This window comes from Streptomyces sp. NPDC059455 (assembly GCF_042750115.1).
GTDB lineage: Bacteria > Actinomycetota > Actinomycetes > Streptomycetales > Streptomycetaceae > Streptomyces > Streptomyces endocoffeicus.
This window is the reverse complement of record NZ_JBHYVB010000020.1, coordinates 1-54,649: the sequence shown is the minus strand read 5'-3', so window position 1 is coordinate 54,649 and position 54,649 is coordinate 1. Positions and strand designations below refer to the sequence as shown.

Annotated in this window: 55 protein-coding genes (1 of these 55 cut by a window edge); 25 read left to right on the top strand and 30 right to left on the bottom strand. The window is 70.6% G+C overall.

Going from position 1 to position 54,649, the window contains the following annotated elements:
• From ACFXB5_RS09940 to ACFXB5_RS09915, 6 genes are all read right to left on the bottom strand, one after another.
• A protein-coding gene (locus ACFXB5_RS09940) for a gamma-glutamyltransferase family protein (protein ID WP_385204750.1) crosses the window boundary here: on the bottom strand, positions 1-820 show its start. Its footprint begins 1,061 nt before the window's first position; 820 of the gene's 1,881 nt are visible here — the first part of the coding sequence; the start codon lies at positions 818-820; its stop codon lies beyond the left edge, outside the window.
• A gap of 103 nt (positions 821-923) precedes the next feature.
• Positions 924-1,952 carry an ABC transporter ATP-binding protein gene (locus ACFXB5_RS09935; RefSeq protein ID WP_385204747.1) on the bottom strand — a complete coding sequence of 343 codons (1,029 nt, stop codon included), beginning with the start codon at positions 1,950-1,952 and terminating at the stop codon, positions 924-926.
• Positions 1,949-3,139: an ABC transporter ATP-binding protein gene (locus ACFXB5_RS09930; protein WP_385204745.1), complete on the bottom strand. Its 1,191-nt coding sequence runs from the start codon at positions 3,137-3,139 to the stop codon at positions 1,949-1,951. The genes ACFXB5_RS09935 and ACFXB5_RS09930 overlap by 4 nt, the downstream gene beginning before the upstream one ends.
• Positions 3,136-4,008: an ABC transporter permease gene (locus ACFXB5_RS09925; RefSeq protein WP_385204843.1), complete on the bottom strand. Its 873-nt coding sequence runs from the start codon at positions 4,006-4,008 to the stop codon at positions 3,136-3,138. The genes ACFXB5_RS09930 and ACFXB5_RS09925 overlap by 4 nt, the downstream gene beginning before the upstream one ends.
• Positions 4,009-4,093: 85 nt before the next feature.
• A complete protein-coding gene (locus tag ACFXB5_RS09920; protein ID WP_385204742.1) occupies positions 4,094-5,044 on the bottom strand; it encodes an ABC transporter permease in 951 nt (316 codons plus the stop codon).
• Complete coding sequence (locus ACFXB5_RS09915) at positions 5,044-6,711, bottom strand: ABC transporter substrate-binding protein (RefSeq protein ID WP_385204739.1); 1,668 nt, start codon at positions 6,709-6,711, stop codon at positions 5,044-5,046. The genes ACFXB5_RS09920 and ACFXB5_RS09915 overlap by 1 nt, the downstream gene beginning before the upstream one ends.
• Before the next feature lie 363 nt (positions 6,712-7,074).
• On the opposite strand from ACFXB5_RS09915, the gene ACFXB5_RS09910 reads away from it, so the two are divergent.
• Genes ACFXB5_RS09910 through ACFXB5_RS09900 form a run of 3 tightly spaced genes read left to right on the top strand, consistent with a single transcriptional unit; the run spans position 7,075 to position 9,464 of the window.
• Positions 7,075-7,821, top strand: coding sequence for a FadR/GntR family transcriptional regulator (locus tag ACFXB5_RS09910; RefSeq protein WP_385204737.1), 747 nt, complete (start codon positions 7,075-7,077; stop codon positions 7,819-7,821).
• Positions 7,822-7,863: 42 nt separating this feature from the next.
• Positions 7,864-8,283, top strand: a complete 420-nt coding sequence (locus ACFXB5_RS09905) for a YciI family protein (protein ID WP_137979281.1) — start codon at positions 7,864-7,866, stop codon at positions 8,281-8,283.
• 5 nt (positions 8,284-8,288) lie between these two features.
• Entirely contained in the window at positions 8,289-9,464 is a 1,176-nt protein-coding gene (locus tag ACFXB5_RS09900) for an RNA polymerase sigma factor (protein WP_385204840.1), read from the top strand.
• Positions 9,465-9,501: 37 nt separating this feature from the next.
• On the opposite strand, the gene ACFXB5_RS09895 is transcribed toward ACFXB5_RS09900, so the two are convergent.
• Positions 9,502-10,092 carry a hypothetical protein gene (locus ACFXB5_RS09895; RefSeq protein ID WP_385204734.1) on the bottom strand — a complete coding sequence of 197 codons (591 nt, stop codon included), beginning with the start codon at positions 10,090-10,092 and terminating at the stop codon, positions 9,502-9,504.
• Positions 10,093-10,710: 618 nt separating this feature from the next.
• Between ACFXB5_RS09895 and ACFXB5_RS09890 the strand changes: the two genes are divergently transcribed.
• Positions 10,711-11,484, top strand: a complete 774-nt coding sequence (locus ACFXB5_RS09890) for a calcium-binding protein (protein WP_385204731.1) — start codon at positions 10,711-10,713, stop codon at positions 11,482-11,484.
• A 109-nt stretch (positions 11,485-11,593) separates the two neighbouring features.
• Here the strand turns inward: ACFXB5_RS09890 and ACFXB5_RS09885 are convergent, their stop codons facing one another.
• Complete coding sequence (locus ACFXB5_RS09885; protein ID WP_385204728.1) at positions 11,594-12,733, bottom strand: substrate-binding domain-containing protein; 1,140 nt, start codon at positions 12,731-12,733, stop codon at positions 11,594-11,596.
• A gap of 513 nt (positions 12,734-13,246) precedes the next feature.
• On the opposite strand from ACFXB5_RS09885, the gene ACFXB5_RS09880 reads away from it, so the two are divergent.
• The 4 genes from ACFXB5_RS09880 to ACFXB5_RS09865 are packed head-to-tail and all read left to right on the top strand — an operon-like array spanning position 13,247 to position 17,487.
• Positions 13,247-15,925: an ATP-binding protein gene (locus tag ACFXB5_RS09880; RefSeq protein ID WP_385204837.1), complete on the top strand. Its 2,679-nt coding sequence runs from the start codon at positions 13,247-13,249 to the stop codon at positions 15,923-15,925.
• Positions 15,906-16,376 carry a roadblock/LC7 domain-containing protein gene (locus tag ACFXB5_RS09875; RefSeq protein WP_198274540.1) on the top strand — a complete coding sequence of 157 codons (471 nt, stop codon included), beginning with the start codon at positions 15,906-15,908 and terminating at the stop codon, positions 16,374-16,376. Before ACFXB5_RS09880 ends, ACFXB5_RS09875 begins: the two co-directional genes overlap by 20 nt.
• Positions 16,377-16,409: 33 nt before the next feature.
• On the top strand, positions 16,410-16,922 hold the full coding sequence (locus ACFXB5_RS09870; protein WP_385204724.1) for a DUF742 domain-containing protein: 513 nt from the start codon (positions 16,410-16,412) through the stop codon (positions 16,920-16,922).
• Positions 16,870-17,487: an ATP/GTP-binding protein gene (locus ACFXB5_RS09865; protein WP_201855067.1), complete on the top strand. Its 618-nt coding sequence runs from the start codon at positions 16,870-16,872 to the stop codon at positions 17,485-17,487. Before ACFXB5_RS09870 ends, ACFXB5_RS09865 begins: the two co-directional genes overlap by 53 nt.
• A 94-nt stretch (positions 17,488-17,581) precedes the next feature.
• On the opposite strand, the gene ACFXB5_RS09860 is transcribed toward ACFXB5_RS09865, so the two are convergent.
• Positions 17,582-18,166 carry a helix-turn-helix domain-containing protein gene (locus tag ACFXB5_RS09860; RefSeq protein ID WP_385204720.1) on the bottom strand — a complete coding sequence of 195 codons (585 nt, stop codon included), beginning with the start codon at positions 18,164-18,166 and terminating at the stop codon, positions 17,582-17,584.
• A 47-nt stretch (positions 18,167-18,213) separates the two neighbouring features.
• Here ACFXB5_RS09860 and ACFXB5_RS09855 point away from each other — a divergent pair, with 47 nt between their 5' ends.
• The gene (locus ACFXB5_RS09855) at positions 18,214-19,107 is read left to right on the top strand and encodes a class I SAM-dependent methyltransferase (RefSeq protein WP_385204717.1); all 894 of its coding nucleotides are present in this window, start codon (positions 18,214-18,216) and stop codon (positions 19,105-19,107) included.
• A 4-nt stretch (positions 19,108-19,111) separates the two neighbouring features.
• Here the strand turns inward: ACFXB5_RS09855 and ACFXB5_RS09850 are convergent, their stop codons facing one another.
• Positions 19,112-19,819 carry a TetR/AcrR family transcriptional regulator gene (locus ACFXB5_RS09850; protein WP_385204714.1) on the bottom strand — a complete coding sequence of 236 codons (708 nt, stop codon included), beginning with the start codon at positions 19,817-19,819 and terminating at the stop codon, positions 19,112-19,114.
• Between the two features lie 155 nt (positions 19,820-19,974).
• On the opposite strand from ACFXB5_RS09850, the gene ACFXB5_RS09845 reads away from it, so the two are divergent.
• The gene (locus ACFXB5_RS09845; protein WP_385204711.1) at positions 19,975-20,424 is read left to right on the top strand and encodes a nitroreductase family deazaflavin-dependent oxidoreductase; all 450 of its coding nucleotides are present in this window, start codon (positions 19,975-19,977) and stop codon (positions 20,422-20,424) included.
• A 195-nt stretch (positions 20,425-20,619) separates the two neighbouring features.
• Positions 20,620-21,852, top strand: a complete 1,233-nt coding sequence (locus ACFXB5_RS09840; RefSeq protein ID WP_385204708.1) for a cytochrome P450 — start codon at positions 20,620-20,622, stop codon at positions 21,850-21,852.
• Between the two features lie 15 nt (positions 21,853-21,867).
• Here the strand turns inward: ACFXB5_RS09840 and ACFXB5_RS09835 are convergent, their stop codons facing one another.
• On the bottom strand, positions 21,868-22,140 hold the full coding sequence (locus ACFXB5_RS09835; protein WP_385204706.1) for a hypothetical protein: 273 nt from the start codon (positions 22,138-22,140) through the stop codon (positions 21,868-21,870).
• 71 nt (positions 22,141-22,211) lie between these two features.
• On the opposite strand from ACFXB5_RS09835, the gene ACFXB5_RS09830 reads away from it, so the two are divergent.
• On the top strand, positions 22,212-23,117 hold the full coding sequence (locus tag ACFXB5_RS09830; RefSeq protein ID WP_385204703.1) for a LysR family transcriptional regulator: 906 nt from the start codon (positions 22,212-22,214) through the stop codon (positions 23,115-23,117).
• Here the strand turns inward: ACFXB5_RS09830 and ACFXB5_RS09825 are convergent, their stop codons facing one another.
• The 3 genes from ACFXB5_RS09825 to ACFXB5_RS09815 all read right to left on the bottom strand — a co-directional run bounded on the left by ACFXB5_RS09825 (position 23,118) and on the right by ACFXB5_RS09815 (position 25,657).
• Complete coding sequence (locus ACFXB5_RS09825) at positions 23,118-23,417, bottom strand: hypothetical protein (RefSeq protein WP_385204700.1); 300 nt, start codon at positions 23,415-23,417, stop codon at positions 23,118-23,120.
• A gap of 161 nt (positions 23,418-23,578) precedes the next feature.
• Positions 23,579-24,901 carry a membrane-associated oxidoreductase gene (locus ACFXB5_RS09820; protein ID WP_385204697.1) on the bottom strand — a complete coding sequence of 441 codons (1,323 nt, stop codon included), beginning with the start codon at positions 24,899-24,901 and terminating at the stop codon, positions 23,579-23,581.
• Between the two features lie 162 nt (positions 24,902-25,063).
• Positions 25,064-25,657, bottom strand: a complete 594-nt coding sequence (locus ACFXB5_RS09815) for a TetR/AcrR family transcriptional regulator (protein ID WP_385204694.1) — start codon at positions 25,655-25,657, stop codon at positions 25,064-25,066.
• 122 nt (positions 25,658-25,779) lie between these two features.
• Between ACFXB5_RS09815 and ACFXB5_RS09810 the strand changes: the two genes are divergently transcribed.
• Entirely contained in the window at positions 25,780-26,556 is a 777-nt protein-coding gene (locus ACFXB5_RS09810) for a class I SAM-dependent methyltransferase (protein WP_385204692.1), read from the top strand.
• A 114-nt stretch (positions 26,557-26,670) separates the two neighbouring features.
• On the opposite strand, the gene ACFXB5_RS09805 is transcribed toward ACFXB5_RS09810, so the two are convergent.
• Positions 26,671-28,170 (bottom strand): FAD-binding oxidoreductase, encoded by a 1,500-nt coding sequence (locus ACFXB5_RS09805; RefSeq protein WP_385204689.1) that lies wholly within the window; start codon positions 28,168-28,170, stop codon positions 26,671-26,673.
• Between the two features lie 628 nt (positions 28,171-28,798).
• On the opposite strand from ACFXB5_RS09805, the gene ACFXB5_RS09800 reads away from it, so the two are divergent.
• Positions 28,799-30,277, top strand: coding sequence for a vanadium-dependent haloperoxidase (locus tag ACFXB5_RS09800; protein ID WP_385204686.1), 1,479 nt, complete (start codon positions 28,799-28,801; stop codon positions 30,275-30,277).
• A 128-nt stretch (positions 30,278-30,405) separates the two neighbouring features.
• Here ACFXB5_RS09800 and ACFXB5_RS09795 read toward each other — a convergent pair whose 3' ends face one another.
• Positions 30,406-31,266 carry an SGNH/GDSL hydrolase family protein gene (locus ACFXB5_RS09795; RefSeq protein ID WP_385204683.1) on the bottom strand — a complete coding sequence of 287 codons (861 nt, stop codon included), beginning with the start codon at positions 31,264-31,266 and terminating at the stop codon, positions 30,406-30,408.
• Entirely contained in the window at positions 31,253-31,822 is a 570-nt protein-coding gene (locus ACFXB5_RS09790; protein ID WP_385204680.1) for a PadR family transcriptional regulator, read from the bottom strand. The genes ACFXB5_RS09795 and ACFXB5_RS09790 overlap by 14 nt, the downstream gene beginning before the upstream one ends.
• Positions 31,823-31,951: 129 nt before the next feature.
• Between ACFXB5_RS09790 and ACFXB5_RS09785 the strand changes: the two genes are divergently transcribed.
• A complete protein-coding gene (locus ACFXB5_RS09785; protein ID WP_385204677.1) occupies positions 31,952-32,389 on the top strand; it encodes a nuclear transport factor 2 family protein in 438 nt (145 codons plus the stop codon).
• Between the two features lie 227 nt (positions 32,390-32,616).
• Here the strand turns inward: ACFXB5_RS09785 and ACFXB5_RS09780 are convergent, their stop codons facing one another.
• The 4 genes from ACFXB5_RS09780 to ACFXB5_RS09765 all read right to left on the bottom strand — a co-directional run bounded on the left by ACFXB5_RS09780 (position 32,617) and on the right by ACFXB5_RS09765 (position 36,597).
• On the bottom strand, positions 32,617-33,258 hold the full coding sequence (locus ACFXB5_RS09780) for a hypothetical protein (protein ID WP_385204674.1): 642 nt from the start codon (positions 33,256-33,258) through the stop codon (positions 32,617-32,619).
• A 334-nt stretch (positions 33,259-33,592) separates the two neighbouring features.
• Complete coding sequence (locus tag ACFXB5_RS09775; protein WP_385204672.1) at positions 33,593-33,931, bottom strand: nuclear transport factor 2 family protein; 339 nt, start codon at positions 33,929-33,931, stop codon at positions 33,593-33,595.
• A 461-nt stretch (positions 33,932-34,392) separates the two neighbouring features.
• A complete protein-coding gene (locus ACFXB5_RS09770; RefSeq protein WP_385204669.1) occupies positions 34,393-34,653 on the bottom strand; it encodes a hypothetical protein in 261 nt (86 codons plus the stop codon).
• 759 nt (positions 34,654-35,412) lie between these two features.
• On the bottom strand, positions 35,413-36,597 hold the full coding sequence (locus tag ACFXB5_RS09765) for a helix-turn-helix domain-containing protein (RefSeq protein ID WP_385204666.1): 1,185 nt from the start codon (positions 36,595-36,597) through the stop codon (positions 35,413-35,415).
• 133 nt (positions 36,598-36,730) lie between these two features.
• On the opposite strand from ACFXB5_RS09765, the gene ACFXB5_RS09760 reads away from it, so the two are divergent.
• Complete coding sequence (locus tag ACFXB5_RS09760; protein ID WP_385204664.1) at positions 36,731-37,294, top strand: flavoprotein; 564 nt, start codon at positions 36,731-36,733, stop codon at positions 37,292-37,294.
• A 168-nt stretch (positions 37,295-37,462) separates the two neighbouring features.
• Here ACFXB5_RS09760 and ACFXB5_RS09755 read toward each other — a convergent pair whose 3' ends face one another.
• The 3 genes from ACFXB5_RS09755 to ACFXB5_RS09745 form a co-directional block, all read right to left on the bottom strand.
• Complete coding sequence (locus tag ACFXB5_RS09755; RefSeq protein ID WP_385204834.1) at positions 37,463-37,816, bottom strand: DUF6247 family protein; 354 nt, start codon at positions 37,814-37,816, stop codon at positions 37,463-37,465.
• Positions 37,817-38,107: 291 nt separating this feature from the next.
• A complete protein-coding gene (gene msrA / locus ACFXB5_RS09750; RefSeq protein ID WP_385204661.1) occupies positions 38,108-38,767 on the bottom strand; it encodes a peptide-methionine (S)-S-oxide reductase MsrA in 660 nt (219 codons plus the stop codon).
• A gap of 198 nt (positions 38,768-38,965) precedes the next feature.
• A complete protein-coding gene (locus ACFXB5_RS09745; RefSeq protein ID WP_385204658.1) occupies positions 38,966-40,063 on the bottom strand; it encodes a hypothetical protein in 1,098 nt (365 codons plus the stop codon).
• Between the two features lie 142 nt (positions 40,064-40,205).
• Between ACFXB5_RS09745 and ACFXB5_RS09740 the strand changes: the two genes are divergently transcribed.
• Positions 40,206-41,369 carry a cystathionine gamma-synthase gene (locus tag ACFXB5_RS09740; protein ID WP_385204656.1) on the top strand — a complete coding sequence of 388 codons (1,164 nt, stop codon included), beginning with the start codon at positions 40,206-40,208 and terminating at the stop codon, positions 41,367-41,369.
• 49 nt (positions 41,370-41,418) lie between these two features.
• On the opposite strand, the gene ACFXB5_RS09735 is transcribed toward ACFXB5_RS09740, so the two are convergent.
• The 3 genes from ACFXB5_RS09735 to ACFXB5_RS09725 all read right to left on the bottom strand — a co-directional run bounded on the left by ACFXB5_RS09735 (position 41,419) and on the right by ACFXB5_RS09725 (position 42,878).
• A complete protein-coding gene (locus tag ACFXB5_RS09735) occupies positions 41,419-41,673 on the bottom strand; it encodes a hypothetical protein (RefSeq protein ID WP_086886529.1) in 255 nt (84 codons plus the stop codon).
• Entirely contained in the window at positions 41,670-42,308 is a 639-nt protein-coding gene (locus tag ACFXB5_RS09730) for a sigma factor-like helix-turn-helix DNA-binding protein (RefSeq protein WP_385204653.1), read from the bottom strand. The genes ACFXB5_RS09735 and ACFXB5_RS09730 overlap by 4 nt, the downstream gene beginning before the upstream one ends.
• A gap of 69 nt (positions 42,309-42,377) precedes the next feature.
• Positions 42,378-42,878 (bottom strand): MarR family winged helix-turn-helix transcriptional regulator, encoded by a 501-nt coding sequence (locus ACFXB5_RS09725; RefSeq protein WP_201855089.1) that lies wholly within the window; start codon positions 42,876-42,878, stop codon positions 42,378-42,380.
• A gap of 240 nt (positions 42,879-43,118) precedes the next feature.
• Between ACFXB5_RS09725 and ilvA the strand changes: the two genes are divergently transcribed.
• The 3 genes from ilvA (at position 43,119) to ACFXB5_RS09710 (ending at position 46,502) form a co-directional block, all read left to right on the top strand.
• Positions 43,119-44,516 (top strand): threonine ammonia-lyase, encoded by a 1,398-nt coding sequence (gene ilvA / locus ACFXB5_RS09720; protein WP_385204650.1) that lies wholly within the window; start codon positions 43,119-43,121, stop codon positions 44,514-44,516.
• Between the two features lie 226 nt (positions 44,517-44,742).
• Positions 44,743-45,699: an ATP-binding cassette domain-containing protein gene (locus ACFXB5_RS09715; RefSeq protein ID WP_385204647.1), complete on the top strand. Its 957-nt coding sequence runs from the start codon at positions 44,743-44,745 to the stop codon at positions 45,697-45,699.
• Positions 45,696-46,502 (top strand): ABC transporter permease, encoded by an 807-nt coding sequence (locus ACFXB5_RS09710; RefSeq protein ID WP_385204644.1) that lies wholly within the window; start codon positions 45,696-45,698, stop codon positions 46,500-46,502. The genes ACFXB5_RS09715 and ACFXB5_RS09710 overlap by 4 nt, the downstream gene beginning before the upstream one ends.
• A 133-nt stretch (positions 46,503-46,635) precedes the next feature.
• Here the strand turns inward: ACFXB5_RS09710 and greA are convergent, their stop codons facing one another.
• Together greA and ACFXB5_RS09700 are read right to left on the bottom strand one after the other, a co-directional pair.
• A complete protein-coding gene (gene greA, locus ACFXB5_RS09705) occupies positions 46,636-47,133 on the bottom strand; it encodes a transcription elongation factor GreA (protein ID WP_201855093.1) in 498 nt (165 codons plus the stop codon).
• Positions 47,134-47,321: 188 nt separating this feature from the next.
• Positions 47,322-47,726 carry a DUF4307 domain-containing protein gene (locus tag ACFXB5_RS09700; protein WP_385204640.1) on the bottom strand — a complete coding sequence of 135 codons (405 nt, stop codon included), beginning with the start codon at positions 47,724-47,726 and terminating at the stop codon, positions 47,322-47,324.
• Between the two features lie 97 nt (positions 47,727-47,823).
• On the opposite strand from ACFXB5_RS09700, the gene mca reads away from it, so the two are divergent.
• Both mca and ACFXB5_RS09690 read left to right on the top strand, forming a co-directional pair.
• Complete coding sequence (gene mca, locus ACFXB5_RS09695) at positions 47,824-48,696, top strand: mycothiol conjugate amidase Mca (protein WP_385204637.1); 873 nt, start codon at positions 47,824-47,826, stop codon at positions 48,694-48,696.
• 7 nt (positions 48,697-48,703) lie between these two features.
• Positions 48,704-48,973 (top strand): hypothetical protein, encoded by a 270-nt coding sequence (locus tag ACFXB5_RS09690; RefSeq protein ID WP_385204832.1) that lies wholly within the window; start codon positions 48,704-48,706, stop codon positions 48,971-48,973.
• 85 nt (positions 48,974-49,058) lie between these two features.
• Here the strand turns inward: ACFXB5_RS09690 and ACFXB5_RS09685 are convergent, their stop codons facing one another.
• Positions 49,059-52,337, bottom strand: coding sequence for a tetratricopeptide repeat protein (locus ACFXB5_RS09685; RefSeq protein WP_385204634.1), 3,279 nt, complete (start codon positions 52,335-52,337; stop codon positions 49,059-49,061).
• Between the two features lie 189 nt (positions 52,338-52,526).
• On the opposite strand from ACFXB5_RS09685, the gene ACFXB5_RS09680 reads away from it, so the two are divergent.
• From ACFXB5_RS09680 to ACFXB5_RS09670, 3 genes are read left to right on the top strand one after another with little or no spacing between them, the layout of a single operon-like run.
• The gene (locus tag ACFXB5_RS09680) at positions 52,527-53,759 is read left to right on the top strand and encodes a sensor histidine kinase (protein ID WP_385204631.1); all 1,233 of its coding nucleotides are present in this window, start codon (positions 52,527-52,529) and stop codon (positions 53,757-53,759) included.
• Positions 53,756-54,103, top strand: a complete 348-nt coding sequence (locus ACFXB5_RS09675; protein WP_385204628.1) for a response regulator transcription factor — start codon at positions 53,756-53,758, stop codon at positions 54,101-54,103. Before ACFXB5_RS09680 ends, ACFXB5_RS09675 begins: the two co-directional genes overlap by 4 nt.
• Positions 54,025-54,543, top strand: coding sequence for an FtsX-like permease family protein (locus ACFXB5_RS09670; RefSeq protein WP_385204625.1), 519 nt, complete (start codon positions 54,025-54,027; stop codon positions 54,541-54,543). The genes ACFXB5_RS09675 and ACFXB5_RS09670 overlap by 79 nt, the downstream gene beginning before the upstream one ends.
• Positions 54,544-54,649 lie beyond the last annotated feature (106 nt).

Here is a 54,649-nt window from a genome sequence, read left to right as displayed (position 1 = left end):
CCTTGCACACGGTCCAGCCGTTCCAGAAGTGACGGACCGGCGGCTCGTACGTGGCCTCGAAGGCGGCCAGGTCGTCCCCGGTCATGGTCCCGGCGTTGCGGTGCCCGGACGAGTCCATCGCGGGCCGGGCCGCCGCGTCCGCCAGCTCCGCCGCGATGAAGCCCTCGCGCCAGACCCGGCGGGCCGCCTCGATCTGGGCCTCGCGCCCGGACCCTGCCGCCTCCGCCTCGGCGACCAGCCGCCGCCAGGTGGCGGCCAGCGCGGGGTTGGTGAGCAGCCGCCCGGCGGCGGGGGACTTCCCGTCCGGCAGATACAGCTCGGCCGAGGTCGTCCACTCGGTCTCGAACAGCTCCCGCACCGTCTCGACCGTCTCCCCGATCCGCTCGACCGCCGGATGGCCGTGCTCGGCGTAGCCGATCGCGTACCGCAGCACCTCGGCGAGCCGCTTCGTACCGTGGTCGCGCAGCAGCACCATCCAGGCGTCGAACGCACCGGGCACCGCCGCCGCGAGCGGGCCGGTGCCGGGGACGAGGTCGAGGCCGAGCGCGGTGTAGTGGTCGATGGTGGCGCCGGCGGGTGCCGGGCCCTGGCCGCACAGCACGGTGGGTTCGCCGCCCGCCGGGGCGAGGATGATCGGCACCTCACCGGCGGGCCCGTTCAGATGCGGCTCGACCACATGCAGGACGAACCCGGCGGCCACGGCCGCGTCGAAGGCGTTGCCGCCGTCCTCCAGGACGGCCATGGCGGACTGCGAGGCCAGCCAGTGGGTGGAGGACACCATGCCATGGGTGCCCTGCAGGGTGGGCCGGGTGGTGAACATGTCGGCAGGCTCCTGGTCTCGTACGAGTGGCGGGTGCGGGTACACGGGTGCGGGTGCGGGTGCGGGTACGGGTATGGGTATGGGTGTGCGGACGTGAGGGCGGTCAGAAGGCGGAGGCGTCGGGCGCGGTGCCGTCGTCCGCCACCAGATGGCAGGAGACCTGGCGACGGCCGCCGCCCTCCGCGAGCCGCCGCAGCACGGGCGGCTCGGTGCGGCAGCGGTCGACGGCGAGCGGACAGCGGGTGTGGAAGCGGCAGCCCGTGGGCGGATCCAGCGGGCTGGGCAGCTCCCCGCTGAGCACGATCCGGGTGCGCGACCGCTGCGCGGCCGGGTCCGGCACCGGGGCCGCGGACAGCAGCGCCTGGGTGTACGGATGCTTGGGGTCGGCGAACAGCTCGGCGGCCGGGGCCTGTTCCACCAGCTGCCCCAGATACATCACGGCGATCCGGTCGGCGAGGTACTCGACGGCGGCCAGGTCATGGGTGATGAACAGACAGCCGAACCGCCGTTCCCGCTGGAGGTCCGCCAGCAGGTTGAGCACGGACGCCTGGACGGAGACGTCCAGCGCCGACGTCGGCTCGTCGGCCACCAGCAGCTGGGGATCGACCGACAGCGCGCGGGCGATGGAGACCCGCTGCCGCTGTCCGCCGGAGAGTTCATGGGGCCGCCGCCGCGCCAGTTCGGGCCGCAGCCCCACCTGGGCCAGCAGCGCGGCGACCCGGTCGCGCAGGGCGTCGCCGGACGCCAGGCGGTGCAGCCGCAGCGGCTGGCCGACGATGGCGCCCACGGTCATCCGGGGGTCGAGCGAGGAGGACGGGTCCTGGAACACCAGGTGGAAGCCCTTGCGCAGCGGACGCAGTGCCCGTTTCGACAGCCGGGTCACATCGCGGCCGTTGATCGTCACTTGGCCCGCGGTCGGCCGGTCCAGCCGTACGGCGCACCGCCCCACGGTGGACTTGCCGCTGCCGGACTCCCCGACCAGGCCGACGATCTCGCCCCGGCCGATGCCGAGGCTGACCCCGTCGACCGCCCTGACGGTGCCGGCGGGGCCGGTGAAGTGGCGGACCAGGCCGTTGATGTCGAGCACGGCGTCATCCCGCGACGCCTCCGCGGGCGCGACGGCGGCGGTCATGAGGCGGCCTCCTGTCCGGAGTGTCCGGAGTGTTCGGGGCGTTCGGGGCGTTCGGGGTGTTCGGAACGCCCAGGGTGTTCGGAACGCCCAGCGTTTTCGGGACGTTCAGGTCGTTCGGGAGCGACCGGCACCGGATACCAGCACGCGGCCTCGTGCGGCTCGGACTGCTCAGAGCGCTCGTACCGTTCGTACGGTTCGTACCCCGCACTCCTCTCGTCCCGCTCGCGCGGTGCCCGCACCGCCCGCAGCGCGGGCCTCTGCTCCCCGCACCGCTCGTCGGCGTAGGAGCAGCGGGGCTGGAAGGTGCAGCGGTCGGGCTGTTCGGTGAGGCTCGGCACCAGTCCGGGGATCTCCTGGAGCCGCCCCCGCCCGCCCTCCGCCCGCCCCCGGCCGGGCACCGGCACCGCGCCGAGCAGCCCGCGGGTGTACGGGTGGCGGGGCGCGCCGAACAGCTCGTCCACCGGGGCCTGTTCGACGCCCCGGCCCGCGTACATCACCAGCACCCGGTCGGCGGTGTCGGCGACCACGCCCAGATCGTGGGTGATCAGCACGATGGCGGTGCCGAGCCGTTCCCGCAGGGACTGCAGCACCTCCAGGATGCCCGCCTGCACGGTGACGTCCAGCGCGGTGGTGGGCTCGTCGGCGATGAGCACGGCGGGGTCGCAGGCGATCGCGATGGCGATCATCACGCGCTGCCGCATTCCGCCGCTGAGCTGGTGCGGATAGTCGCGGGCCCGCTGGGCGGGGGCGGGGATGCCGACGAGGTCGAGCAGGTCCACGGCCCGCTCGCGCGCCTCGCGGCGGCCGATCCCCTGATGCCGCCGGAGGACCTCGCCGACCTGGCGGCCGATGGTGAGGACGGGGTTCAGCGAGGTCATCGGCTCCTGGAAGATCATCGCGATCTCCCGGCCGCGGACGTCCCGCAGTTCGCTCTCGTCCGCCCCCACCAACTCCCGTCCGCCCAGCCGGATGGAGCCGCCGACGCTCGCGGTGGGCGGCAGCAGCCCCAGCACGGCGGTGGAGGTCACGGACTTGCCGCAGCCGGACTCGCCGACCACGGCCAGTACTTCACCGGCGGCGATGTCGAACGACAGCCCGTCCACCGCGTGGACCACGCGGGTCGGGGTGCGGAAGACCACGGACAGGTCCCGCACGCTCAGGGCGGGGGGTGCGGTGGACGTGGTCATCGGCTGTCTCCCTGGGGGTCGAGGATGTCGCGCAGCCCGTCCCCGAGCAGATTGAACGCGAGCGTCGCGGCGATGATCGCCAGGCCCGGGAAGACCGCCATCCAGGGCGCGGCGGCGATGTACGCCTGGGCGCTGGAGAGCATCACCCCGAGCGAGGGGGACGGCGGCTGGACGCCGAGGCCGAGGAAACTCAGCAGCGCCTCGCCGATGATCGCGGTGGGGATGCCCACGGTGGCCTGGACGGTCAGCGCGGACAGGGCGCCGGGGAGGATGTGGCGGAAGAGCACGGTGCCGTCCCCGCCGCCGTTGGCCACGGCCGCCGCCACATAGTCGAGGTGTTTCAGCCGCAGTGTCTCCGCCCGGGTGATCCGGATGACGGCCGGGATCTGGGAGACGCCGACCGCGATCGTGGCGTTCAGCAGGGACGGCCCGAGGATGGTGGCCAGGCCCACCGCCAGCACCAGGAAGGGGAAGGCGAGCAGGGTGTCGGTGAGCCGGGAGACCACCGAGTCGGCGAACCGCCCGTAGTAGCCCGCGATCAGCCCGAGCGGCACGCCGGCCGCGAAGGCCAGCGCCACCGCGAGCAGCCCGATCTGCAGCGAGGCCCGCACCCCGTACACGACCCGGGAGAGCTGATCGCGGCCCAGGTCGTCGGTGCCCAGCCAGTGGGCCCAGCCCGGCTCCCGGAGGGCGGCGGTGAAGTCGGGGCGGGCCGGGTCGTACGGCGCGATGAGCGGTGCGCACACCGCGATCAGCACCAGGATCGCGGCGGCCACGGCCCCGGTGAGGGCCAGTTTGTTGCGGGTCAGCAGCCGCAGCCGGGACAGCGGGGCGAGCGGAGCCCGCTCCCACTCCTCGGCGGCGGGGATCGCGGCAGCGGCGGCGCTCACTGGGCACCTCCGAGCCGGATGCTCAACCGTGCGCCCTTCGACGGGGCGTCTCCGAGCCGGATTCTCATTGGGCACCTCCGAGCCGGATACGGGGGTCGATCACCGAATAGGCCAGGTCCACCAGGAGGTTGACGAGGATGTAGGCGGTCGAGGTGAACAGCACCACGCCCTGCACCATCGCGTAGTCGCGGGAGAAGACCGCGTCGATGGTGAGCTTGCCGAAGCCCGGCAGGACGAAGATCTGCTCGGTGACCACCGCGCCCGAGATGAGGTGCCCGAGCTGGAGTCCGAGCACGGTCACCACGGTGACCAGGCTGTTGCGCAGGGCATGGCCCATGATCACCTGGCGCCGGGAGAGCCCCTTGGCGCGCGCCGTGCGCACGTAGTCGGCGGAGAGCGAGCCCAGCATGGCCGCGCGCGTCTGCCGCATCACGACCGCCGCGAGACCGGAGCCGAGGACGATCACCGGGAGCACCATATGGCGCAGGTTCTCCATCGGGTCCACGCCGAACGGCACGAAACCGGAGGCGGCGAAGACCGGGACGGCGATGGCGAAGGCGAGGACGAGGACGATGCCGAGCCAGAAGGCGGGCACCGAAAGCCCCAGCAGCGCCACCGCGTTGACCAGCCACTCCTCGGGTCGGCCGCGCCGGACCGCCGCCACCACCCCGGCGCCCACGCCGACCACGACCGCGAGCAGCAGGGCCAGGGCGGACAGTTCGAGGGTGACGGGCAGGGCCTCCAGCACCGAGTCCAGGACCGGCAGCCCGGTGCGGGAGGAGACGCCGAGGTCGCCGGTGGCGGCGTGCCGCACATAGCGCACGTACTGCACCACGATGTTGTCGTCGAGCCCGTAGCTCTCGCGGATCTGGGCGATCGCCTCGGGCGTGGGCTCCTCCCCGGCCAGCGCGGTGGCGGTGTCGCCGGGCAGTGCCCGTACGCCGGTGAAGACCACGACACTGACCAGGAAGAGCGTGATCAGCGATTCGCCGAGACGGCGGATCGGATACGACATCAGCTCCCTCCCTTCACATATCCGGCGTCCTTCACCCGGATCAGCCCGTCGCCGAAGACCTTCACCCCGGCGACCTTCTTGGTCACGGAGACGTAGTTCGTGGGCTGGATCAGATAGAGCACGGTGTGCGCGGCGCGGACGCGCTCCACCAGCCGGGCGTAGATCTTCTTACGGGCGGGCTTGCCCGTGGTGGTGCCGCCCTCGGCGATCAGCCGGTCGATGGCCGGGTCGGAGAGCCCGCCGTAGTTCTGGGCGCCTCCGGTACCGGCGAACACGTCGATGTTGCCCGCCGGGTCGAGCCGCCCCGACCAGTTGGTGGTCGCCGCCTGGAAGTCGCCCGCGCGGGAGTGCTCCAGGCCGGTGGCGAACTCGGTGGGCGTCAGGCTCACCGCGAAGCCCGCCTCCTTGGCCATGGCCTGGATGACCTGGCCCAGCCGGTTGTCCTCCGGGGTGGTGCTGATCTGGAGCCGCACTCGGACCGGGGTGGTCACCTTGGCGGCCTTGAGCAGCCGCTTGGCCCTGGCCAGGTCGCGGGCCGGGCAGTGGGACCCGGTGGCGTACGGGGTGCCGGAGGGGAGCGGACCGCAGGTGGGACGGTAGCGGCCCTGGAAGACGATGGTGTTGATCAGGTCGCGGTCCAGGGAGAGGTCGAACGCCTCGCGCACCCGCGCATCCCGCGCGATCGGGGTGTCGATCCGGCCCGGCGGCGCCCCGGCGCCCTTGGTATTGCCGATGTTGAGGGTCAGGCCGTAGTAGCCCAGCGAGGGGGAGTGGAACAGCTGCAGTCCGGGTTCGGTGAGCGCCCTGCCCACCTGGACCGGGTCCATCTGGTCGCCCACCTGGATGTCGCCGGACTGGAGATTCGCCAGCCGGACGTTGCCGTCGGTGATGGTGCGGTAGATCACCCGCCGCAGATGGACGGCGTCGGCGTCGTAGTAGTTCGGGTCCTTGTCCAGCACGATGCGGTCGCCCACCACCCGCTCGGCGTAGCGGAACGGGCCGACGCAGGTGGGGTGGCTCGCGAACCCTTTGCCGTAGCGCTTCAGCGCGGTGGGGGACATCACCATGCCCGCGCGGTCGGCGAGCAGCGCGAGCAGCGGGACGTACGGCTTGGTCAGCCGCAGCCGTACGGTGTCGTCGCCGACCGCCTGGACCGAGGTGAGGGGCTTCAGCTCGCTCGCGCGCACGGAACCGGTCAGCGTCCGGTGCCGGTCGAGGGAGGTCTTGACGGCCTTGGCGTCCATGCGGGTGCCGTCGGCGAACCGGACGCCGGGCCGCAGCCTGATGGTGACGGTGCGGCCCCCGTCGCCGGTCGTGGGCGGGGCGGCGGCGAGCTGCGGCACGATCCGGTTCGCGGCGTCGACGTCGTAGAGCTTCTCGCACATCGCGGTGAACACGGTCCGGCCCACGGCGGTGCTGGCCAGGGTGGGGTCCAGCTTGTCCGGGTCCGATTTGAGGGCGATGGTGAGCGTTCCGCCGTCGCGGGCGGGCCGGGGGTCGGTCATCCGGTCGGCGCCCACTTCGGCCGTGGGGGAGGCCAGGGAGGCGCAGCCGGCGGTGGCGCCGGCGACCAGCACACACAGCACCCGGGCGGCGAGGGCGGCGGCGCGCGGTCGGTGGCGGGTCGGTGGGGGCCGGTCGCTTGGTCCGCTCGTTCTTTGGCGCATGGCGGGATGCCTCACTGCTGGGGACGTTGGGGCGCGCGCTGCGGTGCGGCCAGGATGGCGCAGGGACAGCAGTTGGTCTATTGGTAGGACCAAAATGACGTCGGCAGACGATAGCGTTCGGACCCGGCGGCTCCGGTTGCCCGCCCGTCACCACCTGGTTAAATCCGCTCGCGGCGGCGGCCGGAACGCTCGCGGCGGCGGCTGGGAGGAGGCATGGAGGACGCCGGGTGGACGCCGGGGTGGCGCCCACCGGATGTGAGACTCTGGACCACCGGCCGGACCGGAAAGCCGAAGAAAGCTGAAGAAGCCGAAGAAAGCTGAAGAAGCCGAAGAAAGCTGAAGAAGGCGGAGGAAAGCCAGGAGATGGACTGGCGGCAACTGCGGCACTCCACCCTGTCGAGGCCGGACGCCCTGGCGGTCGGCCTGGAGCGGCTGATCCTGAGCGGAGAGCTGGCGCCCGGTTCCCGCGTCCCCCCGGAGCGGGAGCTCGCGGAGAGCCTCGGCGTCTCCCGGGGCTCGGTCCGCGAGGCGCTGCGCGCCCTCGCCTCGCGCGGACTGGTCGCCCGGCGCCCCGGCTCCGGCACCGTCGTGCTCGACCCGGGGGCCACTCCGCGCGGCGACGCCCTGGCCTCGGGGCTCGCTGCCACGGCGGAGCTGCTGCAGGTCATGGAGGTGCGCGCGTGCATCGAGCCCTCGGTGACCGCGCGGGCCGCCCGCCGCGCCACCCCCTCCGACATCGTCCAGCTGCACGCCCTGCTGGACGCGATGCGACGGGAGCCCACGCGGCAGGAGTTCACCGACCTGGACCGCACCTTCCACCGCGCCATCGCCCAGTACACCCGCAACCCCCTGCTGCTGCGGCTGCTGGACCGGGTCTACGAGATCGGCGAGCCGGGGCGGCGCAAGACCTCGCTGTCCGCCGCCCGCCGGCGCGCCACCATCGAGGAGCACCAGGCCATCCTGCGGGCGATCGAGGCCCGCGATCCGGAGGCGGCCCGAGCGGCCTCCGAGGCGCATCTGGACTCGGTGCTGCACCGGATCGAGGAGCAGCGAAAAAAATCTTCGGACGGGGATGTCGAGAACGCGGGACCGGCTCCGTCCCTGGGGTGAACGCGACCACAATGGGTCGCATCCGCATCGAGGAGAACCACGATGGCCAAGTACCTGCTGCTGAAGCACTACCGCGGCGCTCCGGCTCCGGTGAACAACGTGCCGATGGACCAGTGGACGCCGGAGGAGATCTCGGCGCATGTGCAGTTCATGAACGACTTCGCGGCCCGGCTGGAGAAGACCGGCGAGTTCGTCGACGGTCAGGCGCTCGCCCCGGAGGGGTCGTGGGTGCGGTACGACGGTGAGGGGCGTCCGCCGGTCACCGACGGTCCGTTCGCCGAGACCAAGGACCTCATCGCGGGCTGGATGGTGATCGACGTCGACAGCCACGAGCGCGCCGTCGAGCTGGCCGGTGAGCTGTCGGCCGCTCCGGGGAAGGACGGGAAGCCGATCCACGAGTGGCTGGAGGTGCGCCCGTTCCTGGCCGCCAAGCCCAGTACCACGGAGTGCACTTTCAAGTGACGCAGATGAACGAGGCCCTGATCAGGAGCCTCACGCCGGGCGTGCTCGGCATCCTCGTCCGCCGCGGAGCCGATTTCGCGGCGGCCGAGGACGCCGTGCAGGACGCGCTCATCGAGGCGGTCCGCGGGTGGCCGGCCGACCCCCCGAGGGACGCCAAGGGCTGGCTGGTCACCGTGGCCTGGCGCAAGTTCCTCGACGCGACCCGGGCGGACACCGCCCGCCGCCGGCGTGAGGACCTCGTCGAGGAGGAACCGGCACCCGGGCCCACGGCCTCGGTGGACGACACGCTCCAGCTGTACTTCCTGTGCGCCCACCCGTCGCTGACGCCGTCGTCCGCCGTCGCGCTCACGCTGCGCGCGGTCGGCGGCCTCACCACCCGCCAGATCGCCCAGGCGTATCTGGTGCCCGAGGCGACCATGGCGCAGCGCATCAGCCGGGCCAAGCGCACCGTCTCCGGCGTACGGTTCGACCAGCCCGGCGACGTCGCCACCGTGCTGCGCGTGCTGTACCTGGTCTTCAACGAGGGCTACTCGGGCGACGTCGACCTCGCCGCCGAGGCCATCCGGCTCACCCGGCAGCTCGCGGCCGCGATCGACCACCCCGAGGTGGCGGGGCTGCTCGCCCTGATGCTGCTCCACCACGCCCGGCGCGCCACCCGGACCGCGCCCGACGGCAGCCTGGTGCCGCTCGCCGAGCAGGACCGCTCCCGGTGGGACACCAAGGCGATCGCCGAGGGGGTGGAGATCCTTCAGACGGCGCTCGCCCGCGACCGGCTGGGCGAGTTCCAGGCCCAGGCCGCCATCGCGGCCCTCCACGCGGACGCGCCCACCGCCGAGGAGACCGACTGGGTGCAGATCGTGGAGTGGTACGACGAGCTCGCGGGCCTGACCGACAGCCCGGTCGTCCGGCTCAACCGGGCGGTGGCGGTCGGCGAGGCCGACGGCCCGCGCGCCGGGCTGGCCGCGCTCGCGGAACTGGACGATTCTTCCCCCAGCTCTTCGAGCGGGGGATACTCCTTGCCCCGCCACGCGGCGGTGGCGGCGTACCTCCACGAGCGCGACGGCGACCTGGCGACGGCGGCCCGGCTGTACGCGGAGGCGGCCCACAAGGCAGCCAACCTCGCCGAACGCGACTACCTGACCCGCCAGGCCGCCCGGCTCAACACCGGCCGATCCCACTGACGGGCCGCACCACGGGTCGCGTCAACGAACAGTCGGCTCACGGGCGGACGTAGCGGTCGGGGTTGCCCTGCGGCCAGTTGACGGTGAGGCTCTGGCCGTCCCCGCTGACCACGGCGTGGCCACCGGAAATGGTCTCGCCCTGGCAGCTCATGGTCACGGCCATGCTCGCGCTGATCGTCCCGGGGCAGGACTTGCCCTGGTACCCCACGGAGAGGGAACCGCCGCTCACGGTCATCACGAGCGGCTTACCGTTCGGATCGCGCACCGTGGAGTACCACGTGCCCTGCACGCTCGCCGGGGCGCCCGCACGGGTCGGCGCGGGGGCCTGGGTCTTCGGAGTCGTGCGGCGCGGGGCCGGAGTGGTGCCGTCGGCGGTGCGGGTGGCCCTGGGACTGCTCGGGCTCGCGCTGGGGCTCTTGGCGGGCTTCGTACGGCTCGGGCTGGGGCTCGCGCTGGTGGGAGCGGCGGACGCGGTGCCGCGTTCCGCGTCGTCCGCCTTCTGGGCGGACGCCGTCTTGTCGGAGGCGCCGGACGACTGGGCGCCCTTGTCGTCGTCCTTGCCGCAACCGGTCAGCGCCAGAGCCAGTACCGCGACGGCCACGGTGACGGCCGCATTCATTTTCCGCACGAGAATCCCTGATATTCCTGAGTGAACGGGGAAGGCATGAGGGAAGATCTTGACAGGCGGATACGCCGAAGCTCCACAGATTCCGGAGATGTTCTCCAGGAAATGTTCACTGGAATCCGGATCAGTTTCCCGCGGCGCTTTCTCCTGGTGACTTTCTCACGGCGGCCCTCTCACGGAGGCTTTCTGGCGCGGTCGCCGGACGGTCACCGGATGGTCGCCGGACGGGCGCCGGGCCGGTGGACCACCGCCCACGGCCGGGCCACCCCTTCCTCTCCCGTGCGATGACCTCCGCGCCGACCCAGTCGAACGGATGTGGCCGTCCGCCGCGACCGGCCGGGTGAACAAGGGGTTAAGCGGCCCGGAAAGGCCGGTTACGGCGATGTCGTTATTCCTTGTGCAACTCCCTTCGAATAACTCGATGACCTGCGACTGCGGGAATCCCGCGGGGAACTAGGTAATTTCCGGGGCAACCGCTTGCCGTCCATCGCGGTCTACCGGGGCGATCGGAAACACCAAATAGCCGATCGCCGGCGCCCGGTGACTGAACCGCACTTTCTCGCCGGCCCGATCGGCACTGATTGCACGAAGGGCCCTTTCCCTATGCGCAGGTACCGGATCATGGCCGCTACGGCCACCCTCGCTCTCGCCCTGGGGGGAGCCGCGCTCGCGGCGCCCGCCGCCCAGGCGGCCCCGACGACCTCGGGCTCTCTCGTCCACGAGGACGGCGAGCTCTGGTACAAGGCCGCCGCGGGGCAGAAGAACAATCTGACGGTCTCCGAGCAGATCGTCAGCCGTGGGGAATTCGAGGAGTATTACGTCCTCACCTTCCGCGACCAGGGTGACATCACCATCGATGCGCAAGCGGCGGACTGGGACGAGTGCACCTACCCGACCGCGAGCGATCACACCGTCGCCCAGTGCGCGGTGGAAATCCCGCAGAACTCCGACGACTCCGATGACTTCGACGTCGATCTCGGTGACGGCAACGACACCGCGAAGATCGACCCCAATGGCTCGGCCTACGCCGGAATTCACGGCGGCGCCGGTAACGACGTCCTCCAGGGCAGCGCCGCGCCCACGTTCTACGGCGAGGGCGGCAACGACAAGATCGACGGTGGCGGCGGCGTCATGGGCTTCGGCGCCTACGGCGGCGACGGCGACGACACCATCACCAACTGCGCGCAGGAATGCCACGGTGACGCCGGGAACGACAGCATCACCGGCGGCTCCGAGGACAACATCCTGCGCGGGGGCACCGGCAACGACACCCTCCGTGGCGGCAAGGGCGACGACACCCTCTACGGCAACAGCGGCGACGACGTGCTGTGGGGCGGCGAGGGCAATGACACCCTCTCCGGCGGCACGGGCAACAACGAGATCCACCAGGACTGAGTCCGGGCAGGACTGAGTCCGGGCCGGACCAGGTCCCTTGGGGCCGGGGCTCCCCTCGGGAGTCCCGGATCTCCCCTTCGCCCACTTCCCTCGGCTTACTTCCCTCGGCTTACTTCCCCCAGATCCTGCGATACGCCTGCCGATAGCCCTCGGAGTCCCAGGACGGCGCACCACCGCTGTTCGCGGCGGTGGTGATGTGCACCGAGGGGACGTATCCGCTGGCGGGCTTGTCCGCGAAGGCGCGGTTGAATTCATCGACGATCTGCCACCCCTGTTCGGTGAGGGGCTCGGGCACCGTGGCCGCCTGGAACCGCTGGCCGTTGACGCGCTGGAAGGCCGACGGGTCGCCGTCCCCCGCGCCGATGTTGAACGGGGCGCCCGCCCCGTCCTTGCCCGCGGCGCGCAGGGCGGCGGCGGTGTGCCGGAAGTACAGGTCGTTGATGGCGGCCGAGTACGTCCACTTGTCGCCGAAGCGGGAGAGCAGGGACCGGACTTCCCCGATGGCGCGCTTGTTGACCTCGGGTATCGGCATGTTCTGGTAGCTCAGCAGCTTGACGTCGGAGCAGGTGGCGAGCTCCTTCTTGATCAGGTCCGACTTGCGCTTCGCGAACGGGACCGTGCCGTCGGTGAACAGCACCACGCCCGCGCGGCCGCCCGAGCGGGCGATGATCCAGTCGGCGCTGATCTTCGCGACGTCCTCGACCCGGGTGGTGACGTTGGTGAAGAGATCCGGGCTCCCGTCCGGGCCCGGGGTCGGGGCGGCGTGCCAGCCGATCACCGGAATGCCCGCCGCCTTGGCCTTCTTGATCTCGTCGGCGACGCTGCCGGGGTCGAAACCGGCGATGGCGATGCCGTCCGGCTTGAGGGCGAGCGCCTCCTTGAAGGCTGACCGGTAACCCTCCGGTGTGCCCTGGCCGTTGATGGTGCGGGCGTTCCACCGCAGCAGCGTCGCGGCTTCCTGGACGCCCTGGGCGACTCCGGCCGGACCGGGGTTGGAGAGGTCATGGGCGATGAAGACGACGCTCTTGCCGTGACCGGCCGCCTCGGGCCCGGTGGTGGGGCCCTTCCAGGGGGCGTCGACGGCCTCCGCCTTCTTGACGGCTTGTTTCGCTCTGGAGAGGACGGTCGGGCAGCCGGGCTTCGCGGAGGTCCGGTGGGTCGTGGTGGAGGCGGCGCCGGGCTCGCAGCCGGCGGTGGCCACGGCCAGCAGCGCGATGGCCGTCAGGGCCGCCTTGCGGGTGGGGTGCACGGGTCTCCTCGCAGGGCACGGAGTGGTACGGAGAGTTCGGACGGGTGGGTGGACCGGGGGTGGGCCGGGGATGGACCGATGGTGGGCCAGGGGCTGGGAGCAGACAGGTTACGGGTGGCGGTGGCGCGCCGGGCAGCCCCCTTCGGCACCCGCTGCCCCATCGAGCACAGTCGTGAACAAGCCAGCCCACACGCCACCCTCGGCCTCCACCCCATGACCACCGGGCGGCCACCTTCCGGCCACCGGCTGGGCGGCTGACGGGGCTCCGGGGGATACGTAGATGACCTAAACCCAGCAAACCGTGGAAATTCCGTGGTCGTTGGGAGGCCATCCCTTGCGCGTGTGCGCGCAGGCGGTAGTGTTCACGCCCGGTCAGGCATGTGGCGCGATTCCATCGCTCGCGTTCCGGCCGGAATCGCCGTCGCCGACGTCCCGTTTCCCGGTGTCGGCGATCGGCGGCAACAACACCTCGGTCACCGCTCAGGAGCACATCGAAGGAGGACCTGGGTGTCTGTGGACACGGCGGACCCGCCAGCCGACCAGGAGCCGTCCGGACAGGCGTCGCAGCCGAGTTCGGGGTCCCGGCGCACGACGGGCAGCGGGGCGGGTCGTACGACGGACCGCACGACGGGTCGCAAGACGGGTCGTAGGACGGAAGCCCTCGGCGCGCTCCTCGACCGCTGGCCGTTCCGGCGGAAGCTCAACGTCCTGGTGATCGTGCCGCTGACGGTCGTCGGCGCGCTCCTCGGCCTCGCCGTGAACGGCGAGGTGCGACAGGCCCTGGACGCCGACCGCACCGCCGAGCGGGTGCGCGACAGCGGCCAGGTGGCCCGGCTGATCAACGACGTACAGGCCGAGCACCGGGAGGCGCTCCTGCTCTCCGTCCAGCAGGAGTCGGTCCGCCCCGGGGCCACCTTCCCGTCCACCGCCGACTACCGCCGGGCGCAGCGGGTCACCGATGGGCGGGCCGCCGATGTGCGTTCCGCGTTCGGCTCCGCCCTGCCGAAGGACGAGGCCCGCGCCCTCGACTACGTCCAGCGCCTGAGCGTGCTGCGGGACAAGGTCGAACGGGGCTCGGTGCCCGCCGCCGGTATCGACCCCGCGTACGCCGCCGCCGTCGGCTATCTCATCGACGGCATCGGGCTCGACCACTTCTCCGACAACCCCTCGTCCTCCGCGATCGAGCTGGTCGACGCCGTGATGCGCGCCGACGCCGCCCACGCGGCCTTCGAGGGCGGGGTGTTCTCCGCCCAGACCCGGGACGCCAACGGCCTCACCGAGTACACCCGCGCGGTCGGCGCCCACCGGGTCTACGAGGAGCAGTCGGAACGTTTCGCCAGGGTCGCCGACCCCGATCAGGTCCTGCGCCTCGACGGCATCGAGCGGAACGCCGAGGAGAACGGCATCGAGGACCGGTTCGCCGAGCTCCAGATCGACCCCAGCTCCCTCCAGGGCCAGTCGCCGAGGGAGCTCCGCTCGGCGATGGCCCAGGGCAACCGGCAGGCCGAGGCCCGGCTCGAGATCGCCCGCTCGCTGATCGGCGAGATCGCCGACCGGGCCGACGGCGTCTCCAACGACGCCCTCTACAAGGCGCTGGCCCTGCTCGCCCTCGCCGTCCTCGGCTTCGCCGCCTGGCTGACCTTCTCCTTCCTGGTCCGGCGCTCCGTCGTCCGCCCCCTGGCGGCCCTCACCGGCGCCGCCCACCAGGTGGTCGAGGTGGCGGACGAGGAACTCGCCAAGGTCGAGGACGACGACACGACCGACACCACCCCGCTACGGCCCCGGCCGATCCCCGTCCCGGTGCGCGACGAGATCGGCGATCTGGCCGAGGCGTTCAACCAGGTGCAGGTCACCGCCGCGGCGCTGCTGGAGCGGCAGGTGCTCAGCCGCCGCAACGTCGGCGAGATGTTCGGCAACGTCGGCCGCCGGGTCAGCAACCTCACCACCCGCCAGCTCACCCTGATCGACGCCGTCGAACGCCAGGAGACCGCCCCCGACATCCTGGAGCGGCTCTACCGCATCGACCACATCGCCGTACGCCTCCAGCGCAACGCCGACAGCCTGATGCTGCTCGCCGGAATCCGGGAGACCGAGCTGGACGCCCGGCCGACGACGCTGGCCGATGTCATCCGCGCGGCGCTCGGCCAGATCGAGGGGTTCCAGCGGGTGTCCCTGCGGTCCGAGACCGAGGTCACCCTCGCGCCCGACATCACCGGCGACCTCACGCTGATGCTGGCGGAGTTGCTGGAGAACGCGGTCTCGTTCTCCCCGTCCGACACCCCCGTCGAGGTCGTCGTCCGGCCCGGCACCGATGTCACGGTGGACGGCGGCGCGCTGATCGAGGTCATCGACCACGGCCTCGGCCTGGCCGCGGAACGTCTCGAGGAGGAGAACGCCCGCCTGGTGCGCCGCGAGCGGCTCGACCTCGTACCGACCAAGGTGCTCGGCCTCTTCGTGGTCGGCAGCCTCGCCCGGCGCTGGGGCATCCGGGTCACGCTGAGCCGTACGCCGGGCGGCGGGGTCACGGGCAGTGTGTGGGTGCCGTCGGCGCTGCTGGTGGCGCGGGGGGCGGGGAAGGAGCCGGCGGTTACGGGGTCGGGCTCGGCCTCGGGATCGGTTACGGCCTCGGGGCCGGCTTCGGCTTCGGGGCCGGGGTCGGCTTCGGCTTCGGGTAAGGGCGCGGACGGGTCCGGGCGGGAGCCGCGGGAGTCCGAACCCGCGCCCGCCGCCACGCCTCCGCCCGCTCGGACCTCCGCCACCGCGCCCGAGCGTCGCCCGGCGGCGCCGGCGACGGAGTCGGGTCTGCCGCGGCGCGTCCCGGCGACGTCCCCTACGAACGCGGAGTCGGCCGACGCCGCGCAGGAGACGCGGACGGCGAACGATCCGAACGCCGGGAAGGAGCGGTCCGCCACGAACGAGCCGAACGCCACCCCGGCCGCCGCTCCCGGCTCCCGCGCCCTCCGCCGCCGCGTCCGTGGCGCGACGCTCGACAAGACCACCTCACCGGCCGACCGGGCGATCCCAGCGACGCGCCGGCCCGCCGACGCCGAGGCGGTCCGCTCCGAACTCGACGAGTTCGAGGCGGCCGTTCGCAGGGCGGAGCGGGACAGCGCCGCCGCCCCGGCCGAAGCCATGCCATCGACACATCAGCGACCCCGGAAGGAGTCGGGCAGTGACCACGCCGACAGATAAGAGCGGTACCGCTGAGCGGGAAGCCACCGATCTGCGAGCCGCCGCGGCCGACTTCACCTGGCTGCTGGACCGATTCGCCACCCAGACCGCCGGTGTCGTCGACGCCATCGCGGTGTCCTCCGACGGTCTGCTGATCGCCGTCTCCCAACTGCGGGAACAGGCCGACTCCGAGCGGCTCGCCGCGATCGTCTCCGGTGTCACGAGCCTCGCCGCCGGTGCCTCCGGCAACTACGGCCTGGGCGGCCTGAACAAGGTCATCATCGATCTCGAGGGCGGCCATGTGCTGGTGTCGTCCATCGGCTGCGGTGCCGTGCTCGGCGTGGTGACCACGAAGGAGGCGAAGCTGGGCAACATCGCGTACGAGATGACCCTCTTCGCCAACCGGGCCGGGACCGCGCTGACCCCGCAGCTCGTCATGGAGCTGAAGAAGAGCGCCGGGTCCGTCGGCTGACGGGTCGCGCGGAGCATGGAGGAGGGGGGCGAGATGGTCGCCGGTGAACCAGTACCTCACGAAGCGGCAGCACATGAGGCGGCAGGGCACGAAGCGGCGGGGCATGAGGCGGCGGCGCATGAGGCGGAGGACGACGCCCGGGCCGCCCCGGAGCCACCCGAGCCCGCCGTCCGCGCCTCCGCCGTCCGCCCGTTCCTGCTGACCGCGGGCCGGGTGTCCGGGAGCGGCGCCGCGCCACCGCTCCCGGTCGAGACCCAGATCGTGGCGACGCCGGACGGGCTGTCCGCCCTGCGGTCGCTCACCTTCGAACGCCGCGACATCGTCGCCGCCTGCCGACGCACCCAGTCGGTGGCGGAGCTGGCCGCCCGGCTGCATCTGCACCTCAACGTGGTCCGGGTCCTCGCGGAGGACCTGTGCGCCGCCGGATATCTGGCGGTCCACGTCCCGAACGCCGGGACCGTCCACGACATCTCCGTACTGCGAAGGGTTATCGATGGTCTCCGTGCCGTCCCCGACTCACGGGGCTCACTCCGCGACAGCGGTTGAAGAACCGCCACTGCCGGTCAAGCTGGTCATCGCCGGTGGCTTCGGGGTCGGCAAGACCACGGCGGTGGGCGCGATCTCCGAGATCCGGCCGCTGACCACGGAGGCGTTGATCACGGAGGTCGCGGCGGGCGTGGACGACCTCACGCACACCCCCGGCAAGACCACCACCACGGTCGCCATGGACTTCGGCGTCATCACGATCGACCCGAAGCTGAAGCTGTATCTGTTCGGCACGCCGGGCCAGGACCGCTTCGGCTTCATGTGGGACGACGTGGTCGAGGGCGCCCTCGGCGGTCTGGTGATCGTGGACACCCGCCGTCTGGACGACTGTTACGCGGCGGTGGACTACTTCGAGCACAAGGACATCCCCTTCGCCGTCGCCATCAACGCCTTCGACGGCGAGGTCCAGCACGATCTGGACGAGGTCCGCTGGGCCCTGGACATCTCCGAACACGTCCCGCTGATCGTCTTCGACGCCCGCGAGACGGGCTCGGTCCGCGACGCGCTCCTGGTCGTCCTCGACGTGGCCCTCTCCCGCGCCCAGTCCGCCGCCGCCCCGGCCTGACAGGACGTAACGGACCGGCCGACGACGCGGGCCGAGACCACGGGTCCAGATCGAGACCACGGGTCCAGACCGAGACCACGGGTCCAGACCGAGATCAGGGGTCGCCCTCCTCCGGCAGGGACCGCAGACGGGTCCGGCGCCCGTCCTGGTCCAGGATGCCCAGGGCCTCGGCAGGCCCGCCGTGCGCTCCGAAGGTGTGGGGGATCATCGTGGAGAACTCCGCCGCCTGTCCGGTCTCGACGACGATCCTCCGATCCCCCAACACGAGCGTGACGGCCCCGGACAGGACCGTGAACCAGTCCCTGCCCGGATGGACCTTCAGCGCCTCGGCGCTGGTCGGGGCCGGTTTGGTGAGGCGTAGCTTGGCCACGATGACCCCGGGCTGCCGGTTCAGCATCCAGGCGGTCCGCCCGCGCGCCGCGTCATGCCGTGGCCGGATGATCACGTCATCGGCGGCGGTCGAATCCACCAGCTGATCCAGAGTGGTCCCCAGGGCCCGCGCTATCGCGCTCAACTGATCAAGACTGATCCGCCGATGCCCCGTCTCGATCCGGCTCAGCGTGGACGGACTCAGATAGCAGCGGGCGGCCAGATCGTCCAGCGACCAGCCCATGGCCGAACGCAGTCCCCTGATCCGCTGGCGGACCAGGGCGTCGAGAGCGCTGTCCTCTTGCGTCATACGCAAGATGGTATGTCGGTGAAGCAAGGTCCACTTACGCTCGAAACATGACGGACCACCACCACGAGCACCATCACCAGCACCACCACCACCACCACCACGGCGCCGCCGGGGCGGACCAGCCGGACGACTCGGGCTGGGCCGAACTCCTGGACCTCGACGCCGAAGTCCTGCACACCTACCTGTCCGAAGCGACATCCCAGCTGGCCCAGTTGACTCGGGACGACCCGCCCCGCCGCATCCTCGACCTGGGCAGCGGCACCGGCACCGGAACCCTCGCCCTGCTCCGGCGTTTCGAGGGCGCCGAGGCGATCGCCGTCGACCGATCCCCTGACCTCCTGGAGCATCTGCGGGGCAAGGCCCGAGCACGCGGAGTGGAGGACCGGGTGCGAACCGTCCAGGCGGATCTGGACGACACATGGCCGGACTTCGGCCCCGTGGACCTGGTGTGGGCGTCGGCGTCCGTCCACCACCTCACCGACCCCGACCGGGGCTTGCGTGAGATCTTCGAACGGCTGCGCCCCGGCGGTCTCCTGGCCGTGATCGAGATGGCCGGTTTCCCGCGCTTCCTCCCCGACGACGTCGGCCGAGGGCGGCCCGGCCTGGAGGCCCGCTGTCACGCCGTACAGGCCCAGGAGCACGCCGAGCGGATGCCGGAACTGGGCTCCGACTGGGGCCCGCGCCTCTCCCGCGCCGGATTCCGCATCGCGGTGGAACGCCCCTTCACCATCGATCTGCGCCCCCCGCTCCCCGAGCCCACCGGCCGCTACGCCCAGGCGTTCCTCCGTCGCGTCCGCTCCCATGTGGCGGAGCGCCTGAGCCCCGACGACCTGGCCACCCTCGACCACCTCATCGACAGCGACGGCCCGGACGGCGTGCTGCGACGCGACGACCTCAACGTCCGCGCCGAGCGCACCCTGTGGGCGGCCCACCGCCCATGACCCGTCAACGGGTCGGCGGAAGCCCGAGGAAGTCGGCGCACTGTTCCACCGTGTGGTCGAAGAACTCGTCGGTGGGGTCCACGCTGCCGACGAACTGACCGAACAGCTCGAAGCTCAGCATCCCGAACAACTGCGTCCACACCACGAGGCCGCGGTTGAGCGTCTCCGGCGGCAGATCCGGCGCGATCCGCTCGCCATCCGGCGCGACCAGCTCGCCCAGTGCCCGCAACTGACCGGCCAGACCCTCGGTCAGGGGCGGGCCTTCGAACGCGGGCGAAGGGTTCGTCTCCCGCAGGATCCTGATCAGCACCATCGGTACGCGCGCCGCCGAGGCGACCGTGTCCTGCGGGGCGGCGTACCCCGGGATCGGTGAACCGTAGATCAGGGCGTACTCATGCGGATTGGCCCGAGCCCAGCCCCGGACCGCGTGACACGCCTTGCGCCAGCGCTCCCGCGGCGCGCCCTCCTCCGCGGCCTTCTCCGCCTGCTCGCCCACCGCGTCGTAGGCGTCGATGATCAAGGCGGTGAGCAGCTCGTCCCTGCTGGCGAAGTAGCGGTAGAGGGCCGAGGACACCATGCCCAGCTCCCGGGCGACCGAGCGCAACGAGAGTTTCTGGGCGCCATCCACCGCGAGCTGACGCCGGGCCTCGTTCTTGATCTCCTGCGTGAGCTCCGCTCGGGCCCGGTCCCTGGCTGTCCGACTGGCGTTCATGCCGACCAGTGTGCCATGAGCGAGAGCGGTGCACGATTCCGAGAGCACTGCTCTTGACTTGTGGATGGGGTTCGGTGTTCAGTGATCTCAACAGAGAGCACCGCTCTCGTCGCTCGAACACCGCTCTCGCGCATCGAGAGTCGAAGAGGGATGACATGACCGAGCTCCGCAACCTCAAGCCCAGCAAGTTCGACAGGATCTTCAACGGCCTCGCCAAGCGCCTGACGAAGATTGGCATCGGTCTGGCCGGGAGCCAGATCCTGGCCGTCCGCGGCCGCAAGAGCGGCGAGTGGCGCACCACCCCGGTCAACCCGCTCACCCTGCGCGGCGAGCGCTACCTCGTCGCCCCGCGCGGCCACACCCAGTGGGTGCGCAACATGCGGGCGGCGGGCGGCGGCGAACTGCGGCTGGGCCGCAGGGTGGAGCCGTTCACCGCCGTCGAGGTCGAGGACGGTGTGAAGCCGGAGATCCTGCGGCTGTACCTGAAGAAGTGGGCGTGGGAGGTCGGCCGCTTCTTCGACGATGTCGACGCGCATTCGAGCGACGAGAAGCTGCTGGAGATCGCGCCCGGCTTCCCGGTGTTCAGGATCAGCGCGCAGGGATGACCCGCGGGTGGCCCGGATCCGCTACCAGTCCGACGTCGTGATCAAGGCGCCGCTGAGCAGGGCCTCGAAGCGTGGTTGAGCGCCCTGAAGACCACCGCCGAGGCAGCCAACCGTCCTGACCGGCAGTCTCTTTGACTTCACCGATGAGTGGTGAGTGACTGTTCGCCGCACGTCGTACGGCTCTGGAGGCGCTCCGTGGGTGAAGCAGAAGTGGCGGACGAGACGAAGCCGGAAGGCGCGGAAAGCGCGAAGCCGGAAGGCGCGGAAGCGCGCTGCCCTCTCGGCGACTTCCCGTTCGCCACGGAGCACCCCCTCGAACCCCCGAAGGAGTGGGCGGCGCTGCGGGCCGAGGGATGCCCGATCCCGGAGCTGACGCTGCGCTCCACCGGCGCCCCGGTGCGGGTGCTGACCCGGTACGAGGATGTGCACGCGATGCTGTCCGATCCCCGCTTCCCACGGGATGTGAGCGAGGCGGGACCGGACGGGACCGGCACCGGCGAACGGCACCAGCGCTGGCGGCGCCTGGTGGGTCAGGCGCTCACCGCCAAGCGGGTCGCCGCGCTCCGCCCCCGGATCGTCGCCATCGGCCACGCCCTGGTGGACGCCATGGAGGCCGGGCCGATCCCCGCCGACCTCTGGACGGGTTTCGCGTATCCGTTCCCGGCACGGGTCGTCGGCGCCCTGCTGGGCGTACCGGAGGCGGACTGGGACCGCTTCGCGTACTGGTCGGGCGCCCTGTTCAGCGGGGACCGCTACGGCGAGCAGGAGACCCGCACCGCCCGCGAGGAGCTCCTGGCGTATCTGGGCGAGCATGTGGCCCGGACGCGGAGCGCACCGGGTGACGACCTGCTCAGCAAGCTGATCGAGATCACCGACGCCGCCGACCCCCGCCCGCCCGGGGCGGTCCTGGTCCAGATCGCGCAGGGCCTGATGCACGCCGGCCACGAGACCACGTCCAGCGTGATCGGGAAGCTGGTCCCGGTCCTGCTCGACGACCGTTCCCGCTGGCGGCGCCTGCTGGACGACCGCTCCCTGATCCGCCCGGCCGTCGAGGAGTTGCTCCGCTTCGACGTCAACCGTGGCCCGGGTATGCCCCGCTACCTGACGGAGGACGCCCAACTGGGCGGCGAGGTGATCCCGAGGGGCAGCACCACCGTTTCGGTCGTCGCCTCCGCCAACCGCGACGAGCGGATGTTCCCCCACCCCGACCACCTGGACCTGACCCGCACCCCCAACCGCCACCTCGCCTTCGGCGCCGGCGCCCACTCCTGCATAGGCCAGGCCCTGGCCCGCACCGAACTGCACATCGCCCTGGAAATCCTCCTGGACCGCTTGCCCGATCTCGACCTGGCCGTCCCGTCCTCCGAGCTGGCGCGCCGCACCGGAGTGCTCACGGACAGCTTCGAGCGGGTGCCGGTGGTGTGGTGACCGTTGTCGCGGGCGCTAGCGGCCGTCGGCCACGCCCAGGCCGCGGCGTACGCCCACGAGGGTTTGCATCCCGATGATGACCCACACGAAGTTCGAAGTGACCGATGGCCAGGCGCCATTGGCGGCCGCCGATACGGCCAGCAGCGCACCACCGAGCATGTTGATCGACTGGGATGTGCGCGAATCCGGTTCGATCCGCCGACGTGACACCAGGGCATAGGCCGTGGCGGTGCACAGGGCACCTATCCACCCGGCCGCCGTGGCGACCAGGGGCAGCAACTCCTCCATACCGCCATAGTGGCGGCCGCGAGGATACACATCAATCGAAGTTATCTTCTCCCTGCATTAAGCTGAACTGAATGGATATCGACGCACGCAAACTGGCCGTGCTGCTGGCCGTCCACCGGGCCGGAGGGGTGTTGGCGGCGGCGGATGTCCTGCATCTCACACCGTCCGCCGTTTCCCAGCAGATCGCCCGCCTGGAGGACGCGGTCGGCGTCACCGTTCTGGATCGTCAGCCCCGTGGAGCCGTCCTCACACAGGCGGGCCGGGTTCTCGCCGAGGCCGCGGAACGCGTCGAGTCCGAGCTGACCGACGCCCGCAAGGCACTGGCCGCGCTGCAGGGGGAGGTGACGGGCACGGTCGTCATCAGCGCCTTCAAGACGGTGATCCGCATGCTGCTCGTACCGCTGGTGCACCGGATGCGCGAGCAGTTCCCCGGTCTGGAACTGCTGATCCGGGAGATGGACGGTGAGAAGGCCCACCAGGAGCTGCGGTCGGGAGCGGTCGACCTGATCGTTCTGGAGGCCGAGAGCCCCATCGGACACCGGGCCGCCCGCGGCACCCGCGATGTGCCGGTGCTCGAGGAACCATGGGTGGTGATCATGCCCGCGGCGACGCCGGTCCCGGCCAGTACGGCGGATCTGGAGCACCTCACCTGGCTCGGGGTCGACCCGGACGCGGCCTCCCACAGCGCCACCGAACAGGCCAGGGGCGGGCTGAAGGCCACGCCCCCGGTCCACAGCTACTACGACTACGACGTCGCGCTCTCGCTGGTGTCGGGAGGTCTGGGCATCGCGATCGTGCCCGCCCTGGCCGTGCTGGGTGTGCTGCCCGACGGCGTAAAGGCGGTGTCCCTGCCCGGCCTGGGGACCCGCCGCCTGATCGCCCGGCACCGCACCACTCGCTCCGAGCCCCGCAAGGAAGTCCTCACCGTCCTCGACGCCATCATCGCGTCCGCCGCCGAGCTCGACACCAACGTGTAGTCAGCCGCCCAAGGACCAGAGAAGGGCGGTGGTGCCGAAGAAGCCAACGGCACCGAGGGCGGCTCCGACCATGGCGGCCCACAGGCGCCCGGCCCCGCGGCGGGCGTGGTGCACACCCATGGCCCCGAGAACGATGGCGAGCGCCCCGGCGATGATCGTCCACGGAAGGGCGATGAGCACGAGCGTGGACCCGAATACGCCCAATGCGCCCACGGCGGAGGACACGCCGAGAACAAGCGCGGTGGGGCCCAGCGCGACGGCGGGTGAGTCACTTTGGCCGGACACGGTCGACTCGGACATGACCTGCTCCCCTGTGGGATGGGTTCCCCGTTCCGTACTGATCATACCGACGGGGGTACGGCTGACCGATGGGGACCGGTGTCCGGCGGGGGCCGGTGTCCGGCGGGGCGTCAGCCCGGAGTTGAGCGTGATCGGGGCATCTCCGGATGGTCGACTTCCGCCTATTGGCGTGACAGGACCCGGGTGATGCCCGCGGCGAGGGCGGTCGCCAGCAGCCAGCCCGCGCCGATCAGGAGCCAAGCGATCCACTGGGTCGGCCCCGTCGGCTGGAACACCCGCTCCTGGCCGAAGTCGATCACAGGCAGGAGCAGGTCCAGGCTGTACATCACCGGACTGAACACCGGGTGGGGCGTACCGCTCAGCGGGGTGGGCCGGTGCAGGGCGAAGACGGTGGCACCCGTGGCGAGCAGGGCCAGCAGCCACACCGCGGCACGTTCCGGCGCATAGCCGTACCCGACGGTGGCATCCTGCACATGGCCCCAAGCGCGGGCGTACCGGGGGAGGGTCGCGCGGCGGTGCCGCTGGCGGGTCAGGAGCACGGTCCGGGCGTCACGGTCCTGGCCGATGGACTGGTACACGGTGGCGAGCTGTTGGTACGGCTGGGGTCGGTACCCGTCGGGATCACGGCTCAGCAGCTCGAGACGATGGTCGACCGGAAGGTGTGGTTCCAGCGACCGGTAGACCAGGCCGTCGAGTTGGAGGGGCGGCTGTTCGCGAGGGTCGTCATGGAGCCGGAGTACACCAACGGCGGCGTGACGCAGGTCCATGCCTCCCGTGGCCCGCGCGGGCCGGAGGAGCAGCTCTCCGGTCTGGAGATGCCGGCAGGAGAGGGCGTTCCCGTGGGCGGGGGCGAGGAACGCCGTGTCGAAGTTGACCGATCCGCCGACGGTGGCGCCGGTCAGCGTGATGGCTCCGGCGGCGCGGAATCCGTCGGTCCCGACGACGCCCTTCGCCTCGAGGCGCGCGCCGTCCAGGGCCACACCCCCGGTATGCGAGAGATGCGCGCCTTGGAGGAGCAGACTCCCGCTGATATGGGCGTCATGCACGTTGACACCGCCCTGAACGCGGCAGTTCATCAGGTCGAGGTTCCCGTCAACCGTCGTGGCGTTCATCCCGAGCCCCGGTAAGTACGAGCCGCCGAAACTGGTCACTCGCAGCTTGGCCCCGTACAGCTGCGGCGCCTCCTCGAACCAGCACTCCTCCAGCCACAGTACGCAGCACGCCTCGGCGAAGACCAGGCGCAGCTTCCCCGATATCCGGGCGCCCGTCAGGTGGACCATCGGAGTTTCCCCACCGGTGGCATCGGCACCGCCCAGCAGCAACGAGCGGATCACCGAGGCCCGCACCCGGCGCTCCGGCCCCCAACTGCCGCCGTCCAGCACCGCCCCGCCGTCCGCGTCGCGCGGACGCAGGTCGACCTCGTCCCCTGCGGCGAAGGCATCCCAGAGCCGAAGTTCCGGGCCGATGAGGTCGTCAGGGCGCATCCGGGCGTCCTCCGGTGGGTCTGAAACGGGATCCGTCCATATCCCGATCGGTCGTGGACCCCGGTCGGTCGTGGACCCCGATCTTCCGCGACGAGCGGCCACGCTGTCCATGGGCAGGCGCACGGGCCGGACCGCCGACTCGCGGACATCGTCGTGTCGGGTCTACGGCTCCCGTACGACGTCGGCGATGACGGTGGTCACCACCTTGCGGACGGCCCCGGTGTCCGGCGGCGCGGATTCGCGGTCCGCGAAGAGCAGATGCCCGGCCCCGATCACCGTGGGTGCGAGCGCGTCGATGTCGGCGTCGGCCGCGATGCGTCCCCGGTCCCGCTCGGCGGTGAGGTAGGAGGCGATCATGGCGGTGGCCTCCATCAGGAGCGGCACACCGGTCGGCGTGGTCTCGCGGAGCCGGGCGCGCAGCTCGTCCCGCGAGGTGACGAGGCTGACGATGGCCACGGCGACCGACTCGAACAGGGTCGTCAGCGCGTCGGCGAGGTGGCCGGTGACGGAGCCGGTCCCGGCGGAGTCGCGCAGGGCGGCGGACTGGTGGCCGAGCCGGGCGATGCGATTCCGTACGAGCTCGGCGAGGAAGGCGTCGAAGTCGGCGAAGTGCCGGTGCAGGACGCCCTTCGCGCAGCCCGCCTCCGTGGTGACCGCCCGACTGGTCAGCGCGCTGGGCCCGTCCCGGAGCAGGACTCGCTCGGCGGCCTGGAACAACTGCTCGCGTACGTCACGCATGGCCACCCCTGTCGGCACCGTGCGTCCCTCCTCACCCTGTTTGTGGGCCCGCCCGATTGACGAGTGGGCAAGTGCCCACTCATAGTGGGCGCATGCCCACTCTACCGTTCTCCGGGAACGAGCCCCATCAACATCGGCAGATGGCCGAGTCGTTCGGCGCGGATGCCGAACGCTACGACCAGGCCCGGCCCCGCTACCCCCAGGCCATGGTCGACCGGATCGCCACCGGCGGCCCCGGCCCCGACGTCCTCGATGTTCTCGATGTCGGCTGTGGCACCGGCATCGCGGCCCGGCAGTTCCAGCAGACCGGCCGCACGGTGCTCGGCGTCGAGCCCGACGCGCGGATGGCCGACGTGGCGCGGCGGCTCGGGACGGAGGTCGAGGTCGCGACGTTCGAAGCCTGGGACCCGGCCGGTCGGGAATTCGATGCCGTGATCGCGGGCCAGGCGTGGCACTGGATCGACCCGGTCGCCGGGGCGGCGAAAGCCGCCCAGGTGCTGCGGCCGGGCGCCCGGCTGGCCGCGTTCTGGAACGTCTTCCGGCTCCCACCCGACCTGGCGGAGGCCTTGGTCACGGTCTGCCGACGGGTGATACCCGACGCGCCGTTCGACTTCCGGGCGATCACGCGGGGCGGCCTGGACACGCACCAGCCGATCCTCACCAAGGCCGCCGACGGGATACGGACGGCGGGCGCGTTCGGCGAACCGGAACAGTGGCGGTTCGACTGGGAGTGGACCTACACCCGGGACGCCTGGCTCGAGCAGATCCCCACCCAGGGCGCCTTCACCCGGCTCCCTCCGGCCGAGCTGGCGGAGGTGCTCGAGGGCGTTGGCGCGGCCATCGACGCGATGGGCGGCAGCTTCACGATGCCGTACGCCACGGTGGTGATCACCGCGACCCGAACCGCCTCAGCCTGACCGCCGAGCCCGGCCGACCCCCTGGGCTACATCGACCGTTCAGCGAAATACCCAGGACGGGTAGGCATGGCTGAGCCCCCTCGCGGATCGGGAGGGGGCTCTGGCCGTGCTCGGTCAGCGGACCGCGGGCGGGACGCTCTGCTCGTACTGGAAGACGTTGTTGGGGTCGTACTTCGCCTTGATGTTGCGGAGCCGGTCGAAGTTGTCCCTCCAGTAGGCGGTTTCCCAGTCCTGCTGCGCGATGTTCGGCACGTTGACGTAGGCGCCGTCCACGTAGGTCCGCAGGGCCTGGCTGAACTCGGCGATCCATGCCTGGCACTGCGAGGTGAGTGGGTCGCAGACGCCCGGCTGGTCACTGCGCTCCCCCCAGCCGGCGCCGGGTTCGGAGTAGAAGAGCGCATCGCGGTGCGGGAAGGCGGTGCCGCCGCGGGGGCTCCTCCTGACGTTCCCGCCGAAAGCCTGGACGAAGAAGTTGCTGTCATCCGTCGGGGCGGTTTTGATGAACGAGTCGACGATGTCGATCGCATCGCTCGGGAACGGCTTTCTGGTGAACTGCGAGTGGAACTTCCAGTTCGCCGGTTCCTGCTCGATCGGAATCTGGAATCCCGCATATACATCGCCCCAGTTACCGACCTGCGTAGTGACGTCCGGGCTGTCGATCGACAGGATCGGGGCCAGCAACCTCTTCGTCTCGTCCGGCGTTCCTTCGGGGAGAACCCCGAACAGGAAGATCTGGTTTCTGTGGATCTCGAGCTGGGTTCCGAGGCGGGCGTCGGTGGTCGGTGCCGTACGCTGATATGCCTCGAAGATAGGGCGAAGGTTGTCGATGCCCTGCCACGTCGCCTGGAGATAAGTGACGCTCTTCAGCGGAGCCACTTTGTAGGTCAGTGACGTGACGATGCCGAAGTTGCCGTTCCCCGCGCCACGGAGCGCCCAGAGCAGATCCGAGTTGTTGTGCAGGTCCGCCCGGATCGCCTTGGCGCACTCGGTGCCCGACGGGACGACGATCTCGGCTCCCACCAGGCTGTCGCAGGCCATGCCGAGCCAGCGGGTGAGGAAGCCGAATCCGCCGCCGAGCGTCGCACCGGACAGACCTACGCTGCCCTCCGTTCCGGTGGTCACGGCGAAGTTCTGTTCCGCGAGGGTGGTCACCGCTTCCAACTGGTTGAGCCCGGCGCCGACCGTCGCGATACGCGACTTGGTGTCGACGTGAACCGACTTCAACTCGCTGATGTCGATCACGAGGCCGTTGTCCACGTTCGACCAGCCCTCAAGGGCATGGCGGCCGCTCCGTACCCGCACCGCCACGTCGTTCTGCCGCGCCCAGGTCAGGGCGTTGACCACGTCCTGGGTGTTCTGGGCGAAGACGATGACCAGCGGATAGTGGGAGAAGAGCTGGTCCCAGCCGAGGCGCGCGTCTGTGTATCCGGCGTCTTCGGGGCGGACGATCCGGCCGGTCAGCTTCGCAGGCCCGCAATGCGCATCGCCCCCGGACGCCCCGGTCACGGCGCTGGCAGCGGGGGCTGCGGCGGTCGCGGCGCCCGACACGACGACCGCACCGGCACCGGCGCCCGCCGTCACCCTCAGCAGTCCGCGACGGGAAAAGTCGTTCATGGTCCGTGTCCTCTCGACCATCAGCAGGCGCGAATTGGTCCTTTATGGATGATTTAGGTGAAGTGGACGGTAGCAAGGGCAAACACGGTGGACCGGCTCGACACGCTCGCAGCCAGGGCCAATGCGCCTGACGCCGTAGCTCCCCGTCTCGCGTGACCGAGCGGGACCGCCTTGTCGATCGAAAGAGCCGGCCCTGCGGACGAGACCCGGCGCCGGCCGGCGCGGTCATGCGGCTGCGCGAGTGATCCCTTACGTCATCGCGTTACCGCGATGTCTCACCTCGGGAATCGCTGCACTCGTACAGCCGTCATTCCCCACTCCCGGCGCCTTGAAAGACAGGCATTATTATCGCGCCGCCAACGCAATGTGTAGCGGAGCGGGAGAAATGCATTGTCGAATACAAGGTGACAAAATACTGCCTGTCGGCGGATTCAGTAGGGGATTGGTTCGAGGACGCGGAGACGCCGCGCCAGGGCGCTCGCCGCGAGACGGCCGGGCAGATCGGTCTCGACCGCGAGCCCGGGGGCAGGCGATCACAGTCCAGGTGCATATCGGCGTGGTTGATCTTTTTTGTGGCATAACGGATATTACGCTGCCGCTGTTGATCAGCGACGTCGAAAGGAATGCCGTGACTCTCGCGCCCAATCATGGCCATCAGTCGACCGCGAAGTCCGTGCTCCCACGCCTGAAATCGCGTGGCGGCGGACGCCTGGGGCGGCTACGGGCCGCTGTCGTGGCCGGTGCCATGCTCGCCGGGCTGAGTCCGGTGGCGGCCGGTGGGCCGCAGGCCGCCGCGGCGGCGGGGTATGGAGACGATCCGACGCAGTACTGGAACAAGGTCCTGCTCCAGACGTTCCGCGATGCGCGGGGCTGGGACGCCTCGCCCGGCAAACTCTCCAGGGCCGGGGCGATGGTCCACGCGGCGATCTACAACGCCGAGAGCGCCTATCAGTACACCTACGGAACCTTGAAGTACGAGCCATACCTCAACCGGCCGCTGAAGTATGCCCACAGATCGTCGCGGCCGCGTCCGGACGAGGAGGAGCGGCTGATCGACCGCACGGCGTACCGGATGATCTCCCAGCTGTTCCCGGGCGATCAGGCCTATATCGACGCCCAGTACGAGGCTCGGACCGGCCGCTCTCCCCACTCCTACGACCCCCTCGACCGCCTGGTGGTCGACCGCGTGGTGAGGCAGATCAACAGGGCCCGGGCGGGCGACGGTTCGGACAACCCGGAGGTCTACAGCGGCGACACCACCACATCTGGAGCCTGGCGGCCGACAGGTGAAGCGGACTGCCGGTGGCCGAGCGACGCGGTGACCCCGAACTGGGGCAAAGTGCGGCCGTTCGTGCTCCGCTCCGGCTCGCAGTTCCGGCCTTCCAGCCTGCGAGGCTTCACTTCCTACGCCGATCTGGTGGCCAGCCCGGAGTACGCGATCCAGCGCGATGAGGTGCGACGGGTCGGGGCCCGCGACTCCACCGAGCGCACCTTCGAACAGACCGTCGTCGCCTGGTTCTGGGACCATGACCTGGACGGCACCTACCACCCGCCGGGGCAACTGCTCGAGCTGACCGGGATCGTCGCCAAGAAGTTCAAGCTCGACACGTACGAGACCACCCACTTGTTCGCGCTGTCGGCGCTGTCGTTGGCGGATGCCGGGATCGCGGCCTGGGACAGCAAGTTCGACACTTCGATCAAGCTGTGGCGCCCGGTGTCCGCGATCCAGGCGACGGGCGGCGCGAACGCGAACTGGGAGCCTCTCAGCGCGGACCGCTCAGGGGCACCGCTCACCCCGTGCTTCCCCGCCTGGACCTCCGGGCACGCCAACTTCACGGCCGCGTGGGCAGGCGCGATGCGGCACTTCTTCGGCCGTGACGACGTCTCGTTCATCGCGCACTCCGAGGACCCGCACACCCTCACGGCCTACCGCCGGATGGCCAGCTTCAGCCAGGTCGCCCAGGAGGGCGAGTTCAGCCGCCTCTGGCTGGGCGTGCACTTCCGCTGGGACGCCGAGGACGGGAGGACCATCGGTACCAACGTTGGCGACTACGTGTTCGCCAACGCGCTGCTGCCGACCCGACCGCACCGTCCGCAACAGCACTGAAACGACAACCCCGCGCCGACTGCCGGCGGACACGCTCCCTGAGGTGAGTGATGAGGTTGCCGCTGGGCTGGACGCGGTACGAGTACCGACCAGTCGGCGGCAGCCTCTCACGGGGGTGACGACTGGTTCTACTTCTCCGTCCACCGCCTCGTTGCCGGCGTTCCTCGAACATCCCCACCGTCGCTCACGGACTCCGTCCGATCTGCTCGCACCGGCCCCAGCTGAGGTCGCTTGGCGGTGCGGCCGTCGCCCGATGACCGGCCGCGGAGGCGGCGGGTGAGCCAGGGGCCGAGGAAGGTGGCGGTCCAGCGGAGTTCGTCGGTGACGGCGCGCCAGCCGGTGGGTGCGGGCGTCGCCGGCGGGGGCAGGGGGTGGCTCCAGGTGTCGTCGGAGCCGGGGAGGTCGAGGGTGTGGGCGAGGGCGGCGGCGATGCGCTGGTGGCCGAGGGAACTGGCGTGGAGGCGGTCGGGGCTCCACATGCGGGGGTCGTTGACGACGGGGTAGTGGCCGGTTTCGGCGACGGTGACGCCGTGGCGCCGGGCGGCTTCGCGGATGCGCTCGTTCACGGCGATGACGCGCGGGGTGAGGGGACGCGCCAGGGGGCTGATGCGGGCGGGATCGGGGAAGGTGAGCGTGGCGACCCGGGCGCCTTGCGCGGTGAGCGCGGCGAACATCGCCTCCAGGTGGTGGGCGACGTGGTCGGCGTCGAAGCGGGGGCGGAGGAGGTCGTTGACCCCGGCGACGACGGTGGCCAGATCGGGGCGGAGGGCCAGGGCGGGCGCGAGCTGCTCCGCGTGGACCTGCGCGGCGAGACGGCCCCGTACGGCGAGATTGGCGTACGAGAGGCCGGGGTTGGCGTGGGCGAGGTGTTCGGCCAGGCGGTCGGCGAACCCGCGCAGACCCGCGACGTCGTCGCCGTCGCCCAGGCCCTCGGTCTGGCTGTCGCCCAGTGCGACGTAGCGGCTGTACGCCGCGTCAGTGTCGGGCATGGTTGTGCTGCCTCTCTCGCAGGACGGTGATCGTGCGCTCGCACCAGTCGCGGTTGCCCTGTTCGAGGGCCAGGCCGCGCAGGCAGGTCAGATACGGGCCGATGCGGTGGCCGTGGCGCAGGAACTCCTCCTCCGTACGGTCACCGCGCATCTTGCGCAGCAGCTTGCCGAAGAGTTGGATCTTGGCCTCGGCGAAGGTGACGCGCTCGGAGAGCTGGGCGATCAGCGTCTCCTTGTCGACATGGTCCGCGGCCTGGACCTTGACGAGCAGGTCGTCGCGGATGAAGGACGGCTTGGCGAACGCCGCCGTGAACTCCTCCAGCTCCGCCAGCCCGGCATCGGTCACCTGGAACAACCGCTTGGTGGGGCGGGTCTCCTGGACCACGGCCCGGCCCGCGATGAGCCCGTCGTTCTCCAGGCGGGTCAGCTCGGCGTAGAGCTGCTGGGGTTGGGCGTGCCAGAAGTTGGCCACGCCGATGTCGAACGCCTTGGTCAGCTGGTATCCGCTGAGCTCCCCCTCGAGCAGTGCCGCCAGCACGGCGTGCCGCAGGGCCATCGGATCGCCTCCTTCACGTCCCCGCGTCTCCGCATGCCTCTGTGCATGCCTCTGTCGCCGGACACGCGACCATGATAGTCATGAAAATGACTACTCACATCCATGACTATGAAGGAAGGCGGGTGTGCAATGACCACTGCCGACCGTTTCCGTACCGCCATCGACAACCGGGACCTCGCGGCCCTGGACGATCTGTTCACCGAGGACATCCGCTTCTACAGCCCCGTCAAGTTCACCCCCTTCGAGGGCAAGCCGATGGTGCTGGGCCTCTTCGCGGTCCTGCTGCGCACCTTCCAGGACTTCCGCTACCTCGGCGACTACACCGGCACCGCGCAGACCAGCACCGACGGCACGTCCGCCCAGTCGGCGGTGCTGCTCTTCCGCGCCAGGGTGGGCGACAAGGAGATCCACGGCATCGACCTGCTGCACTTCGCCGACGACGGCCGCATCAAGGAGTTCACCGTCATGGTCCGCCCCCAGTCCGCCGTCCAAGCCCTCGGCGAAGCGGTCCTCGCCGGCCTGGTCGAAGACGGCCTCGCACCGGCACCGACACCCGCCGGCCAGTAGCCGCGCATCTGCCCGTCGCCACGGGCCCGAGGGTGCGCGTCGGCCGCCACTCGGAAACCCTTTCGCCGCGTGGCCGGACGCCGCCCGGGTGCCTTCACCCGGCGGCGGTCGGCACTGTGGGACTCCGCACCGGCCCAGCGACCCCGGAAGGCGCCTCGGTCGGCACGTCGGCCACGGTCACCCCGGCGGTCAGTCGCCGACCGGATGGTCTGGAACGTGATGGTGCGTCATCGCTCGTCTCCCTGGGCCGGCCCTGGCTGGAGAATGACGTCGCGATGCCCGCCATCAGTCATGTTGCGGTGCGGAGCCAGTAGCCATGCCCAGCCCGCATACTCTTTCTCTTCGATCGCGACCTGTTGGAAGCGATTGACGGGGAGTCCTGGCAGGCCCGACAGGACCACGTCTTGATACAGGCTGTCCGAAACCGCCAAGGCCAGCGGTGAATCTGGCGACTCGACCAGCATGTTTCTGAGCGGTTTCGAATTCACTAGCCGTGCTACTGAAATTACCGCCCGGCCGACATAGCCATTCGCTGCGCGCCGGACCACGCCGGTGTCGAAAGCCGCCCGTAGCTGAATCTGTGCAGCTTCTTTGAGGGGCTCATTGACCCATTCGACGGCTTCCATCAGTCCAAGCGTCAAGCGGGCCAGGGTCATGGGTAGCGGTAGGCTCGGGTGGGCAAGCAGTAGGCATCCATCGCCTTGCCCCTGCTTTGAAAGATCCCGCTCTTCCAGTCCGGCGCTTTCCCGCATTCTTTCGAGAGCTTCAGCAAGCCACCCTTGGATCCGCGACTGTTCGGGCAATGATCGCTTTCCGTATCCCTGTACATCCACGAACAGGCATAACCGGCTCAGGTTGTCAAATTCCATAGTTCCCCCGCTTTCACACCTGCGTTTCAGAGCGATGTGAGAGTCGTTGCATCTTGGCAAGTGCCCTGTGTCGGAATCGGGCGTCACTCGCTGAGTGAAGCGATCCCCCGGTACGAGCATGTCCGGCCGCTGCCCCTTCCATGCCCCCAACGGGGTTGGACACCCTTGCGAGGGCGATCAAGCGGCGTGCGGCACGAAGGAGACGCGGGCTCCCGCAGTGTCGGTCGATATATCCAGTGTGGCGTCGAGCGCCTGCCGAGGTGCGCAGGAAGGGGAGGGGCGACCTGCGCCTCGTGGGCGAACCCCGGTCGCGGCTCCTGGGCTTCCGGACGACTCACACCTTGCCGCCGAAGAAGACCTGCACCTCCCGGATGAGACCGTCCCGCACGGTGATCGCCTCGACATTGCGGTGCCGGTCGCCCGTCGTGAGCTCGTACTCGTAGTGGACGAGGACGAGTTCCTGATCTGCGGGCGTGACGTGGAGCAACCGCTGTTCCTTGAGTCGGCTGGCGGTGGGAAAGCACTTCTCGAAGAACGTTGCCTTGTCGATGTGGTCGTCCTGGGGGCTGGTGAACGTGAAGTCGTCGGCGTAAAGGGGGAGGGCCGCCTCGCGGTCCTGTGACCGGTAATAACGGAACGCCGCCTCAACGACGCTTGTCGGGCCTTCGTTCATTCGACCTCCAAGATCGGACGGTTGGCTCCACCCTGCCAGGATAAGAGCGAGCGCTGAATGCACCGCGGACGAGATTGCGGCAGAGGCCGCTTTTACCCCGCGCCAGCCGCATCCGACACCAGGTAGCACGGCTTCCCGGCAGGGCCGGACCACAGCAGCAATCGCGGAACTCCGGCTCACTGGTCCGTTCAGTCTTTCAGGAGGCCGGCTGAGCGGGCGGCCTCTCGGTCGAACCTGTCGTCCTCAGGGTCGCCCATTTGGTCAAGTTCCCTGCTGTACAAGCTGCCTGACGACCAATGGCCGGGGCGCGTCGAGTGGGAGCACGACGATGACCCCGGTGCCATCGGCACCGGGGGTCGTGATCGATCCCCAGCCGGACCACCCCGGTAGCTGTCCAGGCGAAAAGGGGTGGTCCGGATATCGCTTCTTCGGTTGTTGCGCGTGATTCAGCAGTGGCGGCCTCAGTACTTCTGTCGGCCACCCGGGTAGCGCACCGGCTTTCGGCACTCCGGCGCGTCCTCGGGAGCGGGCTTGTCGCCGAGCGCGTAGCACAAGGCGGCGTGCAGCTGCTCTGCTTCCACCACCGTCAGCACCAGCGATGCCAGGGACGCGCGACCGGGCCGGAGGACTCGAAGCGGCAGCTCGAGCAGACCGTCTCTGCCGGGACGCAGACCGCGCCCCGGCGCGGGACCGACCTGCCAGCCTTCCGAAGCCCTACTCATTCGGCCCCTTGCTCGTCTGAGTCGGTCCGTCGCTCCCGCACTCGCCCGGCCCAGGAAGGCGCCCACCGCGACTCTCCGCGATCCGGAGAGCGTCTTGCAGCGCTTCGATCAGACGGTCCGAGAGATAGCGGAGCTCTCGCGGGTCCGCCTTCCGGTCGCGGAGCAGTAGGCGAGCGTGGCCGATGAGCTCAGCGCCCATTTGAAGCTGGACCGCTTCCATCTCGTCAGCCAGCCGCGACAGATACCCCGTGCCGTCCTCATCCGACATCAAGTAGCACGGCTTCCCGGCAGGGCCGGGCCACGGAAGCAATCGCGGTTGCGCACTCACCTGACCACCACCATCCCGTGCGGCGCGCACAACAGCTTCACCCGAGGCACGTCCTTCCGATGCTCATGAGCCACCAGATACGGCCGGACAAGCTGCACGTCCTCGCTGCGCAGCACAGGCTTTCGCGACATCTGGTGCACACGAGGTAGTTGCAACGTCGGGGCGTCAACACAGGCCACCGGCTGACGTGTCCCAGCCGTGCGATGACGTCCCCGGCCGGGCCATAGCACTCTCACCAACGGTTCGAAGACCCTGCCGATACCGTTCCGCATGTCGACCTGCTTCCTCAGGTTGGCCACGCCCCGGGGCGCACGCCCGCGTCGCCGGGGTCCTGTGGCGGATGAAAAACCGGCTGAGTATTCATGCTGGTGACATGCGAAGCCCCCAACTTTCACAGTTGAGTGAAAGCCGGGGCTACTGCGGTGAAAGTGTCAGAGGCCCACCCAAGCAGCCAGGTGATCCAGGCTGTCCGGGGTGCGACGGGACAAGTGGATCAGGCCCCGGATGGTCTCGCGAGCGCCCGCGTGGTACCTGGTCTGCTGCGGCGCCAGCTTCCGCGCGGTCACGATCGATTTCAAGGCCGCTTCAGAGCGCCCCGCTTCCATCTGGGCGCGTGCCTGGTCCACGTAGAAGTGCGCGGCGCGGGAGAGAGCCCAGTCCTGCGGTATCCGCACCTTCGCGGCCTCTTGCAGAGCTTCGCCGTAGTGCCGCATCTCGATATGAGCCGACACCGCGTGCACGGTGACATTCGTGGGGCCGAAGGACAGCCAGTGCACGTCCGTTGCTTCGCCTGTCTGGTCCGCGTAAGACCGGGCCTCGGTGAGGTGATTCTTTACCGCGTCTTCGTCATGAGCGCGGGCAGCGATGATGCTTGCTCCGAGGTGAAGCTGCCCGGCGACGGCATGCCGCTCTCGCGTCTGCGGAGACTGCTCCAATAGCCCCTGCCCGGAGGCTACGAGCCGTTGACCGATGGTGTACTCGCCCTCTCGGAAGTAGACGAGTGCACGCATGTACTGGCGCACTGCGGAGAGCAACGGATCGGATGCCCGCGAGGCAGCCCAGTCCATACGGTCCAGAGCCACCGTGGACAGGTCGTAGTAGCCCAGTTTCACTGCTAGGTCGTGCGCGGTGCGGTAGGTACTCGACAGGGCAGCCCACAGCTCGGACGACGGCGTCCGATAGGCGGCTGTGGTGATCTCCGCCATTGTTCCTGGGAGATCAAGAGCAGCGTCATGGAGCTTTGTGGCCCGGACCTGCTGACACAGGGCTCGGGCAGCGGTGACGAGCTGAGGAGCGGGGCGCGGTGTGATCGCGGGATCGGCTCCCAGGTCGTAGAGGTCGAGGGCTTCGCGGATCGGGCGGACCAGTGCGGCCAACCGGTCCTGCTGTAGCTCGGTCACGTACGGCTGGCCGGTCAGCGCCGTGACGTCGATGCACAGCGCTTTCGCGACAGCGGCCACCAGGTCGGGGCTGGCTGGCTTGTGCCCGGATTCAACCTGGGTGAGCAGGCTGTAGGAGTAGGGGACTTTCTGGGCCAACCCTCGCTGAGTCAGACCAGCCCGTTTCCGGTGATGTGCGATCCGAGCGCCCGTGTGCTCGTCGTCGGGGAGCGGCATGCATGCCTCCCTTTCGTGACTCACTCAACGGAAACGCTACCCGCCCGGCCACGGCAGAAGACGTTGAACGGCGATCTCAACCCTGAGCGGGGAGGGTTTGCGGAGGGAGGGTGCCGCGCGGTGGACTGCCCGCATGACCGCGAACCGTGTCCTCTACCTGTTCGGAAGTGCCGCTCCGCCTGTGCTGAACATCGCTGGCGTGATCGAACGTGCGCAGGCGGCCGATTGGGATGTCTGCCTCGGATTGACCCCCACGGCCGCACGCTGGCTTGATGACGTGCTGCCAGAGCTGGAGGAGCTGACCGGACACCCTGTGCGCAGCCAGTACAAGTTGCCCTGGGAGCCGGACGTCTGGCCTCCCGCGGATGTCGCTGTCCTGGCACCCGCGACCTTCAACACGATCAACCAGTGGGCCCTGGGGATCACCGAGAAGTTCGTCGTCGGATTCGTGGCCGAGGCCATCGGCAAGGGCATCCCGACCGTCGCTATGCCGTGCGTCAATGCCGCCTACGTCCAGCACACCCAGTTCGACACCAGCGTTGCCACGCTCCGCGCGATGGGGGTGCACGTGCTGTACGGGGAAGGCGGATTCGTACCCAACAAGCCGGGCCAGGGCCGACCGGAGAACTATCCGTGGCACCTGGCCCTCGAAGCCGCCGCGTCAGCCGTCAGCGAGTGCGATCCCGGTAGGGCATGAGCCGCCCTCGGACGGGTGGCTTAGCTTGGTGCCCGTTCCGATGCCGCAGTAGTCAGATGGGGTCTTGGAGGTCTTGTAGAACTTCTCCTAGGAATCAGCCTTTTAGTGCGGCAAATGCTGCTACAGCAGACAGTAGTGCGGGGTCGTACTCCCAGCGCCAGCCGACGCTCATCGAGGTGGGAGTGCGAGCGCGGCATGTGCGTCGTCCAGGATCTTGCTGATCGCGGACGCGGCGCGTCGGGCCTGTGCCGCGTCGCCTGTCTCGGCGGTGTCCTCCCAGTGACGGAATTCCTTCGCGATATTCGGCTGCCGCTGAATGTGGACGTATACGGCCCACTGGGCGATGAACCGCTGGAGAGGAGCCAGATCGGAAGTCTGCCGGGACTGGTCGGCGGCCTGATCCAGCCCCCGCGTGAAGGCGGGAAGGGCGGCGGGGGCGATCTGCGCGACGGCCTGGCGAAGGGCCGTGACAGTGGCAGGCGGCTGAGGGATGAGTGGCTGCCCAGTGGCGGAGGTGGTCATTGCTGCTCCCATGGGCGAGATTCTGATCCCTGGGAGCAGCCTATCGAGTGCGAGCCCGATCGCATCGCCCGAACGAGTGAGGGGCGCGCCCCCTCGGCCACTGGCGGGGACAGTGCCCGAGCGCTCGGCGAAGTGGCGCTCCGGCCATGCGGTGAGCGGGGCGTCGGCCTCGGAGTACGCGGCGGGTGCCCGTCCTGCGTGAAGACCAACGCCCCGGCATCGGCTGGTGCGGCGTACAGGGTGGGAGGAGCGCTTCGGTATCGCCGTCGCGTCGCCGGAAGGGGCGTCGCCTCAGTCACCAGCCGGAGCCACGCCGATCGGGCAGGAGACGCCCGTGCCGCCGATGCCGCAGTAGCCGCCCGGGTTTTTGTCCAGGTACTGCTGGTGGTAGGGCTCGGCCGGGTAGAAGGGGCCCGCGGGGAGGATTTCGGTGGTGATCTCGCCGTAGCCGGAGCCCGTCAGGACGGACTGGTAGGCGGTGCGGGAGGACTCGGCCTCGGACTGCTGCTCGGGGGAGTGGGGGTAGATCGCCGAGCGGTACTGGGTGCCGACGTCGTTGCCCTGGCGGAAGCCCTGGGTGGGGTCGTGGGACTCCCAGAAGACCTTCAGGAGGGCGGCGTAGGAGGTGATCTTCGGGTCGAAGACGACGCGGACGGCCTCGGTGTGGCCGGTGAGGCCGCTGCAGACCTCCTCGTAGCTGGGGTTCTCGGTGTGGCCGCCCTGGTAGCCGACGAGCGTGGTCCACACGCCCGGGGCCTGCCAGAACTTCCGCTCCGCGCCCCAGAAGCAGCCCAGGCCGAAGTCGGCGACGACCAGGCCCTCGGGGTAGGGGCCGGTCAGGGGGTTGCCGAGGACCGTGTGGCGGTCGGGCACGCTGAAGCCCGGTTCGGGGCGGCCCTTCAGCGCCTCCTCGGCGGTGGGGAGGTGGTTCCTGTGGCGGCTGAACAGCATCTTCGGGCTCCTCGCGGGACGGGTACGGCGGCTGCCACGTCCTTCGTCGTAGTCGTAGTCGTAGTCGTAGTCGTAGTCGTACGTCGACGTACGTTCTTTGCGTTCTTCGTCTTATACGAGTGCGCGGCGGCTTTATTTCAACGGGTACGGGGCTATGGGAATTCCGGGCCGCTCACGGCCCCCTTCACCGCGGCAGCGTCACCGCGGCAGCGTCGCCGGGGTGCCGCCGCCGCCCTCCCAGCCCGCCACCGCCAGCGCCCGGTAGACCGTGTACTCGGCCGCCGGGTCCACTCCGTACGACCACGGGACCGCGCCCACGTGGCCGTCCACATGGCGCAGCTGCTCCAGGGCCTCCGCGTATCGCTCCGCGCGGACCAGGAAGAAGACCAGCAGGTGGCGGACGTGCGGCAGTACCGGGTGGTCGGCGGGGGCCTGGCGGACGGCGTAGAGGGCGCCCTCCATCGCCTTGGTGATCACCTCGCTGCGGTAGAGGGTGCGCACGAGGTTGGCCTCCGGCAGGTGCTCGAAGACGCCGAAGAGGGGGAGGGCGGGGAGGAGGCTCTTCGCGGGGGCGGAGGCGGCGGCCGCGTGGGTGAAGGCGTCGGCGCGGTCCTGGGAGCCGTGCCACTTCTCGCACCAGTAGTGGAGGGCGGCCAGGTGGGCTCCCATGTGGTGCGGGGCGAGCTTGGTGACCTTGGTCCACAGCTCCTCGAAGTCGGCCTGCCGGTAGGCCAGCCCGCGGGCCACGCCGAGTTCGATGATGTGCGGCACCGGGTCCTCCGGGGCCAGCCGGGCCGCCTCGTGGCAGACGTCCCGGGCCTCCTCCAGGATCATCCGGAAGTCCTGCGAGGACGGGTCGAGCAGCGCCTGGCGGACCAGGAACTCCGCGTGCACCGCCGCCGCGCCCGGGTCCTCGGGGGCCGCCACCCGCCAGGTGCGCAGCCACATGCCGCCCTGGCCGGGGGCCTGGGCGAGCTCGAAGGCCGCCGCCCCGGCCAGTGTCTGCACCCGCTGCCAGCGCAGTTCCGAGGTGGCGTCGGTGAGCGCGAGCAGACGGGCGGCCGGCTGCCAGTCCTGCCGGGCCTGGACCTCTTCCAGCGCGTCGATCAGCTGCCGGTCCGGGCCGGGCAGCCGTACGTCCAGCCGTTCGCGCGGGACGAAGCCGTACTCCTGCGGGTCCGAGGCGCGCATCGCGCCCTGCACGGCCCCGCGGCCCCCGCGCATCCGCCGCAATGCCGGTACGACGATCAGCCCGCCGATCATGACGATGGCGATGAGGAAGATCAGAAGCTCCATGAGGTGTCCCCGTGTGAAGGCCCGTAACGGCTTGTGGTGCGGAACGGCTTGTGGTCCAGCCTATGCGCCCCGGCGGTCGTTCCTATGCGCCCCGGTAGTCGTTGAATCCAGCACGGGTGCGTCGGGCGTTACGCTCGGGCCCATGAGCCACCAGCACCCCCAGGGGCATCCTCAGAGTTTCGAGACGCTCGCCATCCACGCGGGCCAGGAGGCGGACTCCCTCACCGGCGCCGTCGTCCCCCCGATCTACCAGGTCTCCACCTACAAGCAGGACGGCGTGGGGGGTCTGCGGGGCGGCTATGAGTACAGCCGTTCCGCCAACCCCACCCGCACCGCGCTCGAGGAGAACCTGGCGGCGCTGGAGGGCGGCAGCCGTGGCCTGGCCTTCGCCTCGGGTCTCGCCGCCGAGGACTGCCTGCTGCGCACGCTCCTGGCGCCGGGCGACCACGTCGTGATCCCGAACGACGCGTACGGCGGTACGTTCCGCCTGTTCGCGAAGGTCGTGGAGCGCTGGGGCGTGGAGTGGTCGGTCGCCGACAGCTCCGACCCGGCGGCGGTACGGGCCGCGCTCCGCCCCCGTACGAAGGTGATCTGGGTCGAGACCCCCAGCAACCCGCTGCTCGGCATCACCGACATCGCCGCCGTCGCCGATGTCGCCCGCACCGCGGGGGCCCGGCTGGTGGTGGACAACACCTTCGCCAGCCCCTACCTCCAGCAGCCGCTCGCGCTCGGCGCGGACGTCGTGGTGCACTCCACCACCAAGTACATGGGTGGGCACTCGGACGTCGTCGGCGGTGCGCTGATCGTCTCCGACACCGGCCTCGGCGATGAACTCGCCTTCCACCAGAACGCGATGGGCGCCATCGCCGGGCCCTTCGACTCCTGGCTGGTGATGCGCGGCATCAAGACCCTCGCCGTCCGGATGGACCGGCACAGCGCCAACGCCACGCGGATCGCCGAGATGCTCATCGCGCACCCCAAGGTGACCCAGGTCTACTACCCGGGGCTGCCGGAGCATGTGGGGCACGAGATCGCGGCCAAGCAGATGCGGGCCTTCGGCGGCATGGTGTCGTTCCGGGTCGCGGGCGGCGAGGAGGCGGCGGTCGAGGTGTGCGACCGGGCGCGGCTGTTCACGCTGGGGGAGTCCCTCGGCGGTGTCGAGTCGCTGATCGAGCACCCGGGGCGGATGACGCACGCCTCGGCGGCGGGCTCGGCGCTCGAGGTGCCGGCCGATCTCGTACGGCTGTCGGTCGGCATCGAGTCGGTCGACGATCTGCTGATGGATCTGGGCCAGGCCCTGGGCTGAGGTCTGAGGTCTGAGGTCTGAGGTCTGGAGTACGGACTTTTGAGGGTGGTCACCACCCCTCGAGGGGCGGGGTGGTGTCGGTGGGCGGCGGCGCGGCCCACGGTTCGACGATCGCCGCCCAGACGCCGAACGCGACGACCGCGGCGAGCAGTAGCAGCCAGCCGATGGTGCGCACCACCTGGTGGCGGTGGAGCATGCGCCGTCCTCGTTCGGCCGCCCGGCCCGCCAGATCCGGTGGCAGCGCCGGATGCGGGCCCTCCAGCATTCGGCGGACCTCGGTCTCCTTGCGGTCCGGGAAGCTCATGAGGCGGCCCCGGCTCCTGCCTCGGCGTCGGCTCCTGCCTCGGCTCCGGCGTCGGTTTCTGCCTCGGGTCCCGTCGCCCCGGTGGCCGCCCGGCTGTCGGCGGCGCCGGTGGACGGTGGCGTTCCGGCGGAGGACGACGTTCCGGCGGACGATCGGGTTCCGGCGGACGGACGTGTTCCAGTCGTGCCACGCCGGGCCGCCGCGCTGCGCATCGCCGTGACCGCGCGGGTGCAGATCGCCCGGACCCGCTCGACCGGGAGGCCGAGCGCCGCCGCCGTCTGCTCCTCCGCGACCCCCTCGTACAGCCGCAGCACCAGCACCAGCCGCTCCTGCGGGGTGAGCCGGGCCAGGGTGCCGCCGCGCGGGCGGCGGTAGCGGTGGCCCCGGTGGGCGAAGAGGGCGGCCAGCGTCCTGCGGGTGTGGTCGTACGGATCCTCGCCGCGCAGCCGGTCCCAGCGGGCGTACGTGCGCGCGAGCGCGGCGGTCAGCAGGCGCTCGGCGGCTTCGGTGTCCCCCGTCGGCTCCCCCGTGAGCAGCGTGGCCGCATGCAGCAGTCGGCCACCCGCGCCCGCGACGAATGCCTCGAACTCCCGGGCCCGGCGGCCATCCCGTGCTGCCCGCCGCTCTCGCACCACGCCCTCCGCCTCCCGTTCCTTTTAGGACACGGCAGGCACAGGCACCTGGTCAAGATGTCTGCGCCGGGGTCAGGTGGCGGGCGTCGCCTGGGGCACCGTGGTGTGCGCGGCGGAGAGGGCGACGTTGAAGCGGGTCAGGAGGTCGCAGAAGAGATCGCGCTCCTCCGTCGTCCAGTCCCCGGTCACGCGGGACATCAGATCGCGCCGTGACGAACGCACCTCCTCCAGGCGGGCCTTGCCGCGCGGGGAGAGCTGCAGCACGACCGCGCGGCCGTCCTCGGGGTGCGAGGTGCGCTTGACCATGCCGGAGTCGACCAGCGGGGCGACCTGGCGGGTCACGGTGGACGAGTCGATGCCCATGCTCCCCGCAAGCGCCTTGACCCCCATGGGGCCTTCCTGGTCGAGCCGGTTGAGCAGCAGATACGCGGCTCGGTCCATGGAATTGCGGGCTTGGCCGACGCCGCCGAGCCGGGTCTGTTCCGCACGGCGGGCGAAGACGGCGACCTGATGCTGGAGCGCGTCCAGTACGCCGGTGTCGAGTTGAGTCGTCATGTCCGATTGGGTGGGCATGGCCTAGGGCTCACTTCATGCGGTGGTCTGTGGGATGTGGCACAGAGTACGCGGCTGGGAGCCCGCCCGTACGGGGGCTGCAGAAACCTGACGGCCATCGAGCCACAACCTGCCGTTCTGAGCCGTTCCCCGGCGCCGTGGACCGTCGGCGGACCCTCGTACGGCACCGGCATGACGCCAACCCGGTCACCGGCTCGGCCCGCGGGGGCCCGTCAGGGCTGAGCTGCCAGACTGGGGACCATGGCTGCACGACACGGCGACGAGGACGGGCCCGGCTCCGGGTCCGGCCCGGCCTCGCACCTCACCTCTCCCGTCCCCGCGTCCGCCCCCGCGTCCGGGTCCGCGGGTTCCGTATCCGCGGGTTCCGGGTCCGCGGGTTCCGTATCCGGAGGTTCCGCCTCCGGGGGGTCCCAGACGACCTCCGGGGGGTCCGAGGCGACGGTCACCCTCGACGACGTCCGCAGCGCGCAGAAGACGCTCTCGGGGGTCTCCCGGCTCACCGCCCTGGAGGGCAGCCGCTATCTGTCCGGCCTGGTCGGCGCGCCGGTCCACTTCAAGTGCGAGAACCTGCAGCGCACCGGGTCGTTCAAGTTGCGCGGCGGCTATGTGCGGATCGCGGGGCTCAGCCCCGAGGAGCGGGCGGCCGGGGTGGTCGCGGCGAGCGCCGGGAACCATGCGCAGGGCGTCGCCCTCGCGGCCTCGCTGCTGGGGGTGCGCTCGACGGTCTTCATGCCCGAGGGCGCACCGCTGCCGAAGATCGCGGCCACTCGGGACTACGGGGCCGAGGTGCAGCTGTGCGGCCAGATCGTGGACGAGACGATGCGGGCGGCGAAGGAGTACGCCGAGCGCACGGGCGCGGTCTTCATCCACCCCTTCGACCACCCGGACATCATCGCCGGGCAGGGCACGGTGGGGCTGGAGATCCTGGAGCAGTGCCCCGAGGTGCGCACCGTGGTGGTGGGCATCGGCGGGGGCGGGCTGGCCGCCGGGATCGCGGTGGCGGTGAAGGCGCTGCGGCCGGATGTGCGGGTGGTGGGGGTGCAGGCGGAGGGTGCCGCGGCGTATCCGCCGTCGCTGGCGGCCGGGCGGCCGGTGACGATCGACGCGCCCGTGACGATGGCGGACGGCATCAAGGTGGGGCGGCCGGGCGATGTGCCGTTCCAGATCATCGAGAACCTCGTCGACGAGGTCCGTACGGTCACCGAGGACGAGCTGTCCAGTGCGCTGCTGCTCTGCCTGGAGCGGGCGAAGCTGGTGGTGGAGCCCGCGGGTGCGAGCCCGGTGGCCGCGCTGCTGTCGGCGCCGGAGTCCTTCGAGGGGCCGGTGGTCGCGGTGCTCTCGGGCGGCAACGTCGATCCGCTGCTGATGCAGCGCATCCTGCGGCATGGCATGGCCGCGGCGGGGCGCTATCTGTCGCTGCGGCTGCGGCTCACCGACCGGCCGGGGGCGCTGGCCACGCTGCTGGGGGTGCTGTCGACGCTGGACGCCAATGTGCTCGACGTCAGCCATGTACGCACCAATCCGCGGCTCGGGCTGAGCGAGGCCGAGGTGGAGCTGCACCTGGAGACGAAGGGGCCGGACCACTGCGAGGACGTCCGGGAGGCGCTGCGCGGCGCCGGGTACACGGTGATGGCCTGACGCCCGGGACGGGTCTGAGCCCGAGCCCGGGGACGGGGCTTCTCTCGCGGGTCTCACGGAGGTAGAGGCCCCGCGGCTCGCTTTCTTCATTTTGTCCGCCTCGCGTATGTCGCGATGTATCGCGTCTCGGTTACGATTGCCGTCCAGTTGCTGCCGAGCGCTGCCCATATGGGCGGACTTATGCCTTGATTGAGTGTGGAACTGACCCAACCCCGGGAGTGCCAACATGCCAGGCGCTATTCACGCCGAGGGTCTGGTGAAGACCTTCGGTGACGTAAAGGCTCTGGACGGCGTCGATCTCGACGTACCGGAAGGAACCGTGCTCGGACTGCTCGGCCCCAATGGCGCCGGCAAGACCACCGCGGTGCGCGTGCTCACCACGCTGCTGCGCCCGGACAGCGGGACGGCGGTGGTCGCGGGGGTGGACGTGCTCAAGAACCCCAACGAAGTCCGTCGCTCCATCGGACTGTCCGGCCAGTTCGCCGCCGTGGACGAATATCTGACCGGCCGTGAGAACCTCCAAATGGTCGGCCAGCTCTACCAGTTGGGAGCGCGGGAGGCCAAAGTCCGCGCGAGTGAGCTGCTGGAGCGGTTCGGCCTCGCGGATGCGGCCGACCGCACCGCCAAGACGTACTCCGGCGGGATGCGCAGGAGGCTGGACCTCGCCGCGGCCCTGGTGGTCAGCCCGCCCGTGATGTTCATGGACGAGCCGACCACCGGTCTGGACCCGCGGAACAGACAGGCGCTGTGGGAGGTCATCCAGGAGCTGGTGGCCGGTGGCACGACGCTGCTGCTGACCACGCAGTATCTGGAGGAGGCGGACCATCTGGCGCATGACATCTGCGTGATCGACCGCGGCCGGGTCATCGCCCGCGGCACCTCCGACCAGCTCAAGGCCCGTACGGGCGGCGAGCGCGTGGAGGTCGTGGTGCATGAGCGCGAGGACATCGCGGCCGCCGAGGAGGTCCTGCGGGTCCTGGGCAAGGGCGAGGCGACGGTGCAGGAGCACACCCGTAAGGTCACCGTCCCGGTCGTGGGCGGCGCCAAGCTGCTCGCCGAGGTCATCCGCGAACTGGACACCCGTGGTGTCGAGATCGACGATATCGGACTGCGCCGCCCGACCCTGGACGACGTATTCATCTCGCTCACCGGCCATGGCGCCGGGAAGGGGGAGGCGAAATGAGCACGATGAGCGATTCCCTGGTCATCGCCCGACGGAATCTGATCCGGATGACCAGAATTCCCGAGATGGTGCTGTTTGGGCTAGTTCAGCCAGTGATGTTCGTGGTTCTCTTCACGTACGTCTTCGGCGGCTCGATGAAGATCGGCAACAGCACCGACCCGGACGTCTACAAGAACTTCCTGATGGCCGGGATCTTCGCGCAGACCGTGACCTTCGCCACCGCGGGCGCGGGCGCGGGGATCGCGGAGGACATGCACAAGGGGTTGATCGACCGGTTCCGCTCGCTGCCGATGGCCCGGGGCGCGGTGCTCACCGGCCGGACCTTCGCCGACCTGGTGCAGACGGCGCTCACCCTGGTGGTGCTGGCCGTCGTCGCGCTGATCGTGGGCTGGCGCCCCGGATTCGCGGACTCGACCAACATCGGGAAGATCCTGGGCGGCTTCGGCCTGCTGCTTCTTCTGGGATACGCCTTCACCTGGATCGGGGCGCTGATCGGGCTGTCCGTCCGCACCCCGGAGGCGGCGACCTCCGGCGGTCTGATCTGGCTGTTCCCGGTCACGTTCATCTCGAACGCCTTCGTGGACTCCAGTCAGATGACCCCGTGGCTGCGGCACATCGCTGAATGGAACCCGTTCAGCGCCACCGTGCAGGCGTGCCGTCAGCTCTTCGGCGACCCCGGCCTGTCCCAGTCCGGCGCCTGGCCGATGCAGCATCCGGTCTGGGCGTCGCTGATCTACTCGGCCCTGATCGTCGTGGTCTTCCGGACGCTGGCGGTGCGCAAGTACCGCTCGGCGACCGCCTGAGCGGGTTCTTCCGGGAGCGCGCCGCCTGAGCGTTCTTCGGGGGGCTTGAGCGTTCTCCCGGGAGTACGGGGCGGCGGGAGTGCGGGGGTGAGGGGGAGCCCCGGCCGTTCGGCCGGGGCTCCCCACCGGGCGTTCAGCCCTGGTAGGGCTTGGCCTCCAGGATTCGCACCGAGGCGGTGCGGCCGTTGGGGAGCTCGTACTCCGCGTCCTGGCCGACCTTCTTGCCGTTCACACCCGAACCCAGCGGGGACTGCGGCGAGTAGGTCTCGATGTCCGCGCTCGCGTACTCACGGGAGGCGAGCAGGAAGGTCACGGTGTCGTCGGGGTCGCCGTCGAAGGCGATGGTGACCACCATGCCGGGGGCGACCACGCCGGTGTCCGCGGGTGCCTCGCCGACCTTCGCCTGCTGCAGGAGCTGCGTCAGCTGACGCACTCGGAGCTCCTGCTTGCCCTGCTCCTCCTTGGCGGCGTGGTAACCCCCGTTCTCCCGGAGGTCACCCTCCTCCCGGGCAGCCTCGATCTTCTTCGCGATCTCGACACGTGCGGGACCCGACAGGTACTCCAGCTCTGCCTTGAGCTGGTCGTACGCCTCCTGGGTCAGCCAGGTGACGTTCTCGCTGGTCTGGGTCACAGGTGCTCCTCGTCGGTACTGGGAATACAAATGAACGCCCTACTCAGAAGGGTGCGCCTTCGTAGCCGGGCGAAACCACGAGCCTAACAATTCCGGCAAGAAACGGGGAGGAGGGAACCGGGCGCAATGCGTAGGAAACGCGTCAGCGCTGGTCAGATCGGGGCAGGCGCCCGACACGTTCTGTTCGATTATCGAACAGGCTCGCAGCCGATCAACTCGGCGCTGGTCGCGCGGGCCGTGGTCCGCACGGTCACGACCTTGACCACGTCCTCCTGGCGCTGGCCGAAGGTGAAGTCCTTCCGGCCCACCTCGTCGTGGTATTCGTCCAGGGTACGCACCGTGCAGACACCCGTGGCGTCCTTGTCCTTGGTGATCTCCAGCCGGACGTCGACGGCGTCGTCGGCGACCACCTTGAAACCGGTCAACCGGCCGCTGACGTCCTGACCGGCGATGTAGTCGTACCCGAACCACCCGATCAGGGCCAGCAGCCCGGCACCGAGCACGGCGCCGACGATCTTCAGCGTCCGGTCGGCACGCGCGTCCGCGGACCGGCCGTAACGCCCGTCGGGCAGCCCCTCGCGCACCGCGGTCATGGGCGTTCCTCCTGCTGGGGGAGAGATCGGAATTATTCGTCCCCGGTTTAGGTCACTATAGAAGCCGTCTCCCACGACGAATCACTGAGGATCGAACTTGACTGAGCAGCTGCGTTTGATGGCCGTGCACGCGCACCCGGATGACGAGTCGAGCAAGGGCGCGGCCACCATGGCCAAGTACGTGTCCGAGGGGGTGGACGTGCTGGTCGCCACCTGCACAGGCGGGGAGCGCGGCTCCATCCTCAACCCCAAGCTCCAGGGTGACCCCTACATCGAGGAGCACATCCACGAGGTCCGCGCCAAGGAGATGGACGAGGCGCGCCAGATCCTCGGCGTCAGGCAGGAGTGGCTGGGCTTCGTGGACTCCGGACTGCCCGAGGGCGATCCGCTGCCGCCACTGCCCGAGGGCTGCTTCGCACTGCAGGACGTGGAGGCCGCGGCGGAGCCCCTGGTGAAGCTGATCCGCACGTTCAAGCCGCAGGTGATCACCACCTATGACGAGAACGGCGGCTATCCGCACCCCGACCACATTATGACCCACAAGATCTCGATGGTGGCCTTCGAGGCGGCCGGTGACCCCGAGAAGTACCCGGAGGCGGGGGAGCCCTGGCAGCCGCAGAAGCTCTACTACAACCAGGGCTTCAACCGGGCGCGCACCGTGGCGCTGCACGAGGCGCTGCTGGCCCGCGGGCTGGACTCGCCTTACGAGGAGTGGCTGGAGCGCTGGAAGACGTTCGGGCGGCCCGAGCGCACCCTGACCACCTATGTGCCCTGTGCCGACTACTTCGAGATCCGCGACAAGGCGCTGATCGCGCACCGTACGCAGATCGACCCCGACGGCGGCTGGTTCCGGGTGCCCATGGACATCCAGAAGGAGGTCTGGCCCACCGAGGAGTACGAGCTCGCGAAGTCGCGCGTGGACACTTCCCTCCCCGAGGACGACCTCTTCGCGGGCGTCCGCAACAATTGACCCCATGATGAGCGCCACCAGCACCCTCGCCATGACGCATCTCGTCCCGCTCGCCAAGGACCTGGACGAGAACAAGGTGACCCCGGGCGTCCTCGGTTTCATCGTCTTCGCCGTGATCGGCGCGGCGGTGTGGCTTCTGATGAAGTCCATGAACAAGCACATGAAGCGGGTGAACTTCGAGGAGGCGCCGGAGGAGCCCGGCAAGGCTCCGGCGGCCGCCTCCACCGAAGGCGCCAAGGGTGCCAAGGGCACCAAGGGCGAGGAGCGCACGGCCTGAGCCCCGGCCGGGCCTGACCGCGTGTCCCGCGGACGCTCGACGGCATCTCAGCGCACTTCCGGCGGGGGCACTTCCAGCGGAGCGCTCAGGCGCGGGGCCGGTCCGGCAGCACGGCCATGACCTCGCGCGACTGGCGGCTCGGCACCATGCCGAGCTGCCATGCCTGCCATCCCGTCTCCGGCTCGACGCCGCGCTCCAGCACCAGCGCGAACGCCTCCGCGCACCCCGCCAGCCGGGAATCGCCCGCCGTGCCCTCCTCGCGCATCTCCCGCATCAGATCCGCCAGCTCCTCCTGGGCCACCGCCGTGCCGATGACCGAACCCCCGGCGGAGGCGAACGGCAGCAGCGTGCAGCGCAGGAACCGGGCCCAGGAGCGGCCGCGCCGGTCCCCGTACCCCGCGAACAGCACGGCCGCCTCGTCCACCAGCTCCAGCGCCTGCGCCGCCTTGCCGTTTCCCGCGTCGATCACCGCCAGCTCGACACAGGACCACGCCTCGCCATGGGCCACGCCCACCCGGCGGAAGTCCTGCCGCGCGTCCTGGAGCAGTTGCCGGGCGAAGCCGCTGTTGCGCAGCGAGCCCGTCTGCGCCGCCCGCAGATCACGGGTGACCCGCGCCGAGTGATGCCGGGCACACGCCAGCCCGTACACATCCCGCATCCGGCTGAACATCGTGCGGGCCCGCTCCAGCTCGCGCACCGCCGAGTCGTGGTCGCCGCGCTCCTCCAGCGCCTGGCCCAGGTAATACAGCGTCCACGCCTCGCCGCGCGCGTCCTCGTTCTCCCGGTGGCGGGTGAGGGCCTGGCGCAGCTGGTCGACGGCCACCGACGACTCCCCGGCCACCAGCCGGGCCCGGGCGAGCTGGGTGAGCGCCCATGCCTCACCGCGCTGGTCATGGGTGCGGCTGTAGGCGTCCAGCGCGTCCCCCAGCTCGGACTCGGCGCGCGGCACATCGCCCATCCGCAGACAGGCCTGGCCGAGCTGGAAGTGCGCCCACGCCTGGCCGTGCAGGCTCTCGCTCTCCTCATGCAGCTCCAGGGCCTCGCCCAGCAGCTCCAGCGCCTCGGCCAGCCCGCCGCGGTCGCGCTCCACCGCCGCCAGGGCATGCATCGTCCAGGCCCGGTCGCCGCGCAGCTCCCCGGCCCGCTGGAGCTCCAGCGCCTCGCGCAGCTTCGCCGCGGCCTGCACGAGATTGCCCTGGTGGTGCAGGGTGATGCCGAGACTGCACAGGGCGCGGGCCGCGCCCGCCTGGTGCTGGGCCTCGAAATACAGGTCCACCACCGAGGACAGCGTGGTGCGCGCCTGGTCCAGCTCGCCGAGCTGGCGGGCCGCGATACCGGTGCGCCACTGCACGGACCGCATCAGCAGCCCCTGGTCGACGGCCTGGGTGAGCTCGCTGATCTCGCCCAGCCGGTAGAGATCGCCGCGCAGCAGGCAGTAGTCGCACAGCGCGCCCAGGAGGTGCAGCACCGCGGACTGGTCCACGCCCTCGGCATGGCGCAGCGCGGCGGTGATGAAGCTCGACTCGTCGTCCAGCCAGCGCAGCGCCGCGTCCAGCGAGGCGAAGCCATGGGCCGCGCCCTTGCCGAAGATGTCGGCACGGGTGGAGGTCTTGCCGTCGACCAGCCGGATCACCGAATCCGCCAGCTCGGCATAGCTGCGGATCAGCCGCTCCTGCGCGGCGGTGCGCTGCTCCGGCTCCTCCTCGTCCAGCAGCCGGGCGTGGGCGAAGGAGCGCACCAGGTCATGGAGGCGGTAGCGGCTGCCGCGGACATGCTGGATCAGCCCGGCCCGGCCGAGCGCCTCCAGATGGCGGCCGGCCTCCTGCTCATCGGCGCCCAGCAGCGCCGCGGCCGCCGCGCCGCCCAGGCTGGCCCGCCCGGCCAGCGCCAGCCGCCGCAGCAGCCTCCGGGCGCCCTCCTGCTGGTCGGTGTAGCGCAGCCACAGGGTGCGCTCGATCGCGCCCACCGGGCCGTACGCCTCCAGGTCGGTGACCAGGGCGGCGGGGGAGCGGGGGCCGAGCGAGGAGCCCGCGATCCGCAGCGCCAGCGGCAGCCGCCCGCACAGCTCGGCGATCCGCTCCACGGACTGCCCGTCGTAGGGGCCGGCGCCGGTGGGCTCCTCGGCGGAGGCCCGCAGCAGCTCCTCGGCGCCCGGCTCGTCCAGCGGGCCCACCTCGATCCGGTGCACCCAGGCCGCGAGGTCGTCCGGCAGGTCGAGCGGGGTGCGCGAGGTGATCAGGACCAGGCCGTCGGACCGCTCGGGGATCAGCGTGCGCACCTGCTCGGCGTCGTGGGCGTCATCGAGCACGATGGTGACCGGCAGCCCGGTCAGATACTGGTGATACAGCTCGGTGAGCCGTCTGATGTGCTGGTCCTGCGAGGAGCGCTCGCGGAAGAGCAGCTGGTCGCGGGGTGCGCCGAGCCGGTTCAGCAGATGCAGCAGCGCGTCGCGGGTGGGCAGCGGGGCCTGCTCGGGGCTGTCGCCGCGCAGATCGACCAGGCACGCGCCGCGGAACTCATCGCGCAGATGGTGGGCCGCCCGCACGGCCAGCATGGTCCGGCCGGAGCCCGGCGGGCCCTCCAGCAGCACCACCGTGGGCTTGGTCTCCGTGGACGCGCGGGCCTGCCGCACCCACTGCGCGATCTGTGTGATCTGCGCATGGCGCCCGGCGAACGGGCCGTCCGCCTCGGGGAGCTGGGCGAAGGACTGCTCCAGCACGGTGCGCCTGCGGGCCGCCTGGCTGCGGTCCGCGCCGCGCAGCCTCGGCTGACCGGTGACGGAGGCGGAGCGCTTCGCCGAACCGCCGCCCTGGCGGGTGGCGGCCGTGGTCATCCGGTGCTGGTCGATGAACGGCCGGATGCCCCGCACCTCGACCGCCGTGAGCCACTGCAGCCGCAACTGCTCGGCCCCGCCGGGCTGGTTGCGCAGCGCGGCCTGGCGGTGGGCGGCCGGCCAGTGGCTCGCGGTGAGCTTGACGACGGCGGCGGCCGACCCGGCGACGGCGGCCGTGACCCCCGCGCCCAGCGCCGTGCCCGCCGAGGTGCCGTACCCGAGATCCGCGCCGAAGGCCGCCACCGCGGCGACCGCCGCGGCCAGCGCCGGGGTGCCCAACTGCCCGCGCGACAGCCGGGCGGAGAGCGGTCTGCTGCCCGCGTCCGACTCGTCCAGCGCGCGCACATACGCCCCGTACTCCTCCGCGGCGGCGGCGGTCATCTCGTCGAGCGCGCCGCGCGCCCGGCTGAGCAGCACCCCGCCGTCGGTGCGCCCGCCCGAGCGGCGCACCTCCTCCTCCACGGCCCGCGACAGCAGCCGCTCGACTTCCGTCCGGTGGCTGTCCCGCAGCACCGCCAGTGACGCCGGCATGGTGATCCCCCTCCTGCAGCAGTGCCCTCAGTCTTCCGTTTCTGGCTCCTATCCGGCAGTCCTGTGGATAACTCCCCTGTGGATAACTTCGCCTGTCTCGCCGGGTGGGGGAAGATGGACGTCCAGCCCCGCCGACGGCCCGGGACGGAGCCTCGAAGGGCGGCTCGCGATGTGAGGGGTGCGAGGGGTGTGATCAGCGTTGTTGGACTGACGGCCGTGCTGGGCCGGATACCGTCGACGTCGGGGATGCACCGGGCGTACGACCTGGCCCTGGCCGGGCTGGTCGGCTATGCGACGCTGTTCTACGACACGGGCGTCGACCGGCTCATCGGTCTGTCGATGGCGGTGGCCGTGGTGTTCCGCCGGCGTCTTCCCCTGACCGTGATGGCGGTCGTCTCCGCTCTCGCCCTGACGCAGTACCTGCTGGCGACGCTTCCCCGCGAGCCGTTGGCGGGAGGCACCACGATGTACGACGGAGCCCTGCTCGTGGCGATGGTGACGGTGGTGAGCCATGCCGAGCGGATGTGGAAGGTGTACGCCGCGGGAGGCGTCGTCGTGCTGGGCGTCGCGCTGACCTACGGGGGCGTCTCCTCCGTCGCCTCGGTGAGCGGCCGGGACTCCCTCAACGAGGGCCTGACGATTGCCGGGCTCTGTGCGGCGGTGTGGCTGACGGCGTATGTGCTGCGGACCCGCCGGCTGTATGTGGCCGCCCTGGAGGAGCGTGCCGCCACCGCGGAGCGGGAGCGCGTGCACCTCGCCCGGCTGGCCGCCGCCGAGGAACGCACCGAGATCGCCCGGGAGTTGCACGATGTGGTGGCGCACAGCCTGTCGGTGATGACCGTGCAGGCGGACGGCGCGAGTTACGTGATCGAGGCGGACCCTGGCCGGGCCCAGGAGGCGCTGCGGACGATCGCGGCCACTGGTCGGGACGCGTTGGAGGACATGCACCACATCGTCAAGGTGCTGCGGGGCGGGAAGGGGTCCGGCGGCGAGGGTGGCGAGGACCGCCGCCGGGTGGGCCTGGACCATCTCGAACCGCTGGTGGAGCGGGCCCGCGCCGCCGGGTTACAGGTGGATCTGAGCATTGGGGACAAGCCCGCCGGGCTCTCGCGCGCAGGCGAGCTGACGCTTTTCCGGATCGTTCAGGAGGGCATGACGAACGCGCTGCGGCACGCCGGTCCCGGTGCTCACGTCGCCGTCACCCTCACCTTCGACGAGACCATCGCGGCCTTGGAGGTCGTCGACGACGGGGCCGGGAAGCGCGCCGGCTCCGGCTCGGAGACGGTGTCCCGCTCCGGCGGCAACGGGCTGGTGGGCATGCGGGAGCAGGTCGATGTGCACGGCGGCCGGTTCAGCGCGGGCCCCCGGCTCGGGCCGGGCTGGCAGGTCAGAGTCGAACTTCCGGTGAGGACGGCGGCATGAGCGACGGCGGTGCGGGCGACGGCGGCGTGAGCGGCGGCGCTGCGGGTGACGGTGGTGCGGGCGGGCCGATCCGGGTGGTCGTCGTGGACGACCAGCCGCTGGTGCGCGCCGGGTTCGTCATGGTGCTGGACGCGCAGCCCGACATCGACGTTGTCGGGGAGGCGAACGACGGGGCGGAGGCTCTCGCGCTGCTGGACACCGTCGCGGCCGACGTCGTCGTCATGGACGTCCGCCGCGGGCGACCGGTGTCCTGGCGAACGCCGCCATGGGTGGGCAGGCGGGCCGCAACGCGGCGGCGAAGGCGCTCGCGGAGGCCGCCGACGCCCAGGACGACGTCCATCTGAACGTCCTCGCGGAGGACCGCGAACGCAGCGACGACGACATCGCCCTGCTGGCCACCACGGCGCTGGGGCTGCTCGGCCTCACCGTGCTGATCGCCGTGGTCGGCGTCGCCACCACGACCGGCCTCACCGTGCTGGAACGCACCCGCGAGTCGGGCCTGCTGCGCGCGCTGGGACTCGGCCGTGCCGGGCCGCGCACCATGATCGGTGTCGAGGCGGGCCTGTACGGGGTCCTGGGCGGCGTCCTGGGACTGCTCCTCGGCGTGCCCTACGCCTGGCTGGTGATCCAGGCGCTGAACCTCGGCGCTCCGCTGCACCTGCCGTACGGGCAACTGGCGGGCGTCTTCGTCGGGTTGACGGCCGTCACGACGCTCACCGGACTGCTGCCGGCCCGCCGCGCGGCCCGGGTCAGCCCGGTCGCCGCGTTGGGTACCGGCGAATGACCCGTGGTGGGGGGGGGGGGGGGGGGCCCCCCCCCCCGGGGGGGGGGGGCCCCCCCGGCCAAATGGTTTTTAAGGGGTTGGGGAGTAAACACAGTTTGGCGATGGC

Coding starts and splice junctions, on each gene's coding strand:
- ACFXB5_RS09935 (WP_385204747.1), bottom strand. CDS start 1,952: ATGACCGCCGCCGTCGCGCCCGCGGAGGCGTCGCGGGATGACGCCGTG.
- ACFXB5_RS09930 (WP_385204745.1), bottom strand. CDS start 3,139: ATGACCACGTCCACCGCACCCCCCGCCCTGAGCGTGCGGGACCTGTCC.
- ACFXB5_RS09920 (WP_385204742.1), bottom strand. CDS start 5,044: ATGTCGTATCCGATCCGCCGTCTCGGCGAATCGCTGATCACGCTCTTC.
- ACFXB5_RS09915 (WP_385204739.1), bottom strand. CDS start 6,711: ATGCGCCAAAGAACGAGCGGACCAAGCGACCGGCCCCCACCGACCCGC.
- ACFXB5_RS09910 (WP_385204737.1), top strand. CDS start 7,075: ATGGACTGGCGGCAACTGCGGCACTCCACCCTGTCGAGGCCGGACGCC.
- ACFXB5_RS09905 (WP_137979281.1), top strand. CDS start 7,864: ATGGCCAAGTACCTGCTGCTGAAGCACTACCGCGGCGCTCCGGCTCCG.
- ACFXB5_RS09900 (WP_385204840.1), top strand. CDS start 8,289: ATGAACGAGGCCCTGATCAGGAGCCTCACGCCGGGCGTGCTCGGCATC.
- ACFXB5_RS09890 (WP_385204731.1), top strand. CDS start 10,711: ATGGCCGCTACGGCCACCCTCGCTCTCGCCCTGGGGGGAGCCGCGCTC.
- ACFXB5_RS09870 (WP_385204724.1), top strand. CDS start 16,410: ATGGTCGCCGGTGAACCAGTACCTCACGAAGCGGCAGCACATGAGGCG.
- ACFXB5_RS09865 (WP_201855067.1), top strand. CDS start 16,870: ATGGTCTCCGTGCCGTCCCCGACTCACGGGGCTCACTCCGCGACAGCG.
- ACFXB5_RS09860 (WP_385204720.1), bottom strand. CDS start 18,166: ATGACGCAAGAGGACAGCGCTCTCGACGCCCTGGTCCGCCAGCGGATC.
- ACFXB5_RS09855 (WP_385204717.1), top strand. CDS start 18,214: ATGACGGACCACCACCACGAGCACCATCACCAGCACCACCACCACCAC.
- ACFXB5_RS09850 (WP_385204714.1), bottom strand. CDS start 19,819: ATGAACGCCAGTCGGACAGCCAGGGACCGGGCCCGAGCGGAGCTCACG.
- ACFXB5_RS09845 (WP_385204711.1), top strand. CDS start 19,975: ATGACCGAGCTCCGCAACCTCAAGCCCAGCAAGTTCGACAGGATCTTC.
- ACFXB5_RS09835 (WP_385204706.1), bottom strand. CDS start 22,140: ATGGAGGAGTTGCTGCCCCTGGTCGCCACGGCGGCCGGGTGGATAGGT.
- ACFXB5_RS09830 (WP_385204703.1), top strand. CDS start 22,212: ATGGATATCGACGCACGCAAACTGGCCGTGCTGCTGGCCGTCCACCGG.
- ACFXB5_RS09825 (WP_385204700.1), bottom strand. CDS start 23,417: ATGTCCGAGTCGACCGTGTCCGGCCAAAGTGACTCACCCGCCGTCGCG.
- ACFXB5_RS09820 (WP_385204697.1), bottom strand. CDS start 24,901: ATGCGCCCTGACGACCTCATCGGCCCGGAACTTCGGCTCTGGGATGCC.
- ACFXB5_RS09810 (WP_385204692.1), top strand. CDS start 25,780: ATGGCCGAGTCGTTCGGCGCGGATGCCGAACGCTACGACCAGGCCCGG.
- ACFXB5_RS09805 (WP_385204689.1), bottom strand. CDS start 28,170: ATGAACGACTTTTCCCGTCGCGGACTGCTGAGGGTGACGGCGGGCGCC.
- ACFXB5_RS09795 (WP_385204683.1), bottom strand. CDS start 31,266: ATGCCCGACACTGACGCGGCGTACAGCCGCTACGTCGCACTGGGCGAC.
- ACFXB5_RS09790 (WP_385204680.1), bottom strand. CDS start 31,822: ATGGCCCTGCGGCACGCCGTGCTGGCGGCACTGCTCGAGGGGGAGCTC.
- ACFXB5_RS09785 (WP_385204677.1), top strand. CDS start 31,952: ATGACCACTGCCGACCGTTTCCGTACCGCCATCGACAACCGGGACCTC.
- ACFXB5_RS09780 (WP_385204674.1), bottom strand. CDS start 33,258: ATGGAATTTGACAACCTGAGCCGGTTATGCCTGTTCGTGGATGTACAG.
- ACFXB5_RS09775 (WP_385204672.1), bottom strand. CDS start 33,931: ATGAACGAAGGCCCGACAAGCGTCGTTGAGGCGGCGTTCCGTTATTAC.
- ACFXB5_RS09770 (WP_385204669.1), bottom strand. CDS start 34,653: ATGAGTAGGGCTTCGGAAGGCTGGCAGGTCGGTCCCGCGCCGGGGCGC.
- ACFXB5_RS09765 (WP_385204666.1), bottom strand. CDS start 36,597: ATGCCGCTCCCCGACGACGAGCACACGGGCGCTCGGATCGCACATCAC.
- ACFXB5_RS09760 (WP_385204664.1), top strand. CDS start 36,731: ATGACCGCGAACCGTGTCCTCTACCTGTTCGGAAGTGCCGCTCCGCCT.
- ACFXB5_RS09755 (WP_385204834.1), bottom strand. CDS start 37,816: ATGACCACCTCCGCCACTGGGCAGCCACTCATCCCTCAGCCGCCTGCC.
- msrA (WP_385204661.1), bottom strand. CDS start 38,767: ATGCTGTTCAGCCGCCACAGGAACCACCTCCCCACCGCCGAGGAGGCG.
- ACFXB5_RS09745 (WP_385204658.1), bottom strand. CDS start 40,063: ATGGAGCTTCTGATCTTCCTCATCGCCATCGTCATGATCGGCGGGCTG.
- ACFXB5_RS09740 (WP_385204656.1), top strand. CDS start 40,206: ATGAGCCACCAGCACCCCCAGGGGCATCCTCAGAGTTTCGAGACGCTC.
- ACFXB5_RS09735 (WP_086886529.1), bottom strand. CDS start 41,673: ATGAGCTTCCCGGACCGCAAGGAGACCGAGGTCCGCCGAATGCTGGAG.
- ACFXB5_RS09725 (WP_201855089.1), bottom strand. CDS start 42,878: ATGCCCACCCAATCGGACATGACGACTCAACTCGACACCGGCGTACTG.
- ilvA (WP_385204650.1), top strand. CDS start 43,119: ATGGCTGCACGACACGGCGACGAGGACGGGCCCGGCTCCGGGTCCGGC.
- ACFXB5_RS09715 (WP_385204647.1), top strand. CDS start 44,743: ATGCCAGGCGCTATTCACGCCGAGGGTCTGGTGAAGACCTTCGGTGAC.
- ACFXB5_RS09710 (WP_385204644.1), top strand. CDS start 45,696: ATGAGCACGATGAGCGATTCCCTGGTCATCGCCCGACGGAATCTGATC.
- ACFXB5_RS09700 (WP_385204640.1), bottom strand. CDS start 47,726: ATGACCGCGGTGCGCGAGGGGCTGCCCGACGGGCGTTACGGCCGGTCC.
- ACFXB5_RS09690 (WP_385204832.1), top strand. CDS start 48,704: ATGAGCGCCACCAGCACCCTCGCCATGACGCATCTCGTCCCGCTCGCC.
- ACFXB5_RS09685 (WP_385204634.1), bottom strand. CDS start 52,337: ATGCCGGCGTCACTGGCGGTGCTGCGGGACAGCCACCGGACGGAAGTC.
- ACFXB5_RS09675 (WP_385204628.1), top strand. CDS start 53,756: ATGAGCGACGGCGGTGCGGGCGACGGCGGCGTGAGCGGCGGCGCTGCG.
- ACFXB5_RS09670 (WP_385204625.1), top strand. CDS start 54,025: ATGGGTGGGCAGGCGGGCCGCAACGCGGCGGCGAAGGCGCTCGCGGAG.